Annotated in this window: 50 protein-coding genes, 2 tRNA genes and 2 rRNA genes (1 of these 54 cut by a window edge); 43 read left to right on the forward strand and 11 right to left on the reverse strand. The window is 72.0% G+C overall.

The window, feature by feature from the left end; genetic code table 11:
• The 21 genes from ACZ6YG_RS00005 to ACZ6YG_RS00105 form a co-directional block, all read left to right on the forward strand.
• Positions 1 to 90 (forward strand): 23S ribosomal RNA (locus ACZ6YG_RS00005); the annotation flags it as partial.
• A gap of 82 nt (positions 91 to 172) precedes the next feature.
• Positions 173 to 289 (forward strand): 5S ribosomal RNA (gene rrf, locus ACZ6YG_RS00010).
• Positions 290 to 654: 365 nt separating this feature from the next.
• A complete protein-coding gene (locus ACZ6YG_RS00015; RefSeq protein WP_466016761.1) occupies positions 655 to 1,977 on the forward strand; it encodes a bifunctional folylpolyglutamate synthase/dihydrofolate synthase in 1,323 nt (440 codons plus the stop codon).
• Positions 1,977 to 2,327, forward strand: a complete 351-nt coding sequence (locus tag ACZ6YG_RS00020) for a DUF4233 domain-containing protein (protein ID WP_219552603.1) — start codon at positions 1,977 to 1,979, stop codon at positions 2,325 to 2,327. The genes ACZ6YG_RS00015 and ACZ6YG_RS00020 overlap by 1 nt, the downstream gene beginning before the upstream one ends.
• A gap of 83 nt (positions 2,328 to 2,410) precedes the next feature.
• A complete protein-coding gene (locus ACZ6YG_RS00025; protein WP_466016762.1) occupies positions 2,411 to 3,820 on the forward strand; it encodes a hypothetical protein in 1,410 nt (469 codons plus the stop codon).
• Between the two features lie 136 nt (positions 3,821 to 3,956).
• Positions 3,957 to 4,367, forward strand: coding sequence for a nucleoside-diphosphate kinase (ndk, locus tag ACZ6YG_RS00030; RefSeq protein ID WP_466016763.1), 411 nt, complete (start codon positions 3,957 to 3,959; stop codon positions 4,365 to 4,367).
• A 274-nt stretch (positions 4,368 to 4,641) separates the two neighbouring features.
• Entirely contained in the window at positions 4,642 to 5,673 is a 1,032-nt protein-coding gene (mreB, locus tag ACZ6YG_RS00035) for a rod shape-determining protein (protein WP_219552595.1), read from the forward strand.
• Positions 5,673 to 6,551 (forward strand): rod shape-determining protein MreC, encoded by an 879-nt coding sequence (gene mreC / locus ACZ6YG_RS00040; RefSeq protein WP_466016764.1) that lies wholly within the window; start codon positions 5,673 to 5,675, stop codon positions 6,549 to 6,551. The genes mreB and mreC overlap by 1 nt, the downstream gene beginning before the upstream one ends.
• Positions 6,548 to 7,012: a rod shape-determining protein MreD gene (gene mreD, locus ACZ6YG_RS00045; protein ID WP_148029972.1), complete on the forward strand. Its 465-nt coding sequence runs from the start codon at positions 6,548 to 6,550 to the stop codon at positions 7,010 to 7,012. Before mreC ends, mreD begins: the two co-directional genes overlap by 4 nt.
• 5 nt (positions 7,013 to 7,017) lie before the next feature.
• A complete protein-coding gene (mrdA, locus tag ACZ6YG_RS00050; protein WP_364236643.1) occupies positions 7,018 to 9,054 on the forward strand; it encodes a penicillin-binding protein 2 in 2,037 nt (678 codons plus the stop codon).
• Positions 9,051 to 10,217, forward strand: a complete 1,167-nt coding sequence (gene rodA / locus ACZ6YG_RS00055) for a rod shape-determining protein RodA (protein ID WP_219548655.1) — start codon at positions 9,051 to 9,053, stop codon at positions 10,215 to 10,217. The genes mrdA and rodA overlap by 4 nt, the downstream gene beginning before the upstream one ends.
• A gap of 28 nt (positions 10,218 to 10,245) precedes the next feature.
• Positions 10,246 to 12,156 carry a TIGR03960 family B12-binding radical SAM protein gene (locus tag ACZ6YG_RS00060; protein WP_148029975.1) on the forward strand — a complete coding sequence of 637 codons (1,911 nt, stop codon included), beginning with the start codon at positions 10,246 to 10,248 and terminating at the stop codon, positions 12,154 to 12,156.
• Between the two features lie 166 nt (positions 12,157 to 12,322).
• On the forward strand, positions 12,323 to 13,075 hold the full coding sequence (locus tag ACZ6YG_RS00065) for a TIGR03936 family radical SAM-associated protein (protein WP_261808373.1): 753 nt from the start codon (positions 12,323 to 12,325) through the stop codon (positions 13,073 to 13,075).
• 130 nt (positions 13,076 to 13,205) lie between these two features.
• Positions 13,206 to 16,400 (forward strand): Rne/Rng family ribonuclease, encoded by a 3,195-nt coding sequence (locus ACZ6YG_RS00070; RefSeq protein WP_466016765.1) that lies wholly within the window; start codon positions 13,206 to 13,208, stop codon positions 16,398 to 16,400.
• Positions 16,401 to 16,620: 220 nt separating this feature from the next.
• Complete coding sequence (gene rplU / locus ACZ6YG_RS00075) at positions 16,621 to 16,923, forward strand: 50S ribosomal protein L21 (RefSeq protein WP_148029977.1); 303 nt, start codon at positions 16,621 to 16,623, stop codon at positions 16,921 to 16,923.
• 15 nt (positions 16,924 to 16,938) lie between these two features.
• A complete protein-coding gene (gene rpmA / locus ACZ6YG_RS00080) occupies positions 16,939 to 17,196 on the forward strand; it encodes a 50S ribosomal protein L27 (protein ID WP_068925700.1) in 258 nt (85 codons plus the stop codon).
• Positions 17,197 to 17,473: 277 nt separating this feature from the next.
• Complete coding sequence (gene obgE / locus ACZ6YG_RS00085) at positions 17,474 to 18,826, forward strand: GTPase ObgE (protein WP_148029978.1); 1,353 nt, start codon at positions 17,474 to 17,476, stop codon at positions 18,824 to 18,826.
• Between the two features lie 31 nt (positions 18,827 to 18,857).
• Complete coding sequence (gene proB / locus ACZ6YG_RS00090; protein ID WP_396989217.1) at positions 18,858 to 19,973, forward strand: glutamate 5-kinase; 1,116 nt, start codon at positions 18,858 to 18,860, stop codon at positions 19,971 to 19,973.
• A gap of 219 nt (positions 19,974 to 20,192) precedes the next feature.
• Positions 20,193 to 21,476: a glutamate-5-semialdehyde dehydrogenase gene (locus ACZ6YG_RS00095; RefSeq protein ID WP_466016766.1), complete on the forward strand. Its 1,284-nt coding sequence runs from the start codon at positions 20,193 to 20,195 to the stop codon at positions 21,474 to 21,476.
• A gap of 65 nt (positions 21,477 to 21,541) precedes the next feature.
• Complete coding sequence (locus tag ACZ6YG_RS00100) at positions 21,542 to 21,703, forward strand: hypothetical protein (protein WP_187281013.1); 162 nt, start codon at positions 21,542 to 21,544, stop codon at positions 21,701 to 21,703.
• A 100-nt stretch (positions 21,704 to 21,803) separates the two neighbouring features.
• Entirely contained in the window at positions 21,804 to 23,939 is a 2,136-nt protein-coding gene (locus ACZ6YG_RS00105; protein ID WP_466016767.1) for a serine/threonine-protein kinase, read from the forward strand.
• 3 nt (positions 23,940 to 23,942) lie between these two features.
• Here the strand turns inward: ACZ6YG_RS00105 and ACZ6YG_RS00110 are convergent, their stop codons facing one another.
• Positions 23,943 to 24,956, reverse strand: coding sequence for a M48 family metallopeptidase (locus ACZ6YG_RS00110; RefSeq protein ID WP_148029982.1), 1,014 nt, complete (start codon positions 24,954 to 24,956; stop codon positions 23,943 to 23,945).
• Between the two features lie 96 nt (positions 24,957 to 25,052).
• On the opposite strand from ACZ6YG_RS00110, the gene nadD reads away from it, so the two are divergent.
• The 4 genes from nadD (at position 25,053) to ACZ6YG_RS00130 (ending at position 26,982) form a co-directional block, all read left to right on the forward strand.
• Positions 25,053 to 25,670, forward strand: a complete 618-nt coding sequence (gene nadD / locus ACZ6YG_RS00115; protein WP_148029983.1) for a nicotinate-nucleotide adenylyltransferase — start codon at positions 25,053 to 25,055, stop codon at positions 25,668 to 25,670.
• An 86-nt stretch (positions 25,671 to 25,756) separates the two neighbouring features.
• Positions 25,757 to 26,152, forward strand: coding sequence for a ribosome silencing factor (gene rsfS / locus ACZ6YG_RS00120; protein WP_148029984.1), 396 nt, complete (start codon positions 25,757 to 25,759; stop codon positions 26,150 to 26,152).
• The gene (locus ACZ6YG_RS00125; protein WP_148029985.1) at positions 26,149 to 26,790 is read left to right on the forward strand and encodes a histidine phosphatase family protein; all 642 of its coding nucleotides are present in this window, start codon (positions 26,149 to 26,151) and stop codon (positions 26,788 to 26,790) included. The genes rsfS and ACZ6YG_RS00125 overlap by 4 nt, the downstream gene beginning before the upstream one ends.
• Before the next feature lie 119 nt (positions 26,791 to 26,909).
• A tRNA-Ala gene (locus ACZ6YG_RS00130) sits at positions 26,910 to 26,982 on the forward strand.
• A 68-nt stretch (positions 26,983 to 27,050) separates the two neighbouring features.
• Here ACZ6YG_RS00130 and ACZ6YG_RS00135 read toward each other — a convergent pair.
• Positions 27,051 to 27,869, reverse strand: coding sequence for an NAD(P)-binding domain-containing protein (locus ACZ6YG_RS00135; protein WP_466016768.1), 819 nt, complete (start codon positions 27,867 to 27,869; stop codon positions 27,051 to 27,053).
• 114 nt (positions 27,870 to 27,983) lie between these two features.
• Here ACZ6YG_RS00135 and ACZ6YG_RS00140 point away from each other — a divergent pair, with 114 nt between their 5' ends.
• On the forward strand, positions 27,984 to 28,913 hold the full coding sequence (locus ACZ6YG_RS00140) for an MBL fold metallo-hydrolase (RefSeq protein ID WP_466016769.1): 930 nt from the start codon (positions 27,984 to 27,986) through the stop codon (positions 28,911 to 28,913).
• A 30-nt stretch (positions 28,914 to 28,943) separates the two neighbouring features.
• Positions 28,944 to 29,897 (forward strand): GNAT family N-acetyltransferase, encoded by a 954-nt coding sequence (locus ACZ6YG_RS00145; protein WP_466016770.1) that lies wholly within the window; start codon positions 28,944 to 28,946, stop codon positions 29,895 to 29,897.
• Here ACZ6YG_RS00145 and ACZ6YG_RS00150 read toward each other — a convergent pair.
• A complete protein-coding gene (locus ACZ6YG_RS00150; protein ID WP_466016771.1) occupies positions 29,885 to 30,859 on the reverse strand; it encodes a helix-turn-helix transcriptional regulator in 975 nt (324 codons plus the stop codon). The genes ACZ6YG_RS00145 and ACZ6YG_RS00150 overlap by 13 nt on opposite strands.
• Positions 30,860 to 30,903: 44 nt before the next feature.
• Here ACZ6YG_RS00150 and ACZ6YG_RS00155 point away from each other — a divergent pair, with 44 nt between their 5' ends.
• Positions 30,904 to 31,356: a hypothetical protein gene (locus ACZ6YG_RS00155; RefSeq protein ID WP_148029989.1), complete on the forward strand. Its 453-nt coding sequence runs from the start codon at positions 30,904 to 30,906 to the stop codon at positions 31,354 to 31,356.
• Here the strand turns inward: ACZ6YG_RS00155 and ACZ6YG_RS00160 are convergent.
• The 3 genes from ACZ6YG_RS00160 to nhaA form a co-directional block, all read right to left on the reverse strand.
• Positions 31,353 to 31,652 (reverse strand): hypothetical protein, encoded by a 300-nt coding sequence (locus ACZ6YG_RS00160; RefSeq protein WP_466016772.1) that lies wholly within the window; start codon positions 31,650 to 31,652, stop codon positions 31,353 to 31,355. The genes ACZ6YG_RS00155 and ACZ6YG_RS00160 overlap by 4 nt on opposite strands.
• Positions 31,653 to 31,756: 104 nt before the next feature.
• On the reverse strand, positions 31,757 to 32,254 hold the full coding sequence (locus tag ACZ6YG_RS00165; RefSeq protein WP_148029991.1) for a hypothetical protein: 498 nt from the start codon (positions 32,252 to 32,254) through the stop codon (positions 31,757 to 31,759).
• An 18-nt stretch (positions 32,255 to 32,272) separates the two neighbouring features.
• On the reverse strand, positions 32,273 to 34,093 hold the full coding sequence (nhaA, locus tag ACZ6YG_RS00170) for a Na+/H+ antiporter NhaA (protein ID WP_148029992.1): 1,821 nt from the start codon (positions 34,091 to 34,093) through the stop codon (positions 32,273 to 32,275).
• Positions 34,094 to 34,215: 122 nt separating this feature from the next.
• Here nhaA and ACZ6YG_RS00175 point away from each other — a divergent pair, with 122 nt between their 5' ends.
• The 3 genes from ACZ6YG_RS00175 (at position 34,216) to ACZ6YG_RS00185 (ending at position 38,476) form a co-directional block, all read left to right on the forward strand.
• Positions 34,216 to 35,235 (forward strand): ABC transporter substrate-binding protein, encoded by a 1,020-nt coding sequence (locus ACZ6YG_RS00175; RefSeq protein ID WP_466016773.1) that lies wholly within the window; start codon positions 34,216 to 34,218, stop codon positions 35,233 to 35,235.
• Positions 35,236 to 35,341: 106 nt separating this feature from the next.
• Positions 35,342 to 36,901 (forward strand): M28 family metallopeptidase, encoded by a 1,560-nt coding sequence (locus tag ACZ6YG_RS00180; RefSeq protein WP_466016774.1) that lies wholly within the window; start codon positions 35,342 to 35,344, stop codon positions 36,899 to 36,901.
• Between the two features lie 75 nt (positions 36,902 to 36,976).
• A complete protein-coding gene (locus ACZ6YG_RS00185; RefSeq protein ID WP_148029995.1) occupies positions 36,977 to 38,476 on the forward strand; it encodes a M28 family metallopeptidase in 1,500 nt (499 codons plus the stop codon).
• Between the two features lie 38 nt (positions 38,477 to 38,514).
• Here the strand turns inward: ACZ6YG_RS00185 and ACZ6YG_RS00190 are convergent, their stop codons facing one another.
• On the reverse strand, positions 38,515 to 39,048 hold the full coding sequence (locus tag ACZ6YG_RS00190; protein ID WP_466016775.1) for a 2-thiouracil desulfurase family protein: 534 nt from the start codon (positions 39,046 to 39,048) through the stop codon (positions 38,515 to 38,517).
• A 79-nt stretch (positions 39,049 to 39,127) separates the two neighbouring features.
• Here ACZ6YG_RS00190 and ACZ6YG_RS00195 point away from each other — a divergent pair, with 79 nt between their 5' ends.
• The 7 genes from ACZ6YG_RS00195 to ACZ6YG_RS00225 all read left to right on the forward strand — a co-directional run bounded on the left by ACZ6YG_RS00195 (position 39,128) and on the right by ACZ6YG_RS00225 (position 43,765).
• Positions 39,128 to 39,493, forward strand: a complete 366-nt coding sequence (locus ACZ6YG_RS00195) for a hypothetical protein (RefSeq protein ID WP_148029997.1) — start codon at positions 39,128 to 39,130, stop codon at positions 39,491 to 39,493.
• On the forward strand, positions 39,490 to 39,870 hold the full coding sequence (locus ACZ6YG_RS00200; RefSeq protein WP_148029998.1) for a hypothetical protein: 381 nt from the start codon (positions 39,490 to 39,492) through the stop codon (positions 39,868 to 39,870). The genes ACZ6YG_RS00195 and ACZ6YG_RS00200 overlap by 4 nt, the downstream gene beginning before the upstream one ends.
• Positions 39,871 to 39,901: 31 nt before the next feature.
• Complete coding sequence (locus tag ACZ6YG_RS00205; RefSeq protein ID WP_148029999.1) at positions 39,902 to 40,513, forward strand: SRPBCC family protein; 612 nt, start codon at positions 39,902 to 39,904, stop codon at positions 40,511 to 40,513.
• 129 nt (positions 40,514 to 40,642) lie between these two features.
• A complete protein-coding gene (locus tag ACZ6YG_RS00210; protein ID WP_271278535.1) occupies positions 40,643 to 41,863 on the forward strand; it encodes a CynX/NimT family MFS transporter in 1,221 nt (406 codons plus the stop codon).
• 5 nt (positions 41,864 to 41,868) lie between these two features.
• Positions 41,869 to 42,696 (forward strand): alanyl-tRNA editing protein, encoded by an 828-nt coding sequence (locus ACZ6YG_RS00215; RefSeq protein WP_222708850.1) that lies wholly within the window; start codon positions 41,869 to 41,871, stop codon positions 42,694 to 42,696.
• A 52-nt stretch (positions 42,697 to 42,748) separates the two neighbouring features.
• Positions 42,749 to 42,821 (forward strand) — tRNA-Ala (locus ACZ6YG_RS00220).
• Between the two features lie 38 nt (positions 42,822 to 42,859).
• Positions 42,860 to 43,765, forward strand: a complete 906-nt coding sequence (locus tag ACZ6YG_RS00225) for an SMP-30/gluconolactonase/LRE family protein (protein ID WP_219548621.1) — start codon at positions 42,860 to 42,862, stop codon at positions 43,763 to 43,765.
• 4 nt (positions 43,766 to 43,769) lie between these two features.
• On the opposite strand, the gene ACZ6YG_RS00230 is transcribed toward ACZ6YG_RS00225, so the two are convergent.
• The gene (locus ACZ6YG_RS00230; protein WP_466016776.1) at positions 43,770 to 46,976 is read right to left on the reverse strand and encodes a GH92 family glycosyl hydrolase; all 3,207 of its coding nucleotides are present in this window, start codon (positions 46,974 to 46,976) and stop codon (positions 43,770 to 43,772) included.
• 198 nt (positions 46,977 to 47,174) lie between these two features.
• On the opposite strand from ACZ6YG_RS00230, the gene ACZ6YG_RS00235 reads away from it, so the two are divergent.
• Both ACZ6YG_RS00235 and ACZ6YG_RS00240 read left to right on the forward strand, forming a co-directional pair.
• A complete protein-coding gene (locus ACZ6YG_RS00235) occupies positions 47,175 to 48,656 on the forward strand; it encodes an acyl-CoA carboxylase subunit beta (RefSeq protein ID WP_466016777.1) in 1,482 nt (493 codons plus the stop codon).
• A 25-nt stretch (positions 48,657 to 48,681) separates the two neighbouring features.
• A complete protein-coding gene (locus tag ACZ6YG_RS00240; RefSeq protein ID WP_148030005.1) occupies positions 48,682 to 48,891 on the forward strand; it encodes a DUF5988 family protein in 210 nt (69 codons plus the stop codon).
• A 5-nt stretch (positions 48,892 to 48,896) separates the two neighbouring features.
• Here ACZ6YG_RS00240 and ACZ6YG_RS00245 read toward each other — a convergent pair whose 3' ends face one another.
• Positions 48,897 to 51,683, reverse strand: coding sequence for a helix-turn-helix transcriptional regulator (locus ACZ6YG_RS00245; RefSeq protein WP_466016778.1), 2,787 nt, complete (start codon positions 51,681 to 51,683; stop codon positions 48,897 to 48,899).
• A 122-nt stretch (positions 51,684 to 51,805) separates the two neighbouring features.
• Positions 51,806 to 53,584 carry a 2-isopropylmalate synthase gene (locus tag ACZ6YG_RS00250; protein WP_397197778.1) on the reverse strand — a complete coding sequence of 593 codons (1,779 nt, stop codon included), beginning with the start codon at positions 53,582 to 53,584 and terminating at the stop codon, positions 51,806 to 51,808.
• A 357-nt stretch (positions 53,585 to 53,941) separates the two neighbouring features.
• Between ACZ6YG_RS00250 and ACZ6YG_RS00255 the strand changes: the two genes are divergently transcribed.
• The 3 genes from ACZ6YG_RS00255 to ACZ6YG_RS00265 all read left to right on the forward strand — a co-directional run bounded on the left by ACZ6YG_RS00255 (position 53,942) and on the right by ACZ6YG_RS00265 (position 56,690).
• Positions 53,942 to 54,856 (forward strand): UbiA family prenyltransferase, encoded by a 915-nt coding sequence (locus ACZ6YG_RS00255; RefSeq protein WP_466016779.1) that lies wholly within the window; start codon positions 53,942 to 53,944, stop codon positions 54,854 to 54,856.
• A 447-nt stretch (positions 54,857 to 55,303) separates the two neighbouring features.
• Positions 55,304 to 56,038, forward strand: a complete 735-nt coding sequence (locus ACZ6YG_RS00260; protein WP_148030009.1) for a sensor histidine kinase — start codon at positions 55,304 to 55,306, stop codon at positions 56,036 to 56,038.
• Positions 56,028 to 56,690 carry a response regulator gene (locus ACZ6YG_RS00265; protein ID WP_148030010.1) on the forward strand — a complete coding sequence of 221 codons (663 nt, stop codon included), beginning with the start codon at positions 56,028 to 56,030 and terminating at the stop codon, positions 56,688 to 56,690. Before ACZ6YG_RS00260 ends, ACZ6YG_RS00265 begins: the two co-directional genes overlap by 11 nt.
• 15 nt (positions 56,691 to 56,705) lie before the next feature.
• On the opposite strand, the gene ACZ6YG_RS00270 is transcribed toward ACZ6YG_RS00265, so the two are convergent.
• On the reverse strand, positions 56,706 to 56,803 hold the 3' end of the coding sequence (locus tag ACZ6YG_RS00270) for an aldo/keto reductase (RefSeq protein WP_148030011.1). It continues 856 nt past the right edge of the window; 98 of the gene's 954 nt are visible here — the last part of the coding sequence; its start codon lies beyond the right edge, outside the window — the gene reads right to left on this strand; it ends in the stop codon at positions 56,706 to 56,708.

The raw sequence follows: 56,803 nt of genomic DNA on the forward strand, positions 1-56,803 counted from the left end.
TCCCGGTAGACGACCGGGTTGATAGGCCGGAGGTGGAAGCGCGGTAACGTGTGGAGCTGACCGGTACTAATAGGCCGAGGACTTGACCACAAAGCATTCTTTTTGAGTTTTGCTCGCGTCCACTAGGCAATTCTGAGACAGCAAACCCTGTGGTTTGTGTGTTTCGGAGGGTTACGGCGGTTATGGCGGGAAGGAAACACCCGGTTACATTCCGAACCCGGAAGTTAAGCTTCTCTGCGCCGATGGTACTGCACTCGGGAGGGTGTGGGAGAGTAGGTCACCGCCGGACAATTTTCATATGGGAAGGGCCCCGACACTAGTGTCGGGGCCTTTCCTTGTTTCGTGAGGGCCCCGAGGCTACGGCTTCGGAGTCTTCTCTGTTTCATCAAGGGCTTCGAGGCTGCGGCTTCGGGGCTTTTTGTTTATGGGGGTTTCGAGGCTTCGGCCTCGGGGCTTTTCTTGTGGTGAGCCCTGAGGCTATGGTTTCGGGGCTTTTCTTGTTTTCTGGGGCCTCGGCAAGCATGCCGAGGCCCTTTGCGTTTGTCGATGACAGCCTGTCAAGGAGGCGCAATGAGGCGAGATCGAGCGTTTCGGTCCGATCCACCGTCGGGGGGTTGTGAGTAAAGGGGTCGCGGTGGTCAGTAGGGTTGAGGGGTGGACTTTCGTGCGGTTGAACGCGCGATCTTGGAGCGCGGCGTCGAGTGGGATTTCGAGCCGACGCTCGACAGGATCGCGGCCCTTCTGGACCTGCTCGGCTCGCCTCAGCGGGCCTACCAGGTCATACACATCGCCGGCACGAACGGCAAGACCAGCACGGCGAGGTTGATCGAGAGCCTGCTGCGGGAGCGCAACCTCCGGGTGGGCCGTTTCACGAGCCCGCACCTGTCGTCGATGCGCGAGCGGATCACCGTCGACGGCGAGCCGCTCAGCGAGGAGCGCTTCGCCCAGGTCTATGAGGAGATCGAGCCCTTCGTAGAGCTGACCGACGCGCAGGGCGGGCGGCGCATCCAGTTCTTCGAGCTGCTGACCGCCATGGCGTTCGCGGCGTTCGCCGACACGCCGGTCGACGTGGCCGTGGTCGAGGCGGGCATGGGCGGCTCCTGGGACGCGACGAACGTCGCCGACGGCACGGTGGCGGTCGTGACGCCGATCTCGCTCGACCACACCGACAGGCTCGGCCCCGACATCCCGAGCATCTCCCAGGAGAAGGCCGGCATCATCAAGCCTGGCGCCACCGCCGTGTTCGCGCAGCAGGAGCTTGCCGCGGCCGAGGTGCTGATGCGGCGGGCCGCCGACGTGGGGGCGGTGGTGGCGCGCGAGGGCCTGGAGTTCGGGGTGCTCGGGCGTGAGGTCGCCATCGGCGGGCAGCTGATCACCTTCCGCGGGCTCAAGGGCGTGTACGACGACGTCTACCTGCCGCTCTACGGCGCCTACCAGGCGAGCAACGCCGCCTGCGCGCTGGCCGCGGTCGAGGCGCTGACCGGTGGCGACGACCCGCTCGACGTCGAGCTGGTGCGTGCGGCGTTCGCGCAGGCGTCCTCGCCGGGAAGGCTGGAGGTGGTGCGGCGCAACCCTACGGTGGTGCTGGACGCCGCGCACAACCCGGGCGGCATGCAGGCGACGCTCGACGCGATGCACGAGGCGTTCGACTTCCCCAAGGTCGTCGGCGTCGTGGCGGTCATGGCCGACAAGGACGTCGAAGGGCTGCTGGAGCTGCTGGAGCCGATGGTCGCCGAGGTCGTCGTCACCCGTAACTCGTCGCCGCGCTCGATGCCGGCCGCAGAGCTCGGGGCGCTGGCGGAGTCCGTCTTCGGCGAGGAGCGCGTGCACGTCACCGAGCGTCTCGACGACGCCATCGACCGGGCCATCGGCATCGCCGACGCGGATGGCGAGTTCGCCGGCACCGGCGTGCTGATCACCGGGTCGGTGGTCACGGTGGGTGACGCGCGGGTCCTGCTGAAGGCGGAGGGTGCGTGATGGGCTTGCTCGGCTTCCAGGTGACTCCTGGCATGCGGCGGCTGGGCGCGAGTGTGCTCGGCATGGAGGCGATCGTGGTCGGCCTCGCCACGCCGGTGATGATCACCATCGGCGGGATCACGCCCGCGCTGGCGGTGACCACCGGCATCGGCCTGGCCGTGTTCTGCGTCATCGCCACCGGGCTGCTCAAGCGGCCCATCGGTTACGTTCTCGGCAGCGTGGCGCAGGTGCTGGCGATCGCCATGGGGTTCCTCGTGCCGGCGATGTTCTTCCTCGGGACGATCTTCGCCGCGCTCTGGGTCACCGCGATTATCGTCGCTCGCCGTGTCGAGGGCGTGACTTCCCGCTAAAGTCGGGCGTCATGGCCGTCCCCCCGATTCATCGGTCCCCAGAGGCCGAGCCGCACGCAGGTCCGGCGCCTGTGCTCGACGCCGTGCTCGGTCTGCTCATCGTGGCCGCGCTGCCGCTGGCGATCGTCGCCATTCCCAATACCGTGTCCGTCGTCGCCGAGCTGCTGCCCGCCGGCATCGACCGGGTCGGGCTCATGCGCGCCCACGGGCTCGCCCTGCCGGCGATGATGCTGGCCGTGCCGCTCGCGGCCATGGCGTTGCGCCGGGTCAAGGCCGCCCACCTGCTCGTCGCGGGGCTGGCGCTGCTGGCCGTCGCCGACGCGGCCGGCGGCTACGCGGACTCGGCCTTCGTGGTCGGCGTGCTGCGGGTCGCCCACGGTGTCGGCGCCGGGCTGCTCGTGCCCGCCACGCTGGTCGCCGTGTGGGACCGGCCGCGGTGGCTGCGCGGCCTGTGGGCCGGCACGCTGGCGCTGAGCCTGCTCGGTGCCCAGGCGCTCGCGCTCTGGCCGCTCGCCGGAGCGACGGAGTGGCGGGTCACGCTGCAGCCCTATCCGCTGCTCAGCGGCATCGCGCTGGCGCTCGCCGCCGTGTATCTCATGCTCTGGTTGCTGCGCGGGCGGCCGTCCACGCCGGGCCCGCGGCCCGAGGAGCGCAGCCGCGTCCTGCTCGCGATCGTGCCCGCCGCCGGGGTGGCGGCCGTGGCCATCGGCGCCGCGAGCCAGGACTGGCACGGCGGGCTGATGATCACACTGGCGGCGCTCGCCATGGTGGGACTGCTCGCCCTGGCCTCCATCGGCGCCCGGGAGAGCCGTACGCTCGCGTACACCATGGTGGCGGTCGGCGTCGTGCTGCTGCCCAGCGTCGCCCAGGTGACGTATGTGGAGATGGGCGGCATGGGCGGGCCGGGGCTGAAGGGGCTGTGGGTCCCGTTCTGCGTCGCGGGCGTCCTGGGGGTGGTGGCGGCGGTCGCGGTGCGCGTGTCGGCCGCGTCCAGCCAGTGGCTCACGCAGCTCGGCCTGCTCGCCATGGTCGCCGGGCTGTGCTCGGTGCGCGTGCTGGTGCCCTCGGCGGAAGGACTGGTGCTGGTCGTGCCGTTCACGCTGCTCGCGGTCGGCGCGTCCGTGGCGCTGACGGCGGCGCTCGCCGACGTGGGGGCGGGGGCGGCCATGTTCGGCCTGGCGCTCTGCTTCCCCGGCGTGCTGGCCGGCTACCTTCTGGGCACCGGGATGCAGAAGACGCTGCTCGACCAGAGTTCGAGGCAGGAGTTCGTCGACAGCTACGTCGGTGTTCTGCATCTCTGGGCGCTGGTCGGGGGGTTCCTGGCCGTGGCCGTGATCGTCCTGGTGTCCGTCATGTCGCGCCGGGCGCCGGCGGCGGACGGCGGGGCCGGCGCGGCGATCCGTACGACGCCGGCGGAGGACGGGCAGGCGGGCGGGGGCGGTGAGATGCCGCCGGTGCCGCCGCCCGCGCAGTCGCCCGAGGGCGGGGCCTGAGCCGCCGGGAAACGAGGTGACCGGCGTGGGGCGGTAAGCTGTGCCGCAGCTTCGCGATGGCCTGTGCGGCGGAGCATCCCGGGCCAGGCCGTGCTCGTAGCCCGCATCCGCGACCCAGTTCGAAGGAGAACCCGAAGTGTCCGAGCGCACTCTTGTCCTGATCAAGCCCGATGGGGTGAAGCGCGGCCTGATCGGTGACGTGATCGCCCGCATGGAGCGCAAGGGCCTCAAGGTCGTGGCGATGGACCTGCGCACCCTCGACGTCGAGACCGCCAAGGCCCACTACGCCGAGCACTCCGAGAGGCCGTTCTTCGGCGAGCTCGTCGAGTTCATCACCTCCGGGCCGCTGGTGGCGCTGGTGGCCGAGGGTCACCGCGCCGTCGAGGCGTTCCGTTCGCTGGCGGGGCTCACCGACCCGGTGAAGTCGCCTCCCGGCACGATCCGCGGCGACCACGCCCTGGAGATCGGCGAGAACGTCGTCCACGGCTCCGACTCGCTCGAGTCGGCCGCGCGGGAGATCAAGATCTTCTTCCCCGACCGGTTCTGAGGTCCACGGCTCGCCCGAGTGCCCGCAGGCTCTGAAGCCTCGCGGGCATTCGTCGTTTACGGGGCCTACCCGAGGACGCGGGTGGTAGCGCGCAATCCGGGCAAAATCGCGGTGCGCGCAGGGACTTGAGATTTTTGTGGGGCGCACGGGCTCAGTGTGCGGGCAGGTGGGTACGTCACGTTACGATTCGAATTCAGTCCGTAGTCATAGCGGCATTGGATTCGGTCGTGAGTCCTTAGTCCTTTGCGAACGTCACGGGAAGGCTCCGTTCCCCATGGGTAGCAAGCTCGCCTTTCTCGGCCGTGACATGGCGGTCGACCTCGGCACCGCCAACACGCTGGTGTACGTGCGCGGCCGCGGCATCGTGCTCAGCGAGCCGTCGGTCGTCGCCATCAACACCGCCACGGAGAAGATCGTCGCCGTGGGCATCGAGGCCAAACGCATGATCGGCCGTACGCCCGGCAACATCGTGGCGGTCCGCCCGCTCAAGGACGGGGTGATCGCGGACTTCGAGGTCACCGAGCGGATGTTGCGATATTTCCTCCAACGCGCGCATAAACGCCGCCATCTCTCCAAACCGCGCATCATCATCGCGGTGCCCAGCGGCATCACCGGCGTCGAGCAGCGGGCCGTCAAGGAGGCGGGCTACCAGGCCGGGGCGCGCAAGGTCTACATCGTCGAGGAGCCGATGGCGGCGGCGATCGGGGCCGGGCTGCCGGTGCACGAGCCCACCGGCAACATGGTCGTCGACATCGGCGGCGGCACCACCGAGGTGGCGATCATCTCCATGGGCGGCGTGGTCACCAGCAAGTCCATCAGAGTCGGCGGCGACGAGCTGGACCAGGCGGTGATCACGTACGTCAAGAAGGAGTTCTCGCTCATGCTCGGCGAGCGCACCGCCGAGGAGATCAAGATGACGATCGGCTCGGCCTGGGCCGACGGCGAGGAGGCGCACGCCGAGGTGCGCGGCCGTGACCTGGTCAGCGGCATGCCGAAGACGATCATCGTGTCGGCCGAGGAGATCCGCAAGGCCATCGAGGAGCCGGTCAACGCCATCGCCGACGCGGTCAGGTCGACTCTCGACCTGTGCCCGCCGGAGCTGTCCGGCGACCTGATGGACCGGGGGCTGGCCCTGACCGGCGGCGGCGCGCTGCTCAAGGGCCTGGACGAACGGCTCAGGCAGGAAACGGGCATGCCCGTACACCTGGTGGAGAACGCCCTCGACTCGGTCGCGCTGGGCACCGGCCGGTGCGTGGAGGACTTCGAGGCGCTGCAGCAGGTCCTGGTTCCGGAGTCGCGGCGCTGATGAGGGACTCGCGCCAGGCACGGCTGATCCTGGGAACTCTTCTGGCGGCGGCGCTGGTCATCCTGACCGTCGACCACAGGGCGGGGGAGGGCTCGCCGCTGGAGCCGCTGCGCGCGGCCGGCTCGTGGGTGTTCGGCACGGCCGAGCAGGCGGGGGCGACGGTGTTCGGGCCGGTCACCGGATTCGTCGAGGCCCTCGCCGGGGCTCCCGCCGCCCAGGAGAGCATCGCCAGGCTCCGCCGCGAGAACGCGCGGCTCCGTGCCGATCTGGCCGCCGGCAAGGTCGACACCATGCGGTCCGCGGAGCTGAAACGGATGCTCGGGCTGGCCTCGCTCGGCGGCTACAAGGTGGTGCCGGCCAACGTGATCGCCAGGCGCGGCCAGCCCGGGTTCGAGGAGGCGGTCGAGCTCGACGCCGGCACCGACGACGGCGTCCGCGCCGACATGACCGTGATCAACGGCGACGGGCTGGTCGGCCGGGTCGTGCACGCGAGCCCGCGCACGTCGAGCGTGGTGCTGCTGAGCGATCCCGCCTCGGCGGCCGGCGCCCGCCTGGAGCAGGGCCGGGAGATCGGCGTGGTGCACGGCGTGGGAGAGCACGGCCGGCTGCTGCGCTTCCAGCTTCTCGACGCGACGGCGCCCGTGCTGCGGGGCTCGCGCCTGGTCAGCTTCGGCTCGCACCGGGGCGCGCCGTACGTGCCCGGGGTGCCGATCGGGGTGGTCGAGCGGGTGGAGCCGGCGTCGGGCGAGCTGACGAGGACCGCGTACGCGCGCCCGTACGCGGACATGACCGCGCTGGACGTGGTCGGCGTGGTGGTGCAGCCGCCCGCGCGCGACCCGAGAGACGCGGTGCTGCCGCGGAGGGAGGGGACGCGATGACGGCTGTCGTGGCCGTGGTGGTGGCGCTGCTGGTGCAGTTCGTCCTGGTGAACCGGCTGCGCCTGCCGGCCGGGGGAGCGCCCGACCTGGTGCTGCTGGCGGTCGTGGGGGCCGCCCTGGCGCGCGGGCCCGCCGCCGGGGCGGTGCTCGGGTTCGGGGCTGGGCTGCTCGTCGATCTCGCGCCGCCGACGGCGCACGTGGCGGGGCTGTACGCGTTCGTGTTCGCGCTGGTGGGCTACCTGGCCGGGCGGGGCGTGGGCAACAAGGTCGTCACCGTCGTGCTGTGCGTGCTGCTCGCGCCGCTGCTGGCCGCGGCAGTGAGCGGGCTGCTGTCCGACCCGCGGGTCACGGTCTCGACGCTCACCCAGCAGGTCCCGGTGACCGTGGCCTGCACGCTCATCGTCGCCCCCGTGGTGGTCTGGCTGGCTTCGCGTGGCGCGCGGGAGAGGCACATGCTGTGAACCGCATGCGGACCCGGCTGCTCGTGGTGCAGGTGCTCGTGCTGGTGCTGCTCGCGGCGCTCGCCGTGCGGCTCTGGCAGGTGCAGGTCGTACGCGGCCCCGAGTTCGTCAACCGGGCGACCGAGACCCGCACCAGGACCGTCATCGTGCCCGCGGTGCGCGGACAGATCCTCGACTCCTCGGGCCGCCCGCTGGTGCGCAACAAGTCCCGGCTGGTCGTCTCGGTCGACCGCAACAGGCTGGTGCGGATGCGCGACAGCGGGGTCAAGGTGCTGGGCAAGCTGTCGGAGGTGCTCAGCCGGCCCGTCTCGCAGCTGCAGAGGCGGATCACGCCCTGCGGTCCCGACGTGCCCAAGCCGTGCTGGACCGGCTCCCCGTACCAACCCGTGCCGCTCGACGAGAAGGTCGACACCCGCGAGGCGCTGCAGATCCTGGAGCAGCAGGAGAAGTTCCCCGCGGTGTCGGCGGAGATCCAGGCCATCAGGGAGTATCCCCTGGGTGAGGCCGGGGCGCAGATGTTCGGCTACCTGTCCCCGGTGACCGAGGCGGAGCTGGAGAAGCGGGTCGGGCTGAAGGCCACCTTCTCGGGCGTCGACCTGGCCGGGCGCGACGGCCTGGAGTACTTCTACGACGAGGAGCTGCGCGGCAAGGCCGGCATCCGCAGGGTGCAGGTCGACCGGATGGGCAAGCCGCTCGGGGTGGAGAAGGAGGTGCCGTCCGTCGCCGGCCACCACCTGGTGACCAGCATCGACGCGCGCATCCAGGCGGTCACCGAGCGGGCGCTGCAGAAGGCGATGAAGTCCGCGCCGGCCGCCGACGGGGGCGCGGCGGTGGTGCTCGACGCGCGCACCTCGCGGGTGCTCGCGATGTCCAGCGCGCCCGGTTACAACCCGTCCGTGTGGGCGGGCGGCATCTCCGCGCGCACCTACCGCCACCTGCTGTCGGAGAAGTCCGGCAAGCCGCTGACGTCGCGGGCGATCAACGGCCAGTTCGCGCCCGGCTCGACGTTCAAGGTGTCGTCCGTGGCCTCGATGCTGCGGGCCGGATACCCGCTCGACGGCCAGTACAGTTGCCCCGGCTCCGTCATGATCGGCGACCGTGCCTTCAACGGCTTCCGCGGCATCCCGCTCGGCACGCTCACCCTCCACACGGCGCTGGTGAAGTCGTGCGACACGATCTTCTACAAGGCCGCGTACGACCAGTACCTGAAGGACGGCGGGCGGACGCCGAAGAAGCACGTCGCCGAGGTGTTCGCCAACACCGCCAGGAAGTTCGGGTTCGGCGCGCCCACCGGTGTCGACCTGCCGGGCGAGTCGCACGGGCGCATCCCCGACCGCCGCTGGAAGAAGGAGAGCTGGGCGCTGACCAGCGGCGAGAACTGCAAGCGGGCGCAGACCGGCTATCCCGAGGTCAAGGACGGCGCCCGGGCGGCGTTCCTCAAGCGGCTGGCGCACGAGAACTGCGCCGAGGGGTTCATCCTGCGGCCGGGCGACTCGGCCAACTTCAGCATCGGTCAGGGGGACGTGCTGGTGACGCCGCTGCAGCTGGCTCGCGCGTACGCGGCGCTCGCCACCGACGGCAAGGTGCGCAGCCCGCGGATCGGCTGGGCGATGGTGCGGCCGGACGGGAAGGTGGTCAAGACCATTCCCGTGCCTGTCGTCGGCAGGCTCCCGGTGACGGAGAAGGAACGGCGCTACATCAAGAACGCGCTCAGCCAGGTCCCCTCCGACGGCACCGCGGCCGGGGCCTTCGCCGGTTTCCCCATGGACCAGGTGGCGATCGGCGGCAAGACGGGCACGGCGGAGGTGTGGGGCAAGCAGGACACCTCCTGGTTCGCCTCGTTCGCGCCGACCCGTAACCCGCGGTTCGTCGTGGTCGTCATGGTCTCCCAGGGCGGGTTCGGCGCGGAGACCGCCGCTCCCGCCGCCCGTGAGATCTACGAGGGCATCTTCGGCATCAAACGGCCGGCCGCGGTGCGGGATGGCAAGCCGGTGTCGGAGCTGCCGACGTTCCGGCCCGACGGGACGGTGGTGCCAGGATGACCGGTGGTGCGCTGGCGGCGGGGCGGCGGCCGTTCACCCGCAGGGTGTTCGGGCCGGAGTCGGCGGTGTGGCGGCTGGACGTGGTGATGCTGGTCGCCGTGGCCGCGCTGCTGGTCCTCGGCTCCCTGCTCGTCTGGTCGTCCACGCGGACGTGGGCGCCCGGCTCCACAGGGCTGCTGTGGAAGCACCTGCTGAACCAGGTGATCGGGGTGGCTCTGTGCCTCGCGGTCGCGATGACCGACTACCGGGCGGTGCGGGCGTACGCGCCGGTGGTCTACCTGGTCTCGCTCGTTGGGCTGGGGCTCGTGCTGACTCCTCTGGGCGCGACCATCAACGGGTCCCACTCGTGGATCCTGCTCGGCGGCGGATTCGCGGTGCAGCCGTCGGAGTTCGCCAAGGTCGGCCTGGTGCTGATCACGTCCATGCTGCTGGCCCAGCCGGTCGAGGGCACCGACCGGCCGCGCGGCCTGGACGTGCTGCTGGCGCTGGTGGCCGCCGGGATCACGCTGGTGCTGGTGATGCTCCAGCCCGACCTCGGCACCGCGCTCGTGCTGGCCGCCGTCACGGCCTCCGCCATGATCATCTCTGGGGTGCGCAAGCGGCTGATCGCCCTGTTCACGCTCATCGGCGCCGCCGGGATCTTCTGCGTCTTCTTCTTCGACGTGCTGGAGCCCTACCAGGTGGCCCGGTTCACCGCGTTCGTCGATCCGAGCGTCGACCCGCGCGGCGTCGGCTACAACAGCACCCAGTCGCTGATCGCGATCGGCTCCGGGCAGCTGTTCGGCAAAGGGCTGCTCGGGGGCGGGCAGACCACCGGCCGGTTCGTGCCGGAGCAGCACACCGACTTCATCTTCACCGTGGCGGGCGAGGAGTTCGGCTTCCTCGGCTCGGTCACCCTGGTGGCGCTGCTCGGCCTGGTGCTGCTGCGCGGGCTGTGGATCGCGCGGCACTGCAAGGACCGGTTCGGCACGCTGATGGCGGGCACGATCGTGTGCTGGTTCACCTTCCAGATGTTCGTGAACGTCGGCATGACCATCGGCATCATGCCCATCACCGGGCTGCCGCTGCCGTTCGTCTCCTACGGCGGCACCTCCACCTTCGCCAACCTCATCGGGGTCGGGTTGCTGCAGGCCATCCACGTGAGGCAGCGTGCGTTCGGCTGAACGGCCAGGCGCCGCTACCCTGGGTCGTATGACTGCGGAGTCGATTTTCCCTCGCCTGGAACCGCTGCTGCCCAAGGTGCAGAAGCCGATCCAGTACGTCGGGGGTGAGCTCAACTCGACGGTCAAGGAGTGGGACTCCGCCGACGTGCGCTGGGCGCTGATGTACCCCGACGCCTACGAGGTGGGGCTGCCCAACCAGGGCGTGGCCATCCTGTACGAGATCCTCAACGAGCTGCCCGCGACCCTGGCCGAGCGCACCTACGCGGTCTGGCCGGATCTCGAGGCGCTCATGCGGGCCGAGGGCGTGCCGCAGTTCACCGTCGACGCCCACCGGCCGGTGCGCGCGTTCGACGTGTTCGGCGTCTCCTTCTCGACCGAGCTCGGCTACACCAACATGCTGACCGCGCTCGACCTGGCCGGGATCCCGCTCGTGGCCGCCGAGCGCGGCGACGACGACCCGATCGTGCTCGCGGGCGGCCACGCAGCCTTCAACCCCGAGCCGATCGCCGACTTCCTCGACGCGGCCGTGCTCGGCGACGGCGAGCAGATCGCGATCGCCATCACCGAGGTCATCCGCGAGTGGAAGGACGAGGGCAGGCCCGGCGGGCGCGACGAGCTGCTCATGCGCCTGGCCGAGTCCGGCGGCGTCTACGTGCCCAAGTTCTACGACGTCGACTACCACCCCGACGGCCGCATCAAGCGGGTCGCGCCCAACCGTCCCGACGTGCCGTGGCGGGTCCACAAGCACACCGTCATGGACCTCGACGAGTGGCCCTACCCGAAGAAGCCGCTGGTGCCGCTGGCCGAGACCGTGCACGAACGCTTCAGCGTGGAGATCTTCCGCGGCTGCACCCGCGGCTGCCGGTTCTGCCAGGCCGGCATGATCACCCGTCCGGTGCGGGAGCGGTCGATCACCACGGTCGGCGCCATGGTGAAGCAGGGCATCGAGGAGTCCGGCTTCAACGAGGTCGGGCTGCTGTCGCTGTCGTCCGCCGACCACAGCGAGATCGGCGACCTGGCCAAGGGCCTGGCCGACCGCTACGAAGGCACCAACACCTCGCTGTCGCTGCCCTCGACCCGGGTCGATGCGTTCAACATCGACCTGGCCAACGAGTTCTCCCGCAACGGGCGGCGCTCCGGCCTCACCTTCGCCCCCGAGGGCGGCTCCGAGCGCATGCGCAAGGTGATCAACAAGATGGTCACCGAGGAAGACCTCATCCGCACCGTCACCGCCGCCTACTCCCAGGGCTGGCGGCAGGTGAAGCTCTACTTCATGTGCGGGCTGCCCACCGAGACCGACGAGGACGTGCTCGGCATCGCCGACCTGGCCAAGAAGGTCATCAAGGCGGGCCGCGAGGCCACCGGGTCGCGCGACATCCGCTGCACCGTCTCCATCGGCGGCTTCGTGCCCAAGCCGCACACCCCGTTCCAGTGGGCGGGCCAGGCCGACCACGAGACCGTCGACCGGCGGCTCAAGGCGCTGCGCGACTCGCTGCGCCGCGACAAGGAGTACGGCCGGGCCATCGGCTACCGCTACCACGACGGCAAGCCGTCCATCGTGGAGGGCCTGCTGTCGCGCGGCGACCGCCGGGTCGGCGCCGTCATCCGCGCGGTCTGGGAAGACGGCGGCCGCTTCGACGGCTGGAGCGAGCACTTCTCCTACGAACGATGGATGGCCGCCGCCGAGCGGGCCGGCGTCGACGTCGACTGGTACACCACGCGCGAGCGCGAGGAGAACGAGGTCCTGCCCTGGGACCACCTCGACGCCGGGCTCGACCGCGAGTGGCTCTGGCAGGACTGGCAGGACGCCGTCTCGGGCGGCGAGGTCGAAGACTGCCGCTGGACCCCGTGCTACGACTGCGGCGTCTGCCCCACCATGGGCACCGAGATTCAGATCGGTCCGACGGGCCGCAAACTCCTTCCGCTCACGGTCGTCTGACGACGCGCCGGGTGCGCGGCCGGTGTCTCGCCGTACATGATCCTGTACACGCGGGTGCCCGGGCGGCTTATCCTGAGAGAAGAAACTCTTACAAGGGAAGGACGACAAGGCACTGAAACCTGTTCCCGACGGGCCACCGCCCGCGCCCACGGTGCAGCGCCTGCGTGTGCGCTACGCCAAGCGCGGACGCCTGCGCTTCACCAGCCACCGCGACATCTCGCGGGCCGTCGAGCGTGCGGTCCGTCGTGCCGGTATTCCGGTGGCCTACAGTGCGGGCTTCTCGCCACATCCGAAGATCTCCTACGCGGGAGCAGCGCCGACCGGCGTTGCCAGCGAAGCCGAATACCTCGAGATCGGCGTCACCACGCCGTGCGATCCCCGGCAGGTCAAGACCGACCTCGACGGATCGCTGCCGCCGGGCCTTGACGTGCTCGACGTCGTCGAGGCCGGCCCCGGCGCGCTGGCCGACCGCCTGGAGGTCTCCGAGTGGGAGGTGCGGCTGCCCGGCGCCGACCGCGAGCACGCCGAAGAGGCGGTGCAGAAGTTCCTCGCGGCCGGCCACGTGGAGGTCGAGCGCCTCACCAAGAAGGGGCCGCGGCGCTTCGACGCGCGCGAGGCCGTGCTGAGGCTCACGGTGCCGGAGGGAACAGGGAGAACAGCAGCTCAGGTGCCCGGACAGTCGTGTGTCATACTGCGCATGGTTGTTCGGCACATGACTCCTGCCGTTCGACCCGACGATGTGCTCACAGGGCTGCGCCTTGTGGCCGACTTCGCGCCGCCGGTCCCCCCCGAGGTGACCAGGCTGGCGCAGGGGCCACTCGACGCCGGCACCGGTGCACTTGCCGACCCGCTCGACCTGGACCGCGATACGACGCGCGGCGGCGAGGCGGGACCGGCGGGTGAGCACGTCGCCGGTTAAGGGGAGCGCCCCATGGGGTGTGACCGGCAGACAGGACTTGGCGCCACGCCTCCGGGTGTGGCGGACAACGAGACACGATGCTCCTGCGCGGCGCGGCGACGCGCCCGGGGGCTGACGGGAGAGCGCCCGCATGCTCGACGAGAACGAGCCCAACGCCGGGGCCAATGGCCCTGACGGGGAGACAACAGAACAGTCCCAGGTGACCAGGCGCCGCGGCGCGGCCAAGAGGCCGGCGGGGCCCCCGCCGGAGATCCCTGAGGAGAAGCCCTCCGCCCCGGTCACCGTCCCGGCCGCCCAGGCCGCGCCGTCGGTGACCGAAGGGCGGCCGCTGCCCAGTGTGGCGGCGCAACGCGCGGCCGGAGAGCCCGGCGAGGTCGTCGCCGCGCCGGCTCCGGTGAGCCCGGCCGAGGAGGCGGCGGCCGCCGCCGTCGAGGAGGCCAAGCCCAAGCGCACCACGCGGACCCGGTCGACGGCCACGACGACCCGGCGCCGCAAGAAGACCGCCGACGAGGCGGAGACCGGTGCGTCCGGCGTCCCCGAGACCCCGGACGCGGCCGTCGGCGCCCCCGACGCCCAGGTGCCCGCCAACGGCGCTGAGGCGGCCCGTGGCGAGTCGGTCGCGGCCTCCGGCACCGAGACCCCTGGCGTGGCTGAGCTGAGCGGGGCCGCGGTCTCCGGCGCCGGTGCGCCGGGCGAGGCCGCCGAGCCGGAAGCGCCCGCGAAGCGGCGCCGGTCCCGTAAGAAGGCCGAGCCGGAGATCGAGGCGGGAGAGCCCGCTGCGACGGGCGCTGACCGCGCGGGCACCGCTACGGCGGGTGCCGACCGCGCGGGTGCCGCTACGGCGGGAGCTGACCGTACGGGTGCCACTGCGGCGGGTGCCGACCGCGCGGGCACCGCTGCGGCGGGCGCTGCTCGTACCGGTGCCGACCGTGCGGGCGCTGCTCGTACGGGTGAGGTCCGTGACGACGCTGCCCGTGCGGGTGGTGCCGGGGTCGAGTCCGCTGAGTCGCGCGTCGAGCCGGGTGTGGCCGCGCAGGTGGCCGCGGGGGCCGGGGAGGCCGCGGCAGAGCGTGACGGGTCCGCCGACGAGCAGGAGGAGATTCTCGAGATCCTGCCCGAGGACGAGCCGCTCGACGACGAGCCCGCCGGGGAGGACCTCGACGAGGACGACATCAAGGTCAACCTGCTGGCCGACCCGTTCGGGCTGGCCGCCCGCAGGCGGGACGAGGCCGGAGGTTCCGCCTTCCGGCGCCCGGCGGCCATCTTCGCGCCGCTGTTCCAGGCGCCCGACCCCACGCAGGCGCAGCCCGTACGGCCGGTGGAGCCGGAGCCCGAGCCTGAGGTGGAGGCGCACGACGAGAGCGCCGAGGTCACCGCCGAGGACGACACCGACATCGACACCGACGGCGACGCCGACACCTCCGACGACCAGGAGGAGACCGGTGGCCGGCGCCGTCGCCGCAGGCGCGGCGGGCGCGGGCGCGGCAAGTCACGCGAGCGTGACGAGAACGACGAGGGCGACGACTCCGACGACTCCGACGAGGAGGGCCAGGAGGAGGCGTCCGAGGAGTCCCAGGACGAGTCCGGCTCCAGCTCGCGCCGTCGCCGTCGCCGTCGCCGCCGCGGCGCTGACGACGACACGGCCGACACGACGCCCGACGACCCGCCGAACACGGTGGTGCGCATCCGCGCCCCGCGCTCCGGCCGGGCGGCCGCCCACGACACCTCCGCCGACGGCGTGCAGAGCGTGCGCGGCTCCACCCGCCTGGAAGCCAAGAAGCAGCGCCGGCGCGAGGGCCGCGAGCTGGGCCGCCGGCGTCCGCCGATCATCACCGAGTCGGAGTTCCTGGCCCGCCGTGAGTCCGTCGACCGGATGATGGTGGTGCGGCGCCAGGGCGACCGCACACAGATCGCGGTGCTGGAGGACGGCATCCTCGTCGAGCACTACGTCAACCGCGAGGCCAGCCAGTCCTACGTCGGCAACGTCTACCTCGGCAAGGTGCAGAACGTTCTGCCGTCGATGGAGGCCGCGTTCGTCGACGTCGGCAAGGGGCGCAACGCCGTCCTGTACGCGGGCGAGGTCAACTTCGACACCGCCGGCCTGGAGGGTCAGCCCAAGCGGATCGAGTCGGCGCTGAAGTCCGGCCAGTCGGTGCTGGTGCAGGTCACCAAGGACCCGATCGGCCACAAGGGCGCCCGGCTGACCTCGCAGATCAGCCTGCCCGGCCGCTACCTGGTGTACGTGCCCGACGGGTCGATGACCGGCATCAGCCGCAAGCTCCCCGACAAGGAGCGCACCCGGCTCAAGAGCATCCTGAAGAAGGTCATGCCGGAGAACGCCGGCGTGATCGTCCGTACGGCCGCCGAGGGGGCCTCGGAGGAGGAGCTGGCCCGCGACGTCGCCCGCCTGTCGGCGCAGTGGGAGAACATCCGCAAGAAGGCCAAGTCGGCCAGCCCGCCCGAGCTGCTCTCGGCCGAGCCCGACCTGACCATCCGGGTGGTGCGCGACGTCTTCAACGAGGACTTCAGCTCGCTGGTCGTGCAGGGCGAGGACGCCTGGGAGACGGTCGACGAGTACGTCAAGTACGTCGCGCCGCACCTGGCCGAGCGGCTGACGAAGTGGGACGGCGGCCAGGGCGACGTGTTCGAGTCGTACCGGATCGACGAGCAGCTCGCCAAGGCGATGGAGCGCAAGGTGTGGCTGCCGAGCGGCGGCTCGCTGGTGATCGACCGGACCGAGGCGATGACCGTCGTCGACGTCAACACCGGCAAGTTCACCGGCCAGGGCGGCAACCTCGAGGAGACCGTCACTCGCAACAACCTGGAGGCGGCCGAGGAGATCGTGCGCCAGCTCCGGCTGCGCGACATCGGCGGCATCATCGTGATCGACTTCATCGACATGGTGCTGGAGTCCAACCGCGACCTGGTGCTGCGGCGCATGCTGGAGTGCCTGGCCCGCGACCGGACCAAGCACCAGGTGGCCGAGGTGACCTCGCTGGGGCTGGTCCAGATGACCCGTAAGCGGGTCGGTCAGGGCCTGCTGGAGGCGTTCTCGACGCCGTGCGACTGCTGCAACGGTCGGGGCCTGATCGTCTCCACGGAGCCGGTCGAGAGCAAGCCGGAGCCGCGCGGCACGCAGGGCAAGATGGCGGTCGAGAAGGCGGTCTCCGACAAGATGGGCGACAAGGTCTCCGCGGCCAAGGACACGGGGAACCGTGATACGGTGACCGGTGCGCTTGACGATGTCCCGCATGAGGACGACCACGGCGGCCAGTCTTCCGGCAGGGGGCGGCGACGTTCCCGCCGAGCCAAGTCCGCCGAGTGACCGCTTGGCGGGCGATCCGATGAATCGTCCGGTTCGCCAGGGGCACGGATCATCCGGTACCCTAGTGGATCGGTGCGCTAGGTGGCGTGCCCTGTTGGCGCGCCCCTCGGTTCGTCGGTTTCGGACGAGCCGGAGGTCGGGCGCAGCATTCGGAGGCAGCGGTCGTCCCGCTCGGGGCGCCGGTGTATCGACAACAGCTAGTCAGTAGAAGGGTTCCGCGGTGTACGCGATCGTTCGTTGCGGCGGCAGGCAGCAGAAGGTCTCCGTCGGTGACGTCCTCGAGGTGGACAAGGTCGCCGGCGAGGTCGGCTCTTCGGTTTCGCTGCCGACGGTGCTCGTCGTCAACGACGGCGATGTGACCACGGAGGCGGGCCGGTTCACGGTCAACGCCGAGATCCTCGGTGAGACCAAGGGTCCGAAGATCCGCATTCTCAAGTACAAGAACAAGACCGGTTACAAGAAGCGCCAGGGTCACCGTCAGCGGTACACCCAGGTGAAGATCACCGGTATCGACCAGGCCTGATCGGGAGTTTGAGAGATGGCACACAAGAAGGGCGCGTCGTCCACCCGCAACGGCCGCGACTCCAACGCTCAGCGCCTGGGCGTCAAGCGCTTCGGCGGCCAGCTGGTCAACGCCGGCGAGATCATCGTCCGCCAGCGCGGCACCCACTTCCACCCGGGTGACAACGTCGGCCGTGGCGGCGACGACACCCTGTTCGCGCTGACCGCCGGTCACGTCCAGTTCGGCACCAAGCGCGGTCGCCGCGCCGTGAGCATCGTCCCCGTCGCGGAGTAAATCTCCGTCGCGAGGGGTTGAGACAAGGGGTGGATCGCCTGCCGATCCACCCCTTGTCCCGTTGTACGACTCCTTCCGTGGAAGGGCCGGTTTTGTGGCCGGTCCCGTGTGGAGGGCTCGGTCGTACGGCCGGATCCTCGTACGGGGGAGCGGCCGATCGGCGGGGCACCTCTGCGGAGCCCGTTCGTCTGAGGGGGCGGAGGTACCCGTTTCCTGAGGGTGCTCGGCTGGATGTGATGGTGTGCCCGTACGCGGGCCTATGGAGGAGAAGAGCTGAATGCCGGACTTCGTGGACCAGGTGATCCTGCATGTCAGGGCCGGTGACGGGGGGAACGGCTGCGCCTCCATCCACCGGGAGAAGTTCAAGCCGCTCGGCGGCCCCGACGGCGGCAACGGCGGGCGGGGCGGGGACGTCATCCTGGAGGTCGACCCCAACACCGCCACCCTGCTCGACTACCACCGCCGCCCGCACCGCAAGGCCGGCAACGGCAAGCAGGGGCAGGGCTCCAACCGCGACGGCGCCAACGGGGGCGACGTGGTGCTGCCGGTACCGAACGGCACCGTGGTCAAGGACGCGGCGACCGGTGAGGTGCTCATCGACCTGGTCGGCGCCGGCACCCGTTACGTGATCGCCGGCGGCGGCCACGGCGGCCTCGGCAACGCCGCGCTGGCCAGCACCAAGCGGAAGGCGCCCGGGTTCGCGCTGCTGGGCGAGCCGGGCGACGCGCTGGACGTGATGCTGGAGCTGAAGAGCGTCGCCGACGTGGCGCTGGTCGGCTTCCCCAGCGCGGGCAAGTCGTCGCTGATCGCCGCCCTCAGCGCGGCCAAGCCGAAGATCGCCGACTACCCGTTCACCACCCTGATCCCCAACCTGGGCGTGGTCACCGCGGGCGACAACGTGTTCACCGTGGCCGACGTGCCCGGCCTGATCCCCGGCGCGTCCGAGGGCAAGGGGCTCGGCCACGAGTTCCTGCGCCACGTCGAGCGGTGCGACATGCTCGTGCACGTCATCGACTGCGCCACCATGGAGCCGGGCCGCGACCCCGTCACCGACTACGAGGTGATCGAGGCGGAGCTGCACGCCTACGGCAAGCTGGAGGACCGGCCGCGCATGGTCGTGCTCAACAAGGCCGACGTGCCCGACGCCCGTGACCTGGCCGACCTCGTACGGCCCGAGTTCGAGGAGCGCGGGCTGCGGGTGTTCACCGTGTCGGCGGCGGCCCACGAAGGGCTGCGCGAGCTCACGTACGCGATGGGCGAGTGGGTGGCCGCAGCCCGCGCCGCCAAGCCCGTCGAGGAGCCGACCAGGCTCGTCATCAGGCCCAAGCAGCTCGGCGAGGCCGGGTTCAAGGTGCGCAAGGTCAACGACGACCTGTTCCAGGTGACCGGCGAGAAGCCGGAGCGGTGGATCAGGCAGACCGACTTCAGCAACGACGAGGCCGTCGGCTACCTGGCCGACCGGCTGGAGCGGCTCGGCGTCGAGGAGGAGCTCGCCAAGGCCGGCGCCACCGCCGGGGTCGAGGTGGTGATCGGGCCGATGGAGGGCGGTTACATCTTCGACTGGCAGCCGACGCTCAACGCCGAGGCGGTCCGCCAGGGGCCGCGCGGCACCGACAGCCGCCTCGGATAAACCGTTTGGCGGGCTCGGATAGGGTTTGGACGTGCGGGAACAGATCGGTTCAGCGTCGAAGGTCGTCGTCAAGATCGGCTCATCGTCGCTCACGACCCCCCAGGGCATGATCGACGTCGACCGGGTCGACGCCCTCGTCGACGTGCTCGCCGCGCGCCGCCGGGCCGGCACCCAGCTCGTGCTGGTGTCGTCGGGCGCCATCGCGGCGGGCCTGGGCCCGCTCGGGCTGCCCGCGCGACCGCGCGACCTGGCCACGCAGCAGGCGGCGGCGTCCGTCGGGCAGGGCGTGCTGGTCGCCCGCTACACCTCCTCCTTCGCCCGGTACGGGCTGCGCGTCGGCCAGGTGCTGCTGACCGCCGACGACATGATGCGGCGCACCCACCACGTCAACGCCCAGCGCACTCTCGACCGGCTGCTGGAGCTCGACATCGTGCCCATCGTCAACGAGAACGACACCGTGGCCACCGACGAGATCCGCTTCGGCGACAACGACCGGCTGGCCGCGCTGGTCAGCCATCTCATCCGGGCCGACGCGCTGATCCTGCTGTCCGACGTCGACGCGCTCTACGACGGCCCGCCGAGCCGGCCGGGCGCGCGGCGGCTGGCGGAGATCCGCGGGCCGGAGGACCTGGTCGGCGTCCAGCTCGGCAAGGGCGGCGCCGTCGGCACCGGCGGCATGATCACCAAGGTGCAGGCGGCCAGGATCGCCACCGGCGCGGGCGTGCCGGTCGTGCTGACCGCCGCCGCCCACGCCGCGCACGCGCTGGCCGGAGACGACGTCGGCACCTTCTTCCATCCCCAGGGCCGCCATCCGGGCACGCGCCTGCTGTGGCTGGCCCACGCCACCACCGGGCGCGGCCGGCTCCACCTCGACGCCGGCGCGGTCGAGGCCGTCGTCACCCGGCGCAAGTCCCTGCTGCCGGCCGGGGTGACCTCCGTCGAGGGCGAGTTCGCCGCCGGCGACCCGGTCGACCTGTGCGGACCGCGCGGCCGCGTGGTGGCACGCGGCCTGGTCAACTTCGACGCGATGGAGATCCCAGGCCTCCTCGGCCGCTCCACCCGCGACCTGGCCACCGAACTCGGCCCGGAGTACGAACGCGAACTGATCCACCGAGACGACATCGTCATACTGGAACCCCAAAGCTGACCGGAATACTGGAGTCCCAAGGCCGACCGAGACACAAAGTCCCAAGGCTGACTGGATAACAGAGTCCCACGGCTGACACACGAAGGGCCCGTCCGGTTGTGCGAAGGGCTCGCCTCGCTCTGGACTGAGGAACGCAGGGAGCGAAGCGACCGGAGTGACGAGGGAAGAGCGAGGCTCGAAAGAGCCCTTCGCCGCGGAGCGAAAGCGGAGCAATCAAACATGAACACAGAGTTCCTGAAGGTCGCCCACGCGGCACGAGAGGCCGCCGCCGAGCTGGCCCCGCTGCCGCGGGCGCCCAAGGACCGGGCCCTGCGCGCCGTCGCCGACGCCCTGGTGGCGCATGCCGCCGAGATCGTCGAGGCCAACGCCGCGGACGTGGAGCAGGCCAGGGCGCAGGGCACCGCCGAGGCCATGATCGACCGGCTGCGGCTCGACGAGGGCCGGGTGGCCGCCATCGCCGAGGCCGTGCGCCAGGTGGCCGACCTGCCCGACCCGGTGGGCGAGGTGGTGCGCGGCTCCACCCTGCCCAACGGGCTGGAGCTGCGTCAGCTCAGGGTGCCGCTCGGTGTCATCGGCATCATCTACGAGGGCCGCCCCAACGTCACCGTCGACGCCGCCGCGCTCTGCCTCAAGAGCGGCAACGCGGTGCTGCTGCGCGGCTCCTCCAGCGCCTACAGCTCCAACACCGCCCTGGTGAAGGTGATGCAGGAGGCGCTGGCCGCCACCGAGGTGCCGTCCGGGGCCGTACAGCTCGTGCCGGGCCTCACCCGCGACTCGGTGAAGACGCTGATGCGCGCCCGCGGGCTGGTCGACGTGCTCGTCCCGCGCGGCGGCGCGTCGCTGATCAACTCGGTCGTGGAGGAGTCCTCCGTCCCGGTCATCGAGACCGGCACGGGCAACTGCCACGTGTACGTCGACGCCGGCGCCGACCTCGACCTGGCCGTGGAGATCCTGGTCAACGCCAAGGCGCAGCGGCCGTCGGTGTGCAACGCGGCCGAGACGTTCCTGGTGCACGCCGACGCGGCCGACGCGTTCGTGCCCCGGGCGCTGGAAGCGCTGAAGGCGGCCGGGGTGACCGTCCACGGCGACGCGCGCGTGGCCCGCTACGGCGACGACGTGGTGCCCGCCACCGAGGACGACTTCACCGCCGAATACCTCTCGCTCGACATCGCGGCCGCGGTCGTCGACTCGCTGGAGGACGCGGTGGCCCACATCCGGCGTTACGGGTCCGGCCACACCGACGCCATCGTCACCCGGTCCCAGCAGGCGGCCCGGCGGTTCGTGTCGCTGGTCGACTCGGCAGCGGTGGCGGTCAACGCCTCGACCCGGTTCACCGACGGCGGCGAGTTCGGGTTCGGCGCCGAGATCGGCATCTCCACGCAGAAGCTGCACGCGCGCGGGCCGATGGGCCTGCCCGAGCTGACCTCCACCAAGTGGGTCTACACCGGCGAGGGCCAGCTGCGCACCGCCGAGGGCACGGTCATCGCCAAGTCAGGACAGTGACGTGATCGGGTCGCGGGCGGCGTGTCGGCGCCCGCGGCCCCGCGCGCGCCTCCTTGACTGAGCGCATGGAGATCGTCATCGCCCTCGCGTTCGCGGCCGCCGTGCTGTTCGGCGCCGACCGGCTGATGCTCTGGCTGGAGAGCCACGGTCACGTCAACTGGCGCAGGAAGGGGCGCAGGGATCTCGGGCGCGAGCCCAGGGCCGAGCTCGACAAGCTGCTGTCGTGATCGGAGTCGGCAGATAGAAGTTTCGGCGTGCCTCAGGCGTCCACACCTTTCACAGCGCTAGGGTTGTGTCCCTTATGGGCGCGCCGAGCGGGGAGGGACGGTGAGCAAGCTCGGCAAGGTCGGGCCGTACACCCTGCTCGAGAGGCTCGGCCGGGGTGGCATGGGCGAGGTCTACCTCGCCAGCGCCCGCCGTGGCGAGCGCGTCGCGGTCAAGGTCCTGCACGACCTGACCGAGAACGACGCCGCACGCATCCGGCTCGAACGCGAGGTCCGGGCACTGCGCCGGGTCGAGAGCCCCTATGTCGCGCGCGTGCTCGACGCCGACCTGTCCTGCGACCGCCCCTATCTGGTGATGGAGCACATCGAGGGTGTCACCCTGCTGGAGCGGGTGCGCCAGGACGGGGCCCTCGATCTGGCGGAGCTGGTACGGCTCGCGCAGGGCATCGCCGCGGCCCTGGCCATCATCCACGCCGCCGGGGTGGTGCACCGCGACCTCAAGCCGGCCAACATCATCATGGGCGCCGGCGGGCCGGTGCTCATCGACTTCGGCATCGCCCAGGTGCACGACGCCACCCGGCTCACCCTGACCGGCACCTTCCTCGGCACCCCCGGCTACACCGCCCCGGAGATCTTCGCCGACGAGCAGGTGGACTCGCCCGCCGACGTGCACGCGTGGGCGGCGACGGTGGCGTTCGCGGCGACCGGGCGGCCCGCGTTCGGGCGGGGGACCGCCGAGGCGCAGATGTACGCGGTGCTCAACGGGCAGGCCGACCTCAAGGGCGTGCCGGTGGAGCTGCTGCCGCTGGTGCGGGCGGCGCTCAACCGCGAGCCGCGCAAGCGGCCCACCGCCGCGTTGCTGGCCGACCGGCTGGCCCGGCTGGTCAAGGCGAGCGGTCTCGACGACCCCGACGCCGGCGCCGGTGAGCCGGGGGACGCCTCGCGCCCCGGGGGCAACGTCCCGTCGCCACGCGGCCGTGGCTCCGAGCCGGCGGCTCGGGGGCGTTCCGGAGAGGTGCCCGCGCCGCGCGGGCGTTCAGGCGACAGCGTGCCGCCTCGGTCCCGCACAGGTGAAGGGGCGGCGTCGCGTGCTGAGGGAGGACGCGGGCGTTCGGGAGACAGCGTGCCGCCGCGGTCGCGTGCGGGTGAGGTGGCCGCGCGTGCGGAGGGGGTGCGCGGGCGCTCGGCTGACAGTGCGCCGTCGCGGTCTCGTACGGGTGAGGCGGCTGCGCGTGCCGACGGGGCGCGGGGGCGTGCCGGAGAGGTGCCCGCGCCGCGCGGGCGCGCCACGGACGAGGGGACGGGCCGGGGCCGGGCCGACGGGACCGCCGGGCGCGGGCGGGCTGACGGTGCGGCGGGACGGGGGAAGAGTGACGGGGCCGCCGGGCGCGGGCGGGCCGACGGCGCTGTGGGGCATGGGAAGACCGACGGGGCCACCGGCCGTGGGCGGGCCGACGGGGCTGCGGGGCGCGGGAAGAGCGACGGGACGACCGGGCGCGGGCGGGGTGAGGCTGTCGCCGCGACGGGGGCCGCGGCCGCCGGGACCGGAGGGCGGGGCAGGGCCGGTGACGGCGCCGGGCGGCGGGCCGTGGAGACGGCCGCGGGGCGCGGGCGGAGCGGCGAGGGCGCCGTGCGGGCCAGGGCGCAGACGGCGGCGCGGACCCGCACGAGGACGCAGAGCGTGGCCAAGGGCGTCAAGAGCAGGGCCGAAGGGGCCACCACGCTGCCTGCCGGGAACACGGCGCTGCTGCTGCTCGCCGTCCTGGCCGTGCCGTGCGTGGTGGCGTCGGTGATGTGGCCGATCGCCTCCATCGGCATCACGGCCGTGTTCGTGGTGCTGACCAGGGCGCTGTGGATGAGCCACTGGATGGTGCGCAACCACGCCGAAGGGTGGCTGCGGGCCACCATGAGGGCGGTGACGCTTCCGTTCGCCCTGTCCGGAGCGCTGGCCAGCGCCGCCGTCTGGCCGGGGGCGCCCGTGGCCGTCGCGGCCGGCGGAGCGCTGTGGATCACCGGCGGCGGTCACATCGACTCGACCTGGTGGCAGCAGCCCGCTCCGGTCACCGCCGCCGCCGTGGTGTTCGGCATGCTGTGCGGCGGCATCACCGGGCGCGAGATCGAGCGGGTCGGCGCCCGGCTGCCCGAGCTGCGCAGGGAAGGGCTGCGCGCACTGGCCGTGCTGGGCGGGTTCGTCGCCCTGTGCGCGGCTGCCGTGCGCGCGATCGCCCTGCTGCTGTGACGGTCAGCCGTCGCGGCGCGCGAACCGGTTGAAGATCCGCTCGCCGGCGTTGACCGCGCCCTCGGCCACGTCGCGGAGCACGCCGATGAACGGGTCCTGGGACTCCGACCAGGACCTGCGGTAGGACTCGGCGGCGGCCTTCACCTCTTCGCTGACGCGGGCGTTGGGGTCGTCCTCGCGGCGCGGGTAGTCGCCGCCGATGATGCGGTCGTACTCGCCGCTGCGCTGCCACTTGTCGAGCTCGGCCACGCGGACCACGGCGAACGGGTGGGTGGTGCCGAGCAGGTTGAGCACCTTGAGGAAGCCGTCGCGCAGGTCGCCGGCGGTGTCGTACTCGGCGTACTGCTCCAGGAACGCCTCGATGTTCATCTCGTGCGTGTAGTCGCCGCCGGCGAGCTTCATCAGCGCGCGCTTGGCGGCCTCCGGGTCCTGGCCGGTGAGCAGGCCGCCGCGGTCGGAGGACAGCTCCGACTTCCGGTACCACTCCTCCAGTCCGGCCACGATCGCGCGCAGGCCGATGTAGCCGAGCGGGATCCAGGCGACGCGGGCCGCGAGGCGGGTGAGGATGTCGAGCATCGTCCGGTAGACGGCGTGGCCCGACAGGATGTGGGACGTCTCGTGGCCGATGACGAAGCGCTGCTCCTCCTCGTTCATGAGGTTGAGCAGGCCGGTGGTCACGACGATGAACGGGTCGTCGAAGCCGATGGCCTTGGCCTGGACCTGCGGGTCCTGCTGGACGTAGATCTCCGGGATCCGGTGCAGGTCGAGGACGTAGGCGGCGTCACGGCCCATGTCGTAGAGGGAGCGGAACTGGGTCTCGCTCACCCGCACGGCAGAGGCGAGGTACATGAGGCGAAGGCGCCGCTCGCTGACTAGGCCGGACATCTGCTTGAGAACCGTGTCGAACCCGCTCAACTTGCGCAGAGCGACCAGAGCCGACCGGTCTGCGGGGTGTTCGTAGGCACGGGACGAGATGCCGGGCAGTTGGACGCGGCTGCGGTCCGGGGTGGTCGTCATGCCCGGCATGCTACGTCCGCGACGGGAGGTATGCGCGGCCATCGTGAAGGGGGGTGCCGTGATGTCTTGTGGAGGCTTCCGCGTAAGGTCCGTTTCATGATGAACGCGCCTGGTATGCAGGGGAAGCGACGCGTGGGAGTCATGGGCGGCACGTTCGACCCGATCCACCACGGGCACCTGGTCGCCGCCAGCGAGGCGGCCCATCATTTCGAGCTCGACGAGGTCGTGTTCGTGCCCACCGGCAGGCCGTACCAGAAGTCGGAGCGCGAGGTGTCCGCGCCCGAGGACCGTTACCTGATGACCGTCATCGCGACCGCGTCGAACCCGCGCTTCTCCGTCAGCAGGGTGGACATCGACCGCCCCGGGCCCACGTTCACCATCGACACCCTGCGCGACATCTCGGAGATCTACGGGCCGCAGGTGGAGCTGTTCTTCATCACCGGCGCCGACGCGCTCGGCGCCATCCTCGACTGGCAGAACGCCGACGAGCTCTTCCAGCTGGCCCACTTCGTCGGCTGCACCAGGCCGGGGCACCACCTGCACGACCCCGGGCTGCCCGAGGGCAGGGTGACGCTGCTGGAGATCCCGGCGCTGGCCATCTCGTCGTCGGAGTGCAGGCAGCGCGTGGCCAAAGGGGAGCCGATCTGGTATCTCGTGCCCGACGGGATCGTCCAGTACATCAACAAGCGCGACCTCTACCGCTCGCACGAGTGAAGTAGTGCCGTACGTGGGGCAGGACGGCCGTAACGGGTACCCTCCATATAGGGCATGTTGCCGACTCAGGAGGTCCGACCCGCACCGTGACAGCATCTGACACCGCCGTCCAGCTCGTGCGCATCGCCGCCGAGGCCGCCGCCGACAAGCTGGCCGAAGACATCCTCGCCTACGACGTCAGCGAGCAGCTCGTCATCACCGACGCCTTCCTGCTCTGCTCCGCCACCAACGACCGCCAGGTCCGCGCCATCGTCGACGAGATCGAGGAGAGGCTGCGCACCGAGGCCGACGCCAAACCGGTGCGCCGCGAGGGCGAGCGTGAGGGCCGCTGGGTCCTCCTCGACTACATGGACATCGTCGTGCACGTCCAGCACGAGGAAGACCGCACCTTCTACGCCCTGGAGCGGCTGTGGAAGGACTGCCCGGCCATTTCCCTGCCGGAGAGCGTCATGCAGGCCAACATCCAAAGGGCCCGCACTTGAGCAGACGCATCGTCTGCCTCCGTCATGGGCAGACCCTGTGGAACGTCGAACACCGTTTCCAGGGCCATTCCGACATCCCGCTCGACGAGACCGGCCAGGCCCAGGCGGCCAGGGCGGCGTCCCTGCTCGCCTCGCTGCGGCCGACTCTCATCGTGTCCTCCGACCTCCAGCGGGCCAACGACACCGCCCTCGCCCTCGGCCGCGTCACCGGCATCGAGGTGGCCGTCGACAAGGACTTCCGCGAGCGGGGCGGCGGTGAGTGGGAGGGCCTGACCCGCCAGGAGATCGCCGAACGCTGGCCGCGCGAGTACGTCGCCTGGGAGGCCCCCGGCGGCGAGGCCGTGACCGACGTCGCCGTCCGGGTCGCCGCCGCCATGCGGCGCTGGGCGGCCAAGCTCGACGACGACGGGCTGCTCGTCGTGGCCTCCCACGGCGCGGCGCTGCGGCTCGGCATCTGCGAGCTGCTCAGGCTGCCGCTGGAGCTCTGGTCCGCCATCGGCGGGCTGGGCAACTGCTCGTGGTCCGTGCTCCACGAGGGGCGCAGCGGCTGGCGCCTGCTGGAGCACAACGCCGGCACCCTCCCCGAGCCGATCAGCAGCGACGACAGCCCCGACGCCGAGGGGCGCCAACCGGCGTGAGCGGCCGCTCGCGTCACGCGGGCGGCCGTCTCTTTCGCCGTTCCCGGTACGGGCGTGCGATTAGGCGAATCGCCGGGATGGCTATATGCTCTCGGAGGCCCGCTCGCGAGCGGTGATCAGGGGCTATGGCGCAGTTGGTAGCGCGCCTCCATGGCATGGAGGAGGTCTGGGGTTCGAATCCCCATAGCTCCACAGACGATGCCCCGCCCTCACGGCGGGGCATTTTCGTGTCTCCGGCCTCAGTGTTCGTGTCTCCGGCCTCAGTGGGCGAACGCGAATCCCGCCGCCCGGAGCCTGGCCGAGCTCACCGGCACGGTCGGCGTCCTGATCTCGCCGCGGAAGGTCAGCGGCGGCCACCCTCCGGCGGCGCAGATCTCGCCGAACACCTCCGCGTTCGTCCGGGGCGCGACGGCATCGGGCACGGCGTTGTAGATCCCCGTCAGGCCCTCGCCGACGACGAAGCCGAGGGCGGCGGCCGCGTCCCTGTAGTCGATCCGGTAGAGCAGCGCCTCGGCGGAGAAGGGGACGCTCCCGCCCAGCATCTCGTGGGCGAGCTTCACCCGCGCCGGGTAGTCCATGTCACGCGGATGCCCGTACACGTCGGGGATGCGCACGACCGCCCCGCCGGCCGTGGCGAGGACGGCGGCCTCGGCGGCGGCGAAGTTGCGCGGGGAGGCGTCGGGGTCGCCGGTCACGGGCGTGTCCTCGTCCACCACGGCTCCCGCGCCGGCGCCGTAGACGGACACGGAGCTGGTGAAGACCACGCGGGGATGCGCCTCGACGGCGGTGCGGGCGCTGGCGGTCAGCGTGTCCGCGTACTCGGCGACCCGCTGGGCGGCGTCGAAGGAACGGGCCAGGCGCGGGCTCACGGTCAGGACGACCGCGTCGGCCTCCTCGACCACCCGCTGGACGGCCGCCCGGTCGCTGCCCCGCAGGACCGCCACGTCCGAGCACACCTCCCGGAGCTCGCCGACGCGGCCGGGCGTGGTGGTGGTGCCGGTCACCCGGTGGCCCGCGGCGGTCCAGCGGCGGGCCAGCTCCATGCCGACGTTGCCGCAACCGATGATCACATAACGCACGTCACGACCTCCTGAGGGAAACGCTGTTTCACTTTGCCTCATGGACCGCCCCGTACGCCAGCGAAACCGCGGCGGGCGGGGGAGTATGAGGGAGGGCTTTCGGAAGGAGGAGACATGGGCGAGCCGGTCGCGGAGCCGCGGTTGCGTCAGGTCGTGGACGGGGTGTTCGCGTGGGTGCAGCCGGACGGGACCTGGTGGGTGAACAACGCGGGCGCCGTCGCCGGTGACGGGGCCGTCCTCGTGGTCGACACGTGCGCCACCGAGCAGCGGACCAGGCGGTTCCTGGAGGCGCTGGACGAGGCCACCGGGGGCGTGCCGGTGCGGCTGGCGGTCAACACCCATCAGCACGGCGATCACGCGTACGGCAACAGCCTGCTTCCCGAGGCCGCCGTGCTGTTCGGGCACGAGGCCATGCGGGCGGCGCTGCTGGCGGACTTCGTCATCGACGGGTGCCCGCCGTTCTGGACGCCGGTGCCCGACTGGGGGAACGTCACGCGGCGGGTGCCCGACGTGGCGATCCGCGGCGAGGTGACCGTGTTCGCGGGCGGGCGGCGGGTCGAGTTGCGGCACCCCGGGTACGCGGCGCACACGCCGGGCGACGTGGTGGCGTGGCTGCCCGAGGAGCGGGTGCTGTTCACCGGCGACCTGATCTTCAACGGGCTGACGCCGCTGGTGATGATGGGGTCCGTACGGGGTGCGCTGGAGTCGCTGGAGTGGCTGGCGGCGTTCGGGGCCGAGCACGTGGTGCCGGGGCACGGGCCCCTGGCGGACGCGGCGTCGCTGCCGGGGATCCTGGCGGCGCACGAGCGCTACTACCGGCTCGTGCTCGACGTCGCGCGGAAGGGGCGCGAGCACGGGCTCACTCCCCTGGCGGCGGCGCGGGGGGCCGACCTGGGCGAGTTCGCCGCGTGGGACGACGCCGAGCGGTTGGTGCTCAACCTGCACCGGGCGTACGCGGACGCCGAGGGGGGCGAGGTGGACCTGCTCACCGCCTTCGGCGACGCGATGACCTACCACGGCGGCCCGCTGCCGACCCGGGTCTGACGGCGGCCCGCCTTCTGGCAGCATGGCCGGGTGATCAATCCGACGACCACGGTCCGGGGGTTCGCCGCGGGGGATGAGGGGCCGCTCGTCGCGGCCTGGAACCGCGGGATGCCCGCCGACCCCACGACGTCCGGCCGGCTGCGTGACTGCGTGCTGCTCGATCCCAACTTCGACCCCGAGGGGCTGCGGGTGGCCGTGGTCGGCGGGGAGTTCGCCGGGTGCGCGTACGGGGTGCGCAGGCTGGTTCCGCTCGCCCCGTCGACGGATCTGGAGCCGGGCACCGGGTGGATCCCGTTCTTCTTCGTGGCGCCGGAGCATCGGGGGCGCGGGCTGGGGCGGCGGCTGGTGGAGGAGGCGCTGGCGTTCCTGGCGCGGCATGGGCGCACGACGGTCGAGTTCGCCCCGTACACGCCCAACTACGTGCTGCCCGGGGTGGATGCGGCGCTTTATCCGGACGCGTACCGGTTGCTGGAGAGGCTGGGCTTCCGGACGTTGTACACGCCGGTGGCCATGGACCGGACGCTCGTCGGCTACACGGTGCCGGACGAGGTGCGGGAGCTGCGGGCGGCGCGGGAGCGGGAGGGGTACGCGTTCCGGGCGCCGGCCGATGGGGAACTGCCGGAGCTGATCAGGTTCGCGGCCGGGGTGTTCAATCCCGACTGGGGCGAGGCGATCAGGAGGATGGGCGACCGTGGGCGGCTGATCGTCGCGGTGAGGGAGCGCGTCGTGGGATTCGCGGCTTACGGGGCGTACCGGGGGATCCCCGAGCGGTTCGGGCCGTTCGGTGTGGACCCCGCCGAACGCGGCACCGGGCTCGGCAAGATCCTGCTCCACGCGGCGATGACGGGCATGCGGGCCGAAGGGCTGCACGGGTCGTGGTTCCTGTGGACCGGCGAGACCGGCCCGGCGGGAAACCTCTACACCAGAGCCGGATACGAGGTCACCCGGCGGTTCCACGTGATGCGGCTGGTTCAGCCGCGGTAGCGGCGGACGATCCGCTCGGCGGTGTCGGCGACCCGCGCGCGCAGCTCCGGAGGGGAGACCACCTCGGCGTCGGCGCCCAGCCTGAGGAACTCGGCCACCGCGTGCCCGACGGACTCGATGGGCAGCGTCACCGTGATCCAGCCCTCCTCGTCCGGTGGCTGGGCCGTCTCCTTCGCCGCCGCGACCACGCCGGGCGTCATCAGGTCGCGCAGCCGCTCCAGGCCGGACGGCGACAGCCGCACCACCGCCTCGCCCCGGCGCAGCCTGGCCTCGAACTCCGCCAGGTAGCCCTGCCAGTGGGCGGCCAGGTCGAAGCCCGCCGGGCGGATGATCCGTCCGGGCAGCGGGTGGAGCTCCAGGATCTGCGACACCCGGTAGGTGCGCACGCCGTCGCCGCAGCGGGCCACCAAATACCACCGCCCGGCCTTGACCACCAGCCCGTACGGCTCCAGCCGGCGTTCCACCTCCTGGGGCGCCCGCCAGCGGCGGTAGCGGACCCGCAGCGGGTGCTCGTTCCACACCGCCTCGGCCACGGCCGGCAGGTGGGTGACCGGCTCCGGGTCCCGGTACCAAGCCGGGGCGTCCAGCAGGAAGCGCTCCTGGATGCGGCCGGCCCGGTCGCGCAGCTCCACCGGCAGCGCCGCCATCAGCTTGAGCTGGGCGGCCGCCACGACCGCGCCCAGCCCCAGCTCGGCCGCCGGGCCCGGCAGCCCGGCCAGGAACAGCGACTCGGCCTCGTCGGCGGTCAGCCCGGTCAGCCTGGTGCGGTAGCCGTCGAGCAACTGGTAGCCGCCGCTCGGCCCGGCGTCGCCGTAGAGCGGGATGCCGGCGGCGTGCAGCGAGTCCACGTCGCGGTAGATCGTGCGGACCGACACCTCCAGCCGCTCGGCGAGCTCCCTGGCCGTCATCCGGCCCCGCGTCTGCAGGAGCAGCAGGATCGAGACGAGGCGGGAGGCACGCACATCACTGACACTACATGTCAGCGACCCGCCCTTACCGTCTCCGCATGAACGACTTCGACTTCCTCGCAGGCACCTGGAACGTGGCGAACCGCCGCCTGGTCAAGCGCCTGGCCGGCAGCGACGACTGGGAGGAGTTCCCGGGCGTGTCGACCAGCACCCGCCACTTCGGCGGCGCCGCCAACTTCGACGAGATCCACTTCCCCACCCTCGGCTACAGCGGGCTGACGCTGCGGCTGTACGAGCCGGCCACGAGGCTGTGGTCCATCTACTGGTCCAGCAGCCGCACCGGCACGCTCGACCTGCCGCCCATGGTGGGCGGCTTCGACGGCGACCGCGGCCGGTTCTACGCCGACGAACTGCACGAGGGGACGCCGGTGCGCTCCCGGTTCCTCTGGACCGTGCTCGGGCCGGACGCCTGCCGGTGGGAGCAGGCGCTCTCGGCCGACGGCGAGCGGACCTGGGAGACCAACTGGACGATGGACTTCACCAGGGCCTAGGAGTTGGCCGACAGCAGCACGGCCGCGGCCAGCGCCACCACCAGCAGCAGGACGCCGCCCACCGCGAACAGCCACCACCAGCCCGACCGGGACTTCCTGGTCTCGTAGGCGACGTCGGGCAGCAGGTCCGGCGTGTAGTCGAGCCGCTGCGTCCGGTTGTCCTCCAGAGGCGGCATGCGCGGAGGCTGGGGGAACAGGGGCGCCGCGTTCGCGGGCGGCGGGAGGGGGTGCGGGGGCGTCGCCTGCCGCCGCGGCGGGGGCGGGGCCGGGGCGTCCCAGCGACGCCTGATCGTCATGTCCCCTTCGGGACCGCCGGGCTGCTCTGGATTCATGATGCCCTTCGGAGGCGGGGTGTGCTCCAAGATTGTCACATCTGCCGCCTTCGTCCCATCCGGACCGGTCAGGACGGGGGCTGCTGCCAACCCTGCGGGTTCTGGTAGGGCCCGGGGTTCGGGTTCTGGTACGGGCCCGCCTGCGGGTTCTGGTGCGGGCCGGCCGGGGGCTGCTGCTGGGGCGGGCCGGGCTGCTGCCAGCCCTGCTGGGGGCCGGGTTGCGGCTGCTGCCAACCCGGGGCGGCGGGCTGCGGCGTGCGGCGGGCGACCACGGCCCAGATCAGGAGGCCGACGCCCGTCGTCGCCAGCACGAACGAGACCAGCCCCAGCAACGCCAGCACGCCGCCCGCCTCGCGGAGGCCGACGCTCTCCACGATGGTCCGCAGGAAGATCGTCTGGCCGAGCCGGAGCAGGCCCTCCAGCAGCAGCGCGACGCAGCCCAGCAGGCCGATGACCGCCGCGCGTCCGTGGGTGCGCCGGCCCATGGCCGTTACCACGACGCCGATGCCCGGCACCGCGCAGGACAGGATCGCGAGCAGCACGTTGAGGAGGTTCGAAGAGGCCATGCCGGAGATCTCCATCCGTCAGGGGGTCTTTTTCCCGGGGGCGGCGGGGCGTGCCTTCTCCACCGCTTCGATGATCGGTGCGAGGTCCAGCCTGCCTCGGTAGCGTACGCCGTTGATGAACAGGGTCGGGGTGCCTCGTACCCCGCTTTCCCGGCCTGATCGCTCGTCGCGCTCGATCCTGGCGGCGCGGGCGGCGATCGGAGCCGACAGGTCGACCTTCAGCTCGGCCGCGTAACGCGCGAGGTCGGCGTCGGTGAGGGCGCGCTGGGCGGCGTAGAGCTTGTCGTGCATCTCCCAGAACCGGCCGTCGCGGCCGGCCGCCTCGGCCACCAGCGCGGCGGCCAGCGCGCGCGGGTGCATGTCGCGGAGCGGGTAGTGGCGGAACACGAACCGCACGTCGGGGCGGCGGCGCCGCAGCTCCTCCAGGATCGGGTGCAGCCGCCCGCAGTAGGGGCACTCGAAGTCGCCGTACTCGACCACGGTGACGGCGGCGTCCGCCGGGCCGCGCACGTGGTCGTCGGGGCCGACCGGCGTGCTGAGCAGCTCCGGCCGCTCCTCCTCCGGCTCGGCGGCGGCGTCCGGAGGGGCGCACACGCCGCCCCGGTTCCACGCCAGTTTGAAGATGATCCAGCCGAGCAGCGCCGAGGCGATCGACCCGGCGAGGATGCCGATCTTGGCCTCGCTGATCAGCAGCGGGTCCTCGAAGGCCAGCTCCACGATGAACAGCGAGACCGTGAACCCGATGCCGGACACCGCCGCGCCGCCCAGCAGCTGGCCCCACACCAGGTTGCCCGGCAGGATGCCCCAGTTGAGCCGGAGCGGCAGCCAGGTGCCGAGGGTGATGCCGAGGAGCTTGCCGGCGAGCAGGCCCAGCGCCACGCCGATGGAGATCGGCGAGGTCATCGCCGCGCTCAGGGTCTCGCTGTCGAGCCGGATGCCGGCGTTGGCCAGCGCGAAGATCGGCACGATCACGTAGCTGCTCCACGGGTGGAGCAGCAGCTGCAGCCGTTCGTTCACGGAGACCGACATGCGCACCAGCCGCGTCGCCTCCACGGCCGCCCGCGGGTTGGGCGCGTAGGTCAGCTCCTGCACGGCCTCGCCGGCCCTGATCAGCTTCCGGTCGCTGGGCGCGTACACGAAAACCAGCACGCCGAGCGCGATGCCGACCAGCGTCGGGTGCACGCCGCTCTCCAGCGTCGCCACCCACAGCGCGAAGCCGAGCACGATGTACGCGGGCGCGCGCCAGATCCGCAGCCACCGCAGCAGCATGATCGCGGCGAGCAGCAGCACCGCGGTGACGAGCGCGGGGACGGACAGGCTCGCCGTGTAGAAGATGGCGATGATCATGATGGCGAGCACGTCGTCCACGATCGCCAGCGTGAGCAGGAAGGCCCGCAGCGGGTCGGGGCAGCGCGCCCCCACCACGGCGAGCAGGCCCAGCACGAACGCGGTGTCGGTGGCGATCGGCACGCCCCAGCCGACGGCGCCGGGCCCGCCCGCGTTGAGCATCAGGTAGATGCCCGCGGGGACGACCAGCCCGCCGAGCGCGGCGAGGGCCGGCACGGCGACCAGCCGGCGGTCGCGCATCTGCCCGAGGCGCATCTCGTAGGAGATCTCCAGGCCGATGACGAAGAAGAAGATCGCCATCAGCCCGTCGTTCACCCAGTGGCGCAGATCGAGGGAGAACGTGGCGTCGCCGAACGTGAGCCCGACTGGAATGTGCCAGAACGCCTCGTAGGTGTCGCCCCACGGCGAGTTGGCCCAGAGCATGGCCACGATCGTGGCGGCGAGCAGCAGCGTGGTGCTGCCTGCCTCGGTCTTGAATATCGCCCGGAGCATCGGCGGCTCACCCCCTGCGCTCGATCTTAAGGTTCCGCAGGGAGTGCACGGGTGACCCTTTCGACTTAGGTAAGCCTAAGCTAATATGCGGACCACGAATCGGTAAAGCCGGAGGAGTCCCCATGCCCACTGTCCCGCGTAGGGGACTCGTCGCCCTCGCCGTCGCCGCTCTGCTGGGAACCGCCGCGTGCGGCGGGACGGGGGCGCCGCCCGCGTCCGCGCCGTCCGCCTCCGCGCAGGAAGCCTGGAGCTGGACGGACGATCGCGGCAAGAAGATCTCCCTGCCGGCGCGGCCGGAGCGGGTGGTGGCCCAGTCCGCCTCCGCGGCGGCATTGTGGGACTTCGGCGTGCGCCCGGTCGCCGTGTTCGGCCCGCACCGGCTCAAGGACGGCGGGCGCGACCCCGAGGTGGGCGAGGTCGACATCGCCGCCGTCGAGTCCATCGGCAACACGTGGGGCGAGTTCAACGTCGAGAAGTTCATCTCGGTCCGGCCCGACCTGCTCGTCTCGGGCATGTACCTGAAGGACTCGCTCTGGTACGTGCCCGAGGAGTCGGCGGACGCCATCGAGCAGGTCGCCCCGACGCTCGGCGTCCTGCTCGGCGGCAAGAAGCTCACCGAGGTCATCGAGCGCTACGCCGGCCTGGCCGCCGCGCTGGGCGCCGACCTGAACGCCGCGCCGGTCGCCGAGGCCAAGTCCCGCTTCGAGGCCGCGAGCGCCCGGCTCAGGGAGTCCGCCGCCGCCAGGCCGGGGCTGAAGGTCATGGTCGTCACGGCCACCCCCGACAACCTGTACGTCGCGTACCTGCCCGACCACCCCGACCTGGCCTACTTCAAGGAGCTGGGCCTCGACGTCGTCTCCCCGGCCAGCCCGACGGAGAGCGAGGGCGGCTTCTGGGAGGTGCTGAGCTGGGAGAACGCCGACAAGTACGAGGCCGACGTGATCCTGGTGGACGCCCGGGCCCAGTCCATGAAGGCCGGCGAGATGGCGAAGAAGCCGACCTGGAGCGAGCTGCCCGCGGTCAAGGCCGGTCAGGTCTACCCGTGGCGTGCCGCCGAACGGTACAGCTACCTGGGGTACGCCAAGGTGATGGAGGAGCTGAAGACCAACTTGGATTCAGCCAAGGACGACGTAGTGGGCTGAAAATCGCATATCTGGGTCTTTTCAGGGTGCCTTGCTCTGGTTAACGTTCCAGCGCGACTTGAATCGGGGGAGTCAGTCCCAACCAGATTCCTTGCGGAGGAGCCGAATGCGCTTCCACCTCCCCAAGGGCGTGGCCCGAGCCGGCACCCTGGCAGTGGCCCTCGCCCTTCCTCTCGCCTTCGTCACCCCGGCACAGGCGGATCCCGATCCGACGGCCTTGGCCAGATCGGTCAAGGCCAAGCCTGTCGTCCGGCACCTGGAGGCGTTCCAGCGGATCGCCGACGCCAACGGGGGCACCCGCGCCTCGGGCACGCCCGGCTACGACGCCTCGCGCGACTACGTGGCGGGCAAGCTGCGCCAGGCGGGTTACAAGGTCACGATCCAGCCGTTCGAGTTCCCGTTCTTCATGCAGAACTCCACGGCCACCATGCAACGGATCTCGCCCGATCCGCGCACGTACACCCCGACCCCGCCGGACGGCAGCGTGGTCGGCGAGTTCGCGACCATGACGTACTCCGGCGCCGGGGACGTGACCGCGACCGTGCAGAACGTGGACCTGCAGATCCCGCCGCCCGCCCAGCCGGGCTCGACCTCCGGCTGCGAGCCGGCGGACTTCGCCGGTTTCACGCCCGGCAACATCGCCCTGATCCAGCGCGGCAGCTGTGACTTCCGCGTCAAGGCGGAGAACGCCCAGGCCGCGGGCGCCGCCGGTGTGATCATCTTCAACGAGGGCCAGGAAGGCCGCACCGCGACCTTGCAGGGCACCCTCGGCGTGCCCACGGTCACGATCCCCGTGGTCGGCACCGGCTTCGAGATCGGCGCCGAACTGGCCGCCACGACCAGCGTGGTGCGCCTGGCCACCGACACCGAGAGCGAGACCCGCACCACCTACAACGTGATCGCCGACTCCCGGAGCGGTAACCCGGGCAACGTCGTCATGTTCGGCGCGCACCTGGACAGCGTCACCGCCGGCCCCGGCATCAACGACAACGGCACCGGCAGCGCGGGCATCCTGGAGACCGCCCTGCTCATGGCCAAGCTGCCGACGGTCAACAAGCTGCGCTTCGCCTGGTGGGGCGCGGAAGAGCTCAACCTGATCGGCTCCGAGTACTACGTGGCGAACCTGCCGGCCGCGGAGCGCGCGAAGATCAAGCTGTACCTGAACTTCGACATGATCGGCTCGCCGAACTACGCGTACAAAATCTACGACGGCGACGACTCCGACGCGACCGGCGCGCCCGCGGGCCCGCCCGGCTCCGACGAGATCGAGGCGACGTTCGAGCGGTACTTCGACGCGCTGCGCCTGCCGCACGGCGGCACCGACTTCGACGGCCGCTCCGACTACGGGCCGTTCATCGAGGCGGGCATCCCGTCCGGCGGCCTGTTCACCGGCGCCGAGGGCGTGAAGACCGAGGAGGAGGCCGCGAAGTACGGCGGCACGGCGGGAGCGGCCTACGACCCGTGCTACCACCGGGCCTGCGACACGATCGCCAACGTCAGCACCGAGGCGCTGCTGGTCAACACGGGCGCCATCGTGCACTCCGCCGTGACCTACGCCTACGACCGCAGCCTGCCGGGCGGCACGACCGTCCGCACGAACGCCGGGGCGCCGCTCCAGCTGCGCGGCGCGCCGTACCACGGGCACAACCACCAGGTCAGCCGGTAACCGTCACCGGCCGACACTCCGGCGGGGGAGCGGCGCACCACGCCGCTCCCCCTCTCACCCCCCACGGAGGACCCCGTGAAGTTACTCCCGGCGCTCTGCGCCGTCGTGCTCGCCGTCCCACTGGCCCTGACCGCGCCCGCCGCGGCGGCGGCCGCCGCTCCCGACATCCCCCTGTCGAACGTGAAGGCCCACCTGAGCCAGTTGCAGTCCATCGCCACCGCCAACGGCGGCAACCGGGCGCACGGCAGGCCCGGCTACCTGGCCTCCGCCAACTACGTCAGGAACCTGCTCAACGCCGCCGGCTACGCCACCACCCTCCAGTCGTTCACCTACAACGGCGCCACCGGCTACAACGTCATCGCCGACTGGCCCGGCGGCGACCTGGACGACGTGCTCATGGTCGGCGCCCACCTCGACAGCGTGACCGCCGGCCCCGGCATCAACGACAACGGCTCGGGCTCGGCCGCCATCCTCGAAGTCGCGCTGGAGGTGGCCCGCCAGGGGCTGCAGCCGAACCGGCACCTGCGCTTCGCCTGGTGGGGCGCCGAGGAGCTGGGGCTGCGCGGCTCCCGCTACTACGTGAACAACCTGCCCGCCGCCGAGCGCGCCAGGATCGGCGGCTACCTGAACTTCGACATGGTCGGCTCGCCCAACGCCGGCTACTTCATCTACGACGGCGACGACTCCGACGGCACCGGGGCGGGACCGGGTCCTGCCGGGTCGGCCGAGCTGGAGCAGGTCCTGCAGAGCTACTTCGCGGGCATCGGCGTGCCCACCCGGGGCACCGACTTCGACGGCCGCTCCGACTACGGGCCGTTCATCAGCGCCGGGATCCCGGCGGGCGGCACGTTCACCGGCGCCGAGGGCATCAAGTCCAGCGCCCAGGCGCAGCTCTGGGGCGGCACCGCCGGGCAGGCGTTCGACCCCTGCTACCACCGCTCCTGCGACACCACCGCGAACATCAGCGACACCGCGCTCGACCGCAACACGGACGCCGTCGCGCACGCCGTCTGGACCCTCGCGACCGCCGAGCAGCCGCAGCCCGTCTGGTCCGACACCTTCGAGACCGCCACCGGCTGGACGGTGAACCCCGGCGGCACCGACACCGCCACCACCGGCGTGTGGGAGCGCGGCGACCCGCAGGCCACCGACTCCAGCGGCCCCAAGCAGCTCGGCGCCACCACGAGCGGCGTCAACGCCCTGGTCACCGGCCCGCTCGCGGGTTCGAGCGCCGGCGCGTACGACATCGACGGCGGCGTGACCACCGTCAGGTCGCCGGCGATCACGCTCCCGACAGGCGGCCAGCTCCGGCTGTCGCTGTCGTGGTACCTGGCCCACGGCAGCAACGCCACCAGCGCCGACTTCTTCCGGGTACGGGTCGTCGGCACGACCACGGCGACCGTGGTGGAGCGGCTCGGCGCGGCCGTCGACCGCGACGCGGCCTGGGCCACCGCCACCGCCGACGTCTCCGCCTTCGCCGGGCAGACCGTGCGCGTCGTCGTCGAGGCGGCCGACGCGGGCACCGCGAGCCTCGTCGAGGCGGCGGTGGACGACGTGGTGATCACCCGGCAGTGAACCGGAGGGCCGGGCGGGACGCACCCCCGCCCGGCCCGTCACCCAGGACGCGGAGGGGACGCGGAGCCGGCCTCGCCGGAGGACTCCAGGGCGTCCAGGCACGCGGCGGCCTCCTCGACGTGGTCCTCGCCGAACACCCGGATGCCGTGGCGCTCCAGCAGGGCCGTGGTCACGCCCCGGCCCGCGGCGCGACGGCCGGTGAACGTCCCGTCGTACACGGCCAGCGTGCCGCACGACGGGCTGCCCTCCTTCAGCACCGCCAGCCGGGCCCCGGCGTCGCGGGCGGCGGCCAGCGCGGCCCGCGCCCCCGCCAGGAACTCGGCCGTCACGTCGGACCCGTCGGCGGCCAGCACCCGGGCCCGCCCGTCCAGCACCGCCGCCCCGCCCGCGCCGCCCTCGATCTCGGCGGCCGGCCGAGGCACGGGCAGCCCGCCCTGCACCTCAGGGCAGAACGCCACCAGCCGCCCCTCGCGCCGCCAGGCCGCCAGCCGCTCGTCGGAGCTGGTCTTGGCGCCGCCGTCGTAGCGGACCCGGCGGCCCATCAGGCACGCGCTGACGAGGATCCTCTCCATACCTCCGATCCTAGGCAGCGGGCCGAGGGCGCCGGACGGGATCGGGAACCGGCCCGGGCGGGCGATAACCTGTGCTGCGATGAACACCACCGTTGCCACGATCGTCATCGTCGGCGCCCTGCTGCTGGCGCTGGCGAGCCTGATCACCGCCATCCGCGACCGGCCCATGGGCGTGATCCTGCTGGCCGGGTTCGTCCTGCTCGAAGTGGCGGTCCTGGTGCAGGCGGGGTTCGTGATCGCCGCGCTGGCCGGCGGCGAGGGGCCGTCCGGCGAGGCGGTCACGATCTACGGTTACCTGATCGCCGAGGCGCTCATCCCGCCCGCCGGGGTGTTCCTCGGGCTCGCCGAGCGCAGCCGCTGGGGTCCGGCCATCCTGGTCGTGGCCGGGTTCGCGATCGCGGTGATGACCGGGCGGCTGCTGCAGATCTGGCAGGGCGTGGCGTGACCACCACCGGCATCGGCTCCGGCCCCGGCCGGGCGCTGCTCGCCCTCTACGGGCTGTTCGCGCTGGCCGCCGGAGCCAGGGCCGCCGTGCAGATCGCCACCAGGTTCGGCGAGGCGCCGCTCGCCTACTCGCTGTCGGCCTTCGCCGCGCTGGTCTACCTGCTGCTCACCGTCGCGCTCGCGCGGGGCGCGAGGCGGCTCGCGCTGGCGGCGCTCCTCATCGAGCTGGCCGGGGTGCTCGTCATCGGCACCGTGAGTCTGCTCGACCCGGCCGCCTTCCCCGACGAGACCGTCTGGTCGGGCTACGGCAGGGGCTACCTGTACATTCCGCTCGTGCTGCCGCTCGTGGGCCTCTACTGGCTGTGGCGCCGACGTTAGGCGCGCGCGTGCCCGGGCAGCAACGAGTCCCATGAGTACGATCGAGCACGCCGTAGAGGTCAACGTTCCGATCAGGGTCGCGTACGACCAGTGGACCCAGTTCGAGAGCTTCCCCGAGTTCATGGAGGGCGTGGAGTCCATCAAGCAGGTCACGGACACGCGTACCCACTGGATCACCGAGATCGCCGGCGTCAAGCGGGAGTTCGACGCCGAGATCACCGAGCAGCACCCCGACGAGCGCGTCGCCTGGCGGTCGGTCGAGAGGCCGCACCAGGCCGGCGTCGTCACCTTCCACCGGCTCGGCCCGGAGACCGCGAGGGTCCAGCTCCAGATGGAGTACGACCCCGAGGGGTTCGTGGAGAAGGCCGGCGACTGGCTCAACATCGTCCAGGCGCGCGTCAAGGGCGACATGCAGCGCTTCAAGGAGTACATCGAGGGGCGCGGCGGCGAGACCGGCGCGTGGCGGGGCGACGTCCCCGGCCCGCACCAGCACGGCTCCGCGCTCGGCGGCGGCGACCGCCCGGTCCCGCCCGGCACGGTCGGCGGCGACACCGGCTTCCCCCAGGACCCCGGCACGCTCCCGCCTCCCGGCCCCGTCCCCCCGCGCAACGAGCCGCCCCAGGGCCCCCGGCCGGTTCTGTAACGTCCCCGTTCCCTCGCAAGCCCCCGATGTTTCGGGGGCTTTGCCATGCCCGTGGAATAGATGTCTCATTTGTAACTGTTATCCTGTCGATTCATCCCATGACTTGATGAGTGGAGGATTCCGTCCGGCATGAGCGTGCTCACTCAGGAGGCCCGGCCCAGAACCGGCCCTCTCGCCTGGCTCCTCGTGCTGGGGATCGTCCTGGCCGCGCTGAACCTGCGCACCGCCGTCACCAGTGTCGGCCCGCTGCTCGACCAGCTCGCCGCCGCGCTCGGCATGTCCAGCGTCGGCACCGGCCTGCTCACCACGCTGCCGGTGCTGGCCTTCGCCACCGTCGGCGCGGTCACGCCCACGCTGGCCCGCCGCGTCGGCGAGCACAGGCTGCTCCTGCTCGCCCTGGTCACGCTGGGCACGGGCATGCTGGTGCGGGTCCTGGTCGACTCCGCGCCGGTGTTCCTGGCCAGCAGCGCCGTCGCCCTGTCGGGCGGGGCCGTCGGCAACGTGCTCATCCCGACGCTGATCAAGCGACACTTCCCGGCCCGTACCGGGGTCATGACCACCGTCTACACCACCTCGCTGGCCGTCGGCACCATGCTCGCCGCCGCGGCCACCGTGCCGATCGAGCAGGCCTCGGGCGACTGGCACGTGGCGCTGGGGGTGTGGGCGGCGCTGGCCGCGGTCTCCGCCATCCCGTGGCTCGCGCTCCTGCGCAGTGAGCCTGAGCGGGGCGACGGCCGGCCGGGTGGCGGCCTGCGCCGGATGGCGCGGAGCAGGCTGGCGTGGGCGATCGCCGTCTACTTCGGCACCCAGTCGATGATCGCGTACATCATGTTCGGCTGGCTCGCCACCATCCTCACCGACGGCGGTTACACGGTGAGCCAGGCGGGCGTGATCCTCGGCGTCTTCACCGCGCTGAACATCCCCGTCTCGCTCCTCGTCCCCCTCGTCGCCGCCCGCTTCCGCGACCAGCGGCCGGTGGTGGTCGGCCTGGTGGTCGCGTACACGGCCGGCTTCCTCGGGCTGTGGCTGGCGCCCGCCTCCACCGCGCCGGTGTGGGTGGTGCTGGTGGCGGCCGGCATGGGCTCGTTCCCGCTGGCGCTCACCATGCTCGCCGTGCGCACCCGCACGCCGGAGACCACGGCGTCGCTGTCGGCGTTCGGGCAGAGTGCCGGCTACCTCATCGCCGGCGCCGGCCCGCTGCTCGTCGGCGTGCTGCGCGAGGTGGGCGGCGGGTGGACGCTCCCGTACCTGCTGATCTTCGCCGTGCTGGTCGCGCAGCTGTTCACGGGCCTGTACGCGGGCCGTGACCGGTACGTGGAGGACGAGCGGCGGGTGTCTCTGCCAGGATGACGTCCGTGAATTCGACAGTCGTCACCTTTCCCTACGGTCATGTCAGTGGCCGTTCCACGATCGTCGAGGCCGTGCCGGTGGGGGAGCGGCACGGCCTCGTCGTCACCGAGACCCCGTTCCACCCCCTCGACCACACCTGGCCGGACCAGCCCGCCGACCGGGGCACCATCGGCGGGCTGCCGGTGCTCGACTGCGTGACCGGCGCCCGCCCGGCCGGGGGCGACATCGTCCTGGGCGGCGACATCCCGGTACGGCGCGGCGCCGACGGCTGGGACTGGCTGGTCGTGCACGTCACCGAGACCCCGCTGGACGTGGGCGCCGAGGTCGGCCTGGAGGTCGACGCGGCGCACCGGGCCGCGCTCTCGGCCGGGCACACCGCCTGCCATCTCGCCGCGCTCGCCCTCAACGCCGCCCTGGCCGGCCGCTGGCGCAAGGAGCCCGCGCGCGACCGGCTCGGCAACCCCGACTTCGACCAGAGCGCCATCACCACCTCGCGGATCTCCCCGTACGGGAGCGTCGACGAGTACCGGCTGGGCAAGTCGCTGCGCAAGAAGGGGTTCACCGCCGAAGGGCTGGACCCCGAGGAGACGGCGCGCGAGGTCGCCGCCCGGCTGAAGGCGTGGGTGGCGGCCGACGCGCCGGTCCGGATCGACGTGCCGGGCCCCGGGCTCACCGCCCGCCGCACCTGGCACTGCGCCCTGCCCGGCGGCGAGGCGTCGATCCCGTGCGGCGGCACCCACGTGCGGAGCACGGGAGAGCTGGGCGAGGTCACGGTCACGCTGGAGACCGGCGAGCAGTCGCTCACCATGCGCACCACCGTCACCTCGCCCTGACACATGACACGGGCGGCCCCGGATTCGGATACACTTGGCGACGCATCCGCAAGGGGCTATGGCGCAGTTGGTAGCGCGCTTCCATGGCATGGAAGAGGTCTGGGGTTCGAATCCCCATAGCTCCACCCCTGTCGGGCAGCCGATCCCCCCGGAGGCCGTCCTCGTGGAGCTCATCCCCGTCGATTTCGAAGCGTTCGACAAGCGCATCGCGGCCGTCCGCGGCGACAGAAACCTCGAACGCCTCCACCGCGGGACCCGCTGGGCGGAAGGGCCGGTCTACTTCCCGGCGGGCCGCTTCCTGGTGTGGAGCGACATCCCCAACGACCGGATGCTCCGCTGGGACGAGCAGACCGGCGCCGTCGGCCCGTTCCGTCAGCCGTCCGGCTACGTCAACGGCAACACCCTCGACCGTGAGGGCCGGCTCATCTCCTGCGAGCACGGCGCGCGCCGGGTGACCAGGACCGAGCACGACGGCTCGGTCACCACCCTGGCCGACAGCTGGCGGGGCAGGCGGCTCAACAGCCCCAACGACGTCGTGGTCCGCTCCGACGGGTCGATCTGGTTCACCGACCCGCCGTACGGCATCCTGGGCGACTACGAGGGACACCGGGCCGAGCAGGAGATCGACGGCTGCCACGTCTACCGCATCGACCCGGGCACCGGCGCGACCGAGATGGTCGCCGGCGACTTCGCCAGGCCCAACGGCCTGGCCTTCGACCTCGACGAGAGCAGGCTCTTCGTCGCCGACACCCAGGAGCGCCACCTGCGGGTCTTCGACGTGCGCGACGACGGCACGCTCACCGGCGGCCGGGTGTTCGCCGCGCACGACGGCAAGGAGGGCTTCGACGGCCTGCGCCTGGACGACGGCGGCCGCGTGTGGGCCGCCGTCGGATCCTCGGTGCACTGCTACGACCCGGACGGCACGCTCCTCGGCAGGCTCAACCTGCCGGAGAGCGTCTCCAACCTGGTCTTCGGCGGGCCCAAGCGCAACCGGGTCTTCATCACCGCGACCACGTCGCTGTACTCGGTCATGCTCAACATCCGCGGCGCCCGCCCGGTCTGGGCCTGACCCGTCACTTGAAGGCCCAGGCGAAGAGGTGCAGCTCGCCGTCCTCCGCCGGGGCGAAGGTCAGGCTGGCCACCTTCTTGGCCGGGTCCAGCGCGATCGGCTGAGCCGCGAACACGTGCGCGCCGATGGGCTGGAACGCCCATGAGCCCCAGAAGAGCCTGAGCGGCGTGCTGGCCACGGGCTCGTTGCCGAACGCCGGCGGCTCGCCGCCGAAGTCCAGGATCCATTCGCTGAGGCCGAGCTTGCCGGTGCTCGTCGAGCCGTCGGTGTAGGTGACCGTCACCTTCGACTCGGGCCAGCCGTTCACGCCCGACCCGAGGAACGCCAGCTCACTCGCCCCGTCGGGCGCCGCCACCTCGATCGGCGCGGTGCCCGGTCGCAGGTTGTCCCACTCGCCGGGCTTGCGGTCGGGCCAGGTGAAGTCGAAGCCCTTCCAGGAGACGGTGCCGCCCGGCTCGACGCCCTCGTCGGCCAGGGCCTGCGCCGAGTAGCTGAACCCGGGCCCGTCGATGTTGGCCTCGTCGGGCACCGCGGCGTCGCCGATGCCGGCGTTGTTGTGGTGCCACGCCAGCGTGCCGCGCTCGGCCACGTTCAGCCGCACGCCGCCGGTCGCCTCGCCCGCGACGATCGGCACGGTGTGGAAGCCGAGCGCCACGCCGGGGTCCACGGTGATGCTGATCTTGCGGGTCGTGGCGCGCCCGGCCGGCACGAGCAGGCGTCCGCTCGACGGCGTCACCGTGATCCCCGGCGGCGGCGTGGCCTGCCACGCGACCGTGGCCGTCCGCTCCATGGACCGGATCGTGAGGTCGGCCTCGAAGGTCCCGCCGGGCGCCACCGGCCCGCTTCCCGGGTTGAGCCCCAGCAGGTACGGCTCGGTGCCCTCGCCGAACGACGGCGGCGCGTCCGCCGGGCGGGCCCCGAAGGCGAGGTTCGGGGAACTGCCCACCGTGAAGTCCAGCCGCCCGCCCCGCGTGGCGAACGTCTCCGGCAGCCACGCCTGCGACACCGGGGCGCCGTTCACGCGCAGCGCCCGGACGTAGCCGCCCGCGGCGCCGGGCGCGTTGACCTGGATGTCGCCGCCGGGCCTGTCGATCGTGATCCGGTCGAACAGCGGCGTGTTCACCAGCAGCTCGGCCCGGCCGGGAACGGCCGGGAACAGGCCCATGGCCGACCACACGTACCAGGCGCCCATCGTGCCCAGGTCGTCGTTGCCGACGAGCCCGTCGGGGCCGGGGCCGAACAGCTCCTTCTGCGTCTTCCGGACGACCTCCTGCGTCCTGTACGGCCGGCCCGCCCACGCGTACAGCCACGGCGACTGCAGCGCGACCTCGTTGCCGAGGTAGGCGTACGGCCGGTGCGGGCCGGCGTTCAGCTCCTTGAAGTAGTCGTCCAGCCTGTTCACCGCTTCCTGGGCGCCGCCCATCGCGGTGATCAGCCCCTGCGGGTTGTGCGGCACCATCCAGTGGTACTGCGCCCCGTTGCCCTCCATGTAGACGTCAGCGGCGGCCGGGTCGAACGGCGACTTGAACGCGCCGTCCCCCATCTTGGGCTGGACCCAGCCGTTGGCCGGGTTGAACAGGTGCTGCCACGCCTGCGCGCGCTTCATGAACTCCGCCCGCGTGCCCTGGTCGCCGAGCCGGGAGGCCAGCTGGGCGATGCCGAAGTCGGCCACGCCGTACTCCAGCGTCGCGGACGGGTCCGACGGCACGTACCCCTTGTCCATATACGCGGCGTTGCCCGGCCGCTCGTCGTAGTCCAGCAGCGGGTGACCGATGTCCATGGGGCCGCTGCGCCGGGCGGCCTCGGCCATGGCCTTGAGGGCTGCGGCGGCCTCGAAGTCGCGCGCGCCGAAGGCGTGCACCGTGGAGAGGATCACGTGGAACGGGTCGCCCACCATGACGCCGGTGACCGCGTTCTGGTGCGACCAGCGGTCCCATACGTTGCCGAGCGCCTGGGCGTTGACGTACATCGACTGCGCGATGTCGCTCGCCACGTCCGGCGCGAGCAGGGCCAGCAGCTGGACCTGGCTGCGGTAGACGTCCCAGCCGGAGAAGGTCGCGTAGTGGTGGTGGCCCGGCTTCACCCGGTGGATCTCGTAGTCGGAGCCGACGTAGGTGCCGTCGGCGTCGTCGAACACGTACGGCTGGAGCAGCGCGTGGTAGAGGCTGCTGTAGAAGGTGCGCCGCTGGGCGTCGGTGCCGCCCTCGATCCGCACCTGGCCGAGACGGGCGTTCCAGACGGCCTCCGCCTCGCTCGCCACCTGCTCCAGGTTCTTGGCGCCGATCTCCGTCCGCAGGTTGTTCCTGGCGCCCTCGACGCTCACGTACGACAGGCCCACCCGCATCTGCACCGGCGTGGCGGGGTCGAACTCGAGGTACGCGCCGGACCCCGGCCCGTTCACCACCACGTCGTCGGAGGTGACGACATGACCCTTCACCTTGCCTTCGGAGGCGTTGGCGACGACCCGCGCGCCGGGCAGCACCTGGTCGTCCTTCCAGGTGCCGAAGCCGGTGACCGGCCGGTCGAAGGTGGCGTGGAAGTAGACCTTGTAGCGCGTCGGGGGGCCGCAGAACCCGCCGGTCAGCACCCAGCCCTCGACGGTGTTCCCGCTGATCCGGGTCTCGCCGTCGTCCACGCCGTTGATCGAGCCGCTGGTGTTCAGCAGCAGCGTGGCCGGCTTGCCCTCGGGGAAGGTGAAGCGGCCGACGCCCGCCCGCGTGCTGACCGACAGCTCGGTCTTGACGCCGGTGTCCAGGGTGACGCCGTAGAAGCCGGGCGAGGCCTTCTCGGCGGTGTGCTGGAAGGTCTGGACGTAGTCCATTCCGTGCGTCGCGGGGGAGCGGCCGATGCGGCCGGAGAAGGGCATCACGGGGAAGTCCTGGGCGCCGGTGCAGCCCGGCCCGGAGATGTGGGTCATGGAGAAGCCGCGCAGGCGGTCGTCCTCCCAGCGGTAACCGCCGCCGGCGTCCTCCACCGTGTCGGGGCTCCACTGCATCATCCCGAACGGCAGCACGGCGCCGGGGAAGGTCATCCCCCCGCCGCCGCCGTGCCCGAAGTCGGCCGCCGCCTCCTTCGTACCGTGGAAGACGTTGACCAGCGAGGCCGGGTCGCGCACGGCGGCGGATCCCGGATCGGGGGTCGTGACGGCCCCGGCGGGGAACACCGCCGTGGCCAGCAACGTGGTGACAATCGGTAACGACCACAAGGACATGTCGCACACCTTTCGAGGGTGAGATCGAATCATCGAAACCCGCGCCCACACCCCGGTCAACGAGCGAAAACGGCGCGCACAAGTTGCCATCCGCGCAGGCGTGAATAGGGGTTGGCCGGCACCCCGGCCGTTGACACATTCGATGGGTGCCACGGGTCCACGGACCCGTGAGAGACCGTCGAGCACAGGGGATCAGGGATGACCGTCTTGCCCACGCTGCCGGACGAGCTGCCGGACGAGCTGCCGGTGAGCCGCGCGCCGGCCGACCGCGGGGCGGAGCCCGCCGCCGACCCACGCGCCCCTTCGGTCAGGCTGGCCCGGCTGCTGGACCCGGGCACGCCCGTCGCGCTGCACGCGGACGACGACAGCGGCGTGACCGCGGTGCGGGGCCGGGTGGACGGGCGGCCCGTCATCGCCTTCTGCACCGACGCCAGGAGGATGGGCGGCGCGCTCGGCGCGGCCGGGGCCCGGCACATCGTGGCCGCCACCGACGCCGCCGTGGCGGAGGGCTGCCCGGTGATCGGCCTGTGGCACTCCGGAGGCGCCAGGCTCGCCGACGGCGTCGAGTCCATGGACGGCGTGGGCCGCATGTTCGCCGCGATGACCAGGGCCTCCGGCGTGGTGCCGCAGATCTCGGTCGTCCTCGGCCCGGCCGCGGGGGCCGCCGCCTACGGTCCTGCCCTGACCGACGTCATTGTCATGACCGGCTCCGGGCGCGTCTTCGTGACCGGCCCCGACATCGTGCGGAGCGTCACCGGCGAGAAGATCGACATGGCGGCGCTCGGCGGCCCCGACGCGCACGGCCCGAGGTCGGGCGTGGTGCACGTGCAGGCCGCCGACGAGGACGACGCCTGCTTCCGCGCCCGCCGCCTCGCCGGGCTGCTCCGCGGCGGGCAGGGCCGGTTCGAGCTGGCCCCGCTGCGCGAGCCGAGGGACCTGCGCGCGCTGCTACCCGAGTCGCCGCGGCGCGCCTACGACGTGCGGCCGCTGGTGCGCGCCCTCGTGGACGGTGACGCGCGCGGGCCGGTCTTCGAGGAGCTGCAGCCCCGCTGGGCGGCCAACGTCCTGGTCGGCCTCGGCCGGCTCGGCGGCCGTCCGATCGGCGTCCTGGCCAACAACCCGATCCGCAAGGGCGGCTGCCTGGACTCGCTGTCGGCGGAGAAGAGCGCGCGGTTCGTGCGCATGTGCGACTCCCTGGGAGTTCCCCTGGTCGTGCTGGTCGACGTCCCCGGCTTCCTGCCCGGGGTGGACCAGGAATGGGGCGGCGTCGTCCGGCGGGGCGCCAAGCTCCTGCACGCCTTCGCCGAGTCCGTGGTGCCGCGCGTCACGCTGATCACCCGCAAGGCCTACGGCGGGGCCTACATCGCGATGAACTCCCGCTCGCTCGGCGCCACCGCGACCTTCGCCTGGCCGGACGCCGAGGTGGCGGTCATGGGCGCGGAGAGCGCCGTACGCGTCCTGCACCGCAAGACCCTGGCCGCCGCCCCCGACGACGAGCGCGAGGAGCTGAGCGCCCGGCTGGCCGAGGAGCAGCGCCGGACCGCCGGCGGGGTGGCCCGCGCGATCGCGCTCGGCGTGGTCGACGAGGTGATCGCGCCGGAGACGACCCGGCTCAGGCTGGCCCAGGCGCTGGACCGGGCGCCCCGGGCGCGCGGACGCCACTCCAGCATCCCGCTGTGAACACCTCTCACCAAGAGGAGGCACCATGAAGGAGATCAGAGCCGTCCTGGTCGGCGGACCGGAGGCGGTTCCGGCCGAGCGGCGGGTGCAGCGCGTGAGCCCCGGCACCGAGGTGTTCAAGCTCCCGCACGGCGCCGGGTACGAGCACTTCAGGCGCGGCGGCGAGAGCGCCACCGTCGACGGCGAGCGCGCCGTCGTCTTCGAGTGGGTCATGCGCACGGCCGTCGCCGAGTGAGATCGCTACAGTGACCTGCCGGCCAGACCGGCCGGCAGGTCACGGCGGCGCGAGACGTTGAGCTTGCGGTAGATCCGCGTCAGGTGCTGCTCCACGGTGCTCACGGTGATGAAGAGCTTGCCGGAGATCTCCCGGTTGGAGTACCCGTCGGCGGCCAGCGCCGCCACGCGCTGCTCGGCCTCGCTGAGCGCCGCTTCCGGGCTCTGCCCGCCGGCGTGCCCGTTGAGCCGGCCGTTCACCTGACCGTTGACCTGTCCGTTCACCTGTCCGTTCACCTGGCCGTTCCTGCGGGCGCGGGCCGGATCGCGGATCAGCGCGCCGGCGTGGCATTCCTGGGCCAGCGCGCCGGCCCGGCCGCTCAGCATCCCGGCCCTGCGGTGCTCGCCGATCGCGTGGTACGCCTCGGTGAGGTCGAACAGCGCCCTGGCGTGCTCGTACCGGTCTCCGCCCGCCCGCAGCAGGTCGGCGGCGCGGCGCAGGAGCATGACGCGGTGCCGCACCTCGCTCGCCGCGGCGAGCAGGCGCAACGCCATCCCGTGCACCCGCTTGGACCGCTTGCCGCACCCGGCGAGCTGGGTCTCGATGAGCCCGCGCGCCTCGTCCACCTCGCCGAGGCGGATCAGCGCCTCGGCCGCGTCCAGCCGCCACGGGACGAACTCCGGCACGTCCAGCCCCCACGCGCACGTCAGCTCACCGCACAGGCGCAGGTCGCGCAGCGCCTGCCTGGGCTGGCCCGACATCAGCGCGAAGCGGCCCTTGCCGTAGAGGTACTGGGCGGCGAACCGGGTCTCCAGCATGGCCTCCGGCACCGGCTGGGCGGCCTGGCGCAGGTAGTCCAGGTGGCGGCCCATGCCGGCCCCGGCCATCAGCAGGATGCCCAGCGGCGCGCCGACGGCGACCCCCCAGCTCTCCGGCGAGACGAGTTCCAGGGCCCGCTGGGAGTCGCGCGCCGCCGCGGCCAGGTCGCCCCGGCGCAGCGAGATCTCCGCCCGGATCGCCGACAGCCTCGCCTGGCGGCTGGGCGCGTGCCGGTCGGCCGCCTCGGACACGAAGACGTCGCACCAGGGCGCGGCCCGGTCGGCCCGGTCGCTGTAGATCAGGGTCAGCAGCGCGCACTCCACCGCGTCCATGGACATCTCGTCCAGGCGGGAGCCGCGCAGGATGCGCTCGGCCACGGTCACGAGCTCCTCCTGCGGGCCCTCGCTCAGCGTGGAGGCCAGCGCGTCGGCCGACACCAGCCGGCGGTCGGCGCCGAGCGAGCGGGCCGCGCCGCCCGCCTGCTCGGCGGGCGGCTCAGGAAGATGCGGCAGGAAGGCGGGCCAGCTGCTGCGGAGCCAGGCACGGGTCGCGCCCAGCTCCGCCACCGCCTCGCGGTCCAGCTCCCCGCCGTCGCCCAGGCAGCCCAGCACGTCCTTGGCGTCGGCGACGTGGCCGTGCCACAGCAGCGCCCTGGCCAGCACGATGGCGTCGCCGCCGCCCAGATGGCCCTGGTGCAGCGCCTCGGTCAGCTCGGCCAGCTGGCCGGTCTGCGTCCCCGGGTCGATCCGCCACCTGGCCCGCACCAGCGTGGTGGTGATCCGCGCCCTGCGCCGCTCGTCGTCGCACGCCTGCCAGGCCAGCTTGAGGTACTCGATGGCCGACTCGACCCCGTCGTCGCGCAGCGCCTGCTTGGCGGCCTCCTCCAGCACCGACAGCGCCCACGGGTCTCCCGCGTGGGTGGCCCGCAGGAGGTGGCCGGCCACGACGGCGGCGGGCGCGCCCTCCTGGTAGGTCAGCTCCGCCGCCCGGCGGTGGAGGTCGATCAGCTCCGAGGTGTCCAGCCCGGCCAGCACGGCGGACGCGGCGGCCTCGTGCCGGAACCGGCCGCCGGTGAGCAGCCCGGCCCCGGCCAGTGCCTGGACCGCCCTGGCCGTGGCCGCCTCCCCCCGGCCGAGCAGCCGTCCGGCGGCGCCGGGCTCGCCCATCACGGCCAGCGCGCGGGCCACGGGGAGCAGGTCGGGATCGGCGCGCTGCAGGCAGGCCAGCACCGCGTCGGCGTACCTCTCGCCGGGCTCGCCGGTGGCCCGCAGGTCCTCCAGCGCCGCGTCCGCCAGCAGCCGGTTGCCGCCGCTCAGCTCGTGGCACCGGGCGGCGAAGCGGTCGGCCGCCTGCGCCCCCTCCCGCTGCCGCACCCGCTCGGCCACGCCCTCCTCCGCCAGGTGCGCCAGCCGCACCGGGCGGCAGTGCGGCTGGCGCTCCACCTCGGTGCGCAGGAGCGGGTGCGGGTGGGCGTGGTGGTCAGGGCCGCTGAGTACGAGCACGACCCGGGCGTACCTCACCCGGCGCGCGAGGTAGGACAGGCACAGCTGCGAGGCGCGATCGGCGTGCTGCACGTCGTCCACGACGATCGCCAGAGGGCGGCGCTCCGACAGTTTCAGCAGCACAGTGCACAGGGCGTCCACGATCTGCGCGTCCACGTGCGCGAAGGACTCCGCGCCCGGCGCGCGTGACAGGTGCGCGCGGGCGCCCTCGCGCAGCAGGTCCAGCGTGGCCGCGCGGTGCTCGTCGGCCGGCGTGTTCCGCACGAGCTGCGAGAGCACGCCGAGTGGCAGGTCGCGCTCGGCGAGGGAGCCTGTCGCGGACAGCGGGAGCGCGCCGTGCCGGAGCGCCTGCTCGGCGAAGTCGTGCAGCAGCTCGCTCTTGCCGGTGGCGACGGCGCCCGTCACCATCGCGATCCGGCCCCTGCCGGCCTTCGCCTCCTCCAGCAGCTCCATCAGGAGAGCCGCGTCCTGCCGCCGATCGTCCGGTGCCATGATCCTCCTCTTGCGCGGGTTCAGTAGGGCAGCTTGCGTCCGGAGGGCGTCCGCAGGTCGAGCGTGTCCTGGCCGGATCGCCTGGGCCTGGGGCGTCTGGTCCTGATCCGTGACATGACGGGCTACTCTCCGGCGGCCATCAGGTGGGGGCGGTCGGCGGCCGGGCGCGCGCGGTCCTGCGCCTGGGCCGGCCGGTCGGCCCTGCGGGCCAGCCTGCGGCCCGCCGCCCGCACGGCCGACAGCGCCGCGGCCGTCACGTCCGCGCCGATGCCGGCACCCCACGCCACGCCCGTGCCCGCGCCGGTGCCCGTGCCGCACTCGGCGTAGACCACGACGTCATCGGGGGAGTGGCCGGCGAGCGCCGGCTGCTCCGGGGTCAGGTCCGCGTCCAGTGGCGGTGCGGTGCGGTGCACGGCGCGGAGCCGGACGCCCCACGGGGCGAGCGCGGCGCCGAGCGCGCGGACCGCGTCGGCGCGCGGCCCGCTCATCTCCATGCGGCCGTCGACGTGCAGCGTGACCACGAGCGGTGTCCTGCCGATCGCCAGCGGCGCGGCGGGGTCGCCCCGGTACAGGTACTCCTCGCGGAACACCGCCCCGATCCCGCTCGGCGACAGCTCGCCCTCCAGCGTCTCGGCCCGCTCCTGGACCCGGGCGGCCAGCTCGGCCTGGAGCCCGCGCGGCAGGTTGAGCCCGTGCCAGGCGCTCATCACGTACGCGACGCCGCCCTTGCCCGACTGGCTGTTGACCCGTACCACCGCCTCGTAGGTGCGGCCCACGTCCTTGGGGTCCACCGGCAGGTACGGCATGCGCCACGGCAGGCGGGACGGGTCCGCGCCGGTGGCCGCGGCCTCACGCTCCCGCTCGTCGAAGCCCTTCTTGATGGCGTCCTGGTGGGACCCGGAGAAGGCGGTGTAGACCAGGTCGCCGCCGTAGGGGTGCCGGGGGTGCACCGGCAGCTGGTTGCACAGCTCGACGGTGCGGCGCACGGCGTTGATGTCGGAGAAGTCGATGCCGGGGTCGATGCCGTGGGAGAACAGGTTCATGCCCAGGGTGACCAGGCAGACGTTGCCGGCGCGCTCGCCGTTGCCGAACAGGCAGCCCTCGATCCGCTCGGCGCCCGCCAGCAGCGCCAGCTCCGCGGAGGCCACGCCGGTGCCGCGGTCGTTGTGAGGGTGGACGGACAGGCACACGTGCTCGCGGTGCGGCAGGTTGCGGTCCAGCCACTCGATCTGGTCGGCGAAGACGTTGGGCAGCGAGCGCTCGACGGTGGTCGGGAAGTTCAGGATGATGCCCCGGCCCGCCTCCGGCTGCCAGACGTCCATGACGGCCGAGCAGACTTCGAGGGAGAAGTCGGGCTCGGTCTCGTTGAACAGCTCGGGGGAGTACTGGTAGCCCAGGTCGCAGTCGCCCAGCACGCGCTCGGCGTGGTCCATCATCACCTGCGTGCCGCGGACCGCGAGCTGCCTGCAGCCGGCGCGGTCGAGGTCGAAGACCAGCCGGCGGAACAGCGGGGACGTGGCGTTGTAGATGTGGACCATGGCCCGGTCCGCGCCCTTGAGCGAGTCCAAGGTGGCCCTGATCAGCTCCTCGCGCGCCTGGGTCAGCACGGTGATCCGCACGTCGTCGGGGATCAGGTCGCGCTCGATGAGCAGCCGTACGAAGTCGTGGTCGTCGCGGCTGGCGACCGGGAAGCCGACCTCGATCTCCTTGTAGCCCATGGAGACCAGGAGGTCGAACATCATGAGCTTGCGCTCGGGGGTCATCGGGCGCGCCAGGGACTGGTTGCCGTCACGCAGGTCGGTCGAGAGCCAGCGCGGGGCCGAGCGCAGGCGCCTGCTGGGCCAGGTCCGGTCGGGGAGGTCGAGGGGGGTGAAACCGGTATAGCGTTCGGCGCCCTGCATGGTCTGATTTCCTTCCTGATGACGTCCTGTTCTGGGATATGCGGCGGATGGGAACCGGCCGTGGCGGAGGCGGATTCCGGCAGCGTGCCGGGGTTCTCGAATATCGGGGGATTCATCACGGAAATCGTCCCCGGAGCCTTCTCCGGAGGGCGACTTTGCGCGCCGGTCTCGAAAGTCGACGGATCTCTGGGTACGAGGGCGAAACTATAGGGGTCGCCAAGGCGGGACAAGCGGGTGCACCATGAGTTCGGGACCGGTATCCAAGGAGGCAACCTGGGGTATCGAAAGGCGTAGACCCACTACAACTTCCGTGCGCCCCTCTTATCAGGCGGGTCACCCCTGGTCACAATCCCGAATATGTCAGCCAATTGGACACTGTTGGCCCCTTTCCCCGCCCGCGTCATCACGCTGTGCCTCGCCGAATCCCGCCCGTCCGTGCTGGCCGTCTCGTCGCTCCGCTACCTGACCGGGGTCGCCCTGGCCCTGCCGATCACCTCGCTCGCCGATCCCCTCATGGTCTTCCAGGGAGGCGTCGCCTGGGTGGCCTCGATCTTCGCGATCTACCTCTACAACGGCGTCACCGACATCGCCGAGGACCGGATCAACGGCTCCGGCCGGCCGATCGCCAGGGGCGAGCTGCGCCCCCGCACCGCCGCGGCCGTGGCGGCGGTGGCCGCCGTGCTGTCGCTCGTCGCCACGGTGGGCCTGCCCGGCCCGATGACCTGGATCATCGCGGTCAACCTCGCACTCGGCTATCTCTACTCGGGACCGCCCGCTCCGCTGAAGGCCAGTTCGAGCGGCACGGTGATCGTGCTCATGCTGTCGGGGCTGCTCTCCTACCTCGCCGGGTTCACCGTCGCGACGGCCGGGACCGGCGAGGTCGCGCCGACCGGGCTGATCGTGTTCGCCGCCGCCGCGGTCTGCTGGATGGTGCTGGTCGGCGTGCCGGCGAAGGACCTGTCCGACATCCCGGGTGACGCGGCGGCGGGCCGGCGCACGCTCGGCGTCCTGCTCGGCGAGAGCGCCGCGCGCCGGGTGATGATCGTGGCGGCGCCCGGACTGCTCGCCGCCTTCTGCGTGGCGGTCGTCGTGTGGGACGTGCCGCTGGTCGGCGTGCTGGCGGTGATGGCGGCCGGCGTCGTGGCCGTGGTCGTCGCGGGGACGCGCGCCGTCGGCCGGGAGCAGGGCCGCGCCGCGCGGCGCAGGCCTTACGAGACGTTTATGGCGACGCAACAGCTCGTTCATGTTACGGCTGTCCTGTCGAACATATGACGATAAATGTTGCGCACATCACTCGGATGATCGATAGTGGAAGGCGTGCTTGTACTCGGCCCACGGGCGGAGGGGACGTCAGTGGAGGGGGAATACAAGGCGGCCGATGATCCGGCGAGATGCGTGGAGGCCTGTCGGGACGAAATCCTGGCCGAATTCGAGTCGGCCTTGCTGACCGCCGGAAACGCGGCCTTCACTGCCTCTCAGGCCCGGCATCAGGCCCTATTGACCGCGCAGTACATCCTGGAGGACGTGGCCGCTACGCTACGCGCCGGAAAGGTTCAGGTAAGTAACCTCTACAAACATCACGCGCGGGAAGTCGGGAACGCGCGCGCGGCGGGAGGGGTTCATCCCGCCGCTTCTCTTGAGGCTGGCTCACTTTTCTTCGGCACCGCGGTCGCTCATCTCGCCCGGCGAATAGCCGCCGACTTCGATTCGCCCGCCGAGGTGCTGGCGCTGGCGGTCACCGGCATGGAGGAGAGCCTGTCGCGGCGCGTCCGCGAGGCCTCGGAGAGCTACCACGGCTTCCTGCTCAACCAGGTGCACCAGGCCCAGGAGGACGAGCGCCGGCGCATAGCGCGCGAGCTGCACGACCGGATCGGGCACGGCATCAGCGTCGCCCACCAGCAACTGGCCCTGTCGGAGGTCTACCACGCCACCGACCCGGCGCGGGCCCTGGCCAAGATCGCGATCGTGCAGCAGGCCGTACAGGAGATCATGGAGAACCTGCGGCAGATCACCTCCGAGCTGCACCCCGCCGCCTCCGTGGGAAGCCTGGAGAAGTCGCTACTGGCCTTCCTGGAGACCGTCGACGAAGACCGGATCTGCATCGGGCTCGACGTCAACGGCGACGAGTCGTGGGCCGAGCCGAGGTGCATCGACGAGGCGTTCCTCATCATCCGCGAGGCCGCGCGCAACGCGCTCACCCACGCCGAGGCGGCGGCCCTGTTCATCCGGGTGGACATCGCCCCCCACGCGCTGATCGCCTCGGTGCAGGACGACGGGCGGGGCTTCGACCCGGCGAGCGCCCGCGAGCACGGCGGTGTGGGACTGGCCTCGATGCGGGAGCGGGCCACGCTGCTCGGCGGCCGGGTCGCGATCTCCAGCGAGCCGCGCGGCGGATGCCTGGTCGAGCTGTTCATCCCGCTCAAGAGGCAGAGCGACGGCCCCGATGGTGGCTGACGACCTCATCATCACCATCGCCCTGGTGGACGACCACGCCCTGTTCAGGGAAGGGCTGCGGGAGATCCTGGAGTCCGTCGGCGACATGCGGATCGTCGGCGAGGCGGGCGACTCCATGTCCGCGGTGACCATGATCGCCGACACCTGCCCGGACATCGTGCTGCTGGACGTGGAGATCCCCGGCGACGAGGTCACCGAGACCGTGTCGCGGATCCGTACCCTGTCGCCGGACACCAGGATCATCATCCTCAGCATGTACGACGGACCCCAGCTGCTCAGCCGGCTGCTGGGCGCGGGCATCCGCGGCTACCTGCTCAAGAGCGTGCACCGGCACGAGCTGATCGCGGCGGTGCGCAGCGTGCACGAGGAGCCCACGAGGATCGTGCTCGCCGTCTCGCGCAACAGCGTCGCGCAGGTGGAGGCGACGGCCGCGCCCACGCTGACGGACAAGGAGCTGGAGGTGCTCCAGCTCGCGGCGCACGCGCTGAGCAACAGCCAGATCGCCCGCAAGCTCGGCCTGGCCGAGGCGACGGTGAAGCGCCACATGCGCAACATCTTCGTCAAGCTCAACGCGGTCTCGCGGATCGACGCGGTCAACAAGGCACTCGCCGCCTCCCTGATCGCGCCGCGCACCCGGGGCGACCTCGACTGAGGCGCCCGGCGCGCCTCAGAGCAGGGGAGCGGGCGACCGGCCGCCGGTGTCAGGGGGGAAGCCCTGGGGAGACAGCCCCGTCAGCCACTCGCGGGACTCGGGAGGCAGCTCGA

The organism is Nonomuraea sp. NPDC054003 (assembly GCF_055585125.1).

Coding starts and splice junctions, on each gene's coding strand:
- ACZ6YG_RS00020 (WP_219552603.1), top strand. CDS start 1,977: ATGGGCTTGCTCGGCTTCCAGGTGACTCCTGGCATGCGGCGGCTGGGC.
- mreB (WP_219552595.1), top strand. CDS start 4,642: ATGGGTAGCAAGCTCGCCTTTCTCGGCCGTGACATGGCGGTCGACCTC.
- mreC (WP_466016764.1), top strand. CDS start 5,673: ATGAGGGACTCGCGCCAGGCACGGCTGATCCTGGGAACTCTTCTGGCG.
- mreD (WP_148029972.1), top strand. CDS start 6,548: ATGACGGCTGTCGTGGCCGTGGTGGTGGCGCTGCTGGTGCAGTTCGTC.
- mrdA (WP_364236643.1), top strand. CDS start 7,018: ATGCGGACCCGGCTGCTCGTGGTGCAGGTGCTCGTGCTGGTGCTGCTC.
- rodA (WP_219548655.1), top strand. CDS start 9,051: ATGACCGGTGGTGCGCTGGCGGCGGGGCGGCGGCCGTTCACCCGCAGG.
- ACZ6YG_RS00060 (WP_148029975.1), top strand. CDS start 10,246: ATGACTGCGGAGTCGATTTTCCCTCGCCTGGAACCGCTGCTGCCCAAG.
- ACZ6YG_RS00070 (WP_466016765.1), top strand. CDS start 13,206: ATGCTCGACGAGAACGAGCCCAACGCCGGGGCCAATGGCCCTGACGGG.
- rpmA (WP_068925700.1), top strand. CDS start 16,939: ATGGCACACAAGAAGGGCGCGTCGTCCACCCGCAACGGCCGCGACTCC.
- obgE (WP_148029978.1), top strand. CDS start 17,474: ATGCCGGACTTCGTGGACCAGGTGATCCTGCATGTCAGGGCCGGTGAC.
- ACZ6YG_RS00095 (WP_466016766.1), top strand. CDS start 20,193: ATGAACACAGAGTTCCTGAAGGTCGCCCACGCGGCACGAGAGGCCGCC.
- ACZ6YG_RS00100 (WP_187281013.1), top strand. CDS start 21,542: ATGGAGATCGTCATCGCCCTCGCGTTCGCGGCCGCCGTGCTGTTCGGC.
- ACZ6YG_RS00110 (WP_148029982.1), bottom strand. CDS start 24,956: ATGACGACCACCCCGGACCGCAGCCGCGTCCAACTGCCCGGCATCTCG.
- nadD (WP_148029983.1), top strand. CDS start 25,053: ATGATGAACGCGCCTGGTATGCAGGGGAAGCGACGCGTGGGAGTCATG.
- ACZ6YG_RS00140 (WP_466016769.1), top strand. CDS start 27,984: ATGGGCGAGCCGGTCGCGGAGCCGCGGTTGCGTCAGGTCGTGGACGGG.
- ACZ6YG_RS00155 (WP_148029989.1), top strand. CDS start 30,904: ATGAACGACTTCGACTTCCTCGCAGGCACCTGGAACGTGGCGAACCGC.
- ACZ6YG_RS00160 (WP_466016772.1), bottom strand. CDS start 31,652: ATGACGATCAGGCGTCGCTGGGACGCCCCGGCCCCGCCCCCGCCGCGG.
- ACZ6YG_RS00165 (WP_148029991.1), bottom strand. CDS start 32,254: ATGGCCTCTTCGAACCTCCTCAACGTGCTGCTCGCGATCCTGTCCTGC.
- nhaA (WP_148029992.1), bottom strand. CDS start 34,093: ATGCTCCGGGCGATATTCAAGACCGAGGCAGGCAGCACCACGCTGCTG.
- ACZ6YG_RS00175 (WP_466016773.1), top strand. CDS start 34,216: ATGCCCACTGTCCCGCGTAGGGGACTCGTCGCCCTCGCCGTCGCCGCT.
- ACZ6YG_RS00180 (WP_466016774.1), top strand. CDS start 35,342: ATGCGCTTCCACCTCCCCAAGGGCGTGGCCCGAGCCGGCACCCTGGCA.
- ACZ6YG_RS00190 (WP_466016775.1), bottom strand. CDS start 39,048: ATGGAGAGGATCCTCGTCAGCGCGTGCCTGATGGGCCGCCGGGTCCGC.
- ACZ6YG_RS00195 (WP_148029997.1), top strand. CDS start 39,128: ATGAACACCACCGTTGCCACGATCGTCATCGTCGGCGCCCTGCTGCTG.
- ACZ6YG_RS00205 (WP_148029999.1), top strand. CDS start 39,902: ATGAGTACGATCGAGCACGCCGTAGAGGTCAACGTTCCGATCAGGGTC.
- ACZ6YG_RS00210 (WP_271278535.1), top strand. CDS start 40,643: ATGAGCGTGCTCACTCAGGAGGCCCGGCCCAGAACCGGCCCTCTCGCC.
- ACZ6YG_RS00230 (WP_466016776.1), bottom strand. CDS start 46,976: ATGTCCTTGTGGTCGTTACCGATTGTCACCACGTTGCTGGCCACGGCG.
- ACZ6YG_RS00235 (WP_466016777.1), top strand. CDS start 47,175: ATGACCGTCTTGCCCACGCTGCCGGACGAGCTGCCGGACGAGCTGCCG.
- ACZ6YG_RS00240 (WP_148030005.1), top strand. CDS start 48,682: ATGAAGGAGATCAGAGCCGTCCTGGTCGGCGGACCGGAGGCGGTTCCG.
- ACZ6YG_RS00245 (WP_466016778.1), bottom strand. CDS start 51,683: ATGGCACCGGACGATCGGCGGCAGGACGCGGCTCTCCTGATGGAGCTG.
- ACZ6YG_RS00250 (WP_397197778.1), bottom strand. CDS start 53,584: ATGCAGGGCGCCGAACGCTATACCGGTTTCACCCCCCTCGACCTCCCC.
- ACZ6YG_RS00255 (WP_466016779.1), top strand. CDS start 53,942: ATGTCAGCCAATTGGACACTGTTGGCCCCTTTCCCCGCCCGCGTCATC.
- ACZ6YG_RS00265 (WP_148030010.1), top strand. CDS start 56,028: ATGGTGGCTGACGACCTCATCATCACCATCGCCCTGGTGGACGACCAC.